The sequence below is a fragment of the Proteus sp. CA142267 genome (genome assembly GCF_003336825.1).
Classification (GTDB): Bacteria; Pseudomonadota; Gammaproteobacteria; order Enterobacterales; family Enterobacteriaceae; genus Proteus; species Proteus terrae.
Window position 1 is genome coordinate 57,672 of record NZ_QPMG01000011.1, and the last position, 57,671, is coordinate 115,342.

58 protein-coding genes, 1 tRNA gene and 3 pseudogenes (2 of these 62 cut by a window edge) are annotated in these 57,671 nt (G+C 35.6%); 25 read left to right on the top strand and 37 right to left on the bottom strand.

The annotated features are described in order from the left end of the window. Positions 1 to 317, bottom strand: partial view of a diaminopimelate decarboxylase gene (lysA, locus tag C0T34_RS15785; RefSeq protein WP_098943954.1) — the start only. The gene continues 925 nt to the left of window position 1, outside the view; only the first 317 of its 1,242 coding nucleotides appear in the window; the start codon lies at positions 315 to 317; its stop codon lies off the left edge, out of view. 112 nt (positions 318 to 429) lie between these two features. Here lysA and C0T34_RS15790 point away from each other — a divergent pair, with 112 nt between their 5' ends. Further along, positions 430 to 1,356 (top strand): LysR family transcriptional regulator, encoded by a 927-nt coding sequence (locus C0T34_RS15790; protein ID WP_098943955.1) that lies wholly within the window; start codon positions 430 to 432, stop codon positions 1,354 to 1,356. On the opposite strand, the gene C0T34_RS15795 is transcribed toward C0T34_RS15790, so the two are convergent. Then, complete coding sequence (locus C0T34_RS15795) at positions 1,333 to 2,253, bottom strand: LysR family transcriptional regulator (protein ID WP_109850437.1); 921 nt, start codon at positions 2,251 to 2,253, stop codon at positions 1,333 to 1,335. The two genes, C0T34_RS15790 and C0T34_RS15795, sit on opposite strands and share 24 nt — an antisense overlap. A 105-nt stretch (positions 2,254 to 2,358) precedes the next feature. On the opposite strand from C0T34_RS15795, the gene C0T34_RS15800 reads away from it, so the two are divergent. Both C0T34_RS15800 and C0T34_RS15805 read left to right on the top strand, forming a co-directional pair. Further along, complete coding sequence (locus C0T34_RS15800; protein WP_098943957.1) at positions 2,359 to 3,231, top strand: MBL fold metallo-hydrolase; 873 nt, start codon at positions 2,359 to 2,361, stop codon at positions 3,229 to 3,231. Continuing rightward, positions 3,219 to 3,887 carry a DsbA family protein gene (locus C0T34_RS15805; protein ID WP_109850438.1) on the top strand — a complete coding sequence of 223 codons (669 nt, stop codon included), beginning with the start codon at positions 3,219 to 3,221 and terminating at the stop codon, positions 3,885 to 3,887. Before C0T34_RS15800 ends, C0T34_RS15805 begins: the two co-directional genes overlap by 13 nt. 124 nt (positions 3,888 to 4,011) lie before the next feature. Here the strand turns inward: C0T34_RS15805 and C0T34_RS15810 are convergent, their stop codons facing one another. Further along, positions 4,012 to 4,665, bottom strand: coding sequence for an A24 family peptidase (locus tag C0T34_RS15810; protein ID WP_109850439.1), 654 nt, complete (start codon positions 4,663 to 4,665; stop codon positions 4,012 to 4,014). A 251-nt stretch (positions 4,666 to 4,916) separates the two neighbouring features. Here C0T34_RS15810 and rsmE point away from each other — a divergent pair, with 251 nt between their 5' ends. The 4 genes from rsmE to ruvX all read left to right on the top strand — a co-directional run bounded on the left by rsmE (position 4,917) and on the right by ruvX (position 7,740). After that, positions 4,917 to 5,648, top strand: a complete 732-nt coding sequence (gene rsmE / locus C0T34_RS15815; RefSeq protein WP_109850440.1) for a 16S rRNA (uracil(1498)-N(3))-methyltransferase — start codon at positions 4,917 to 4,919, stop codon at positions 5,646 to 5,648. A gap of 10 nt (positions 5,649 to 5,658) precedes the next feature. Then, complete coding sequence (gene gshB, locus C0T34_RS15820; RefSeq protein WP_069367062.1) at positions 5,659 to 6,615, top strand: glutathione synthase; 957 nt, start codon at positions 5,659 to 5,661, stop codon at positions 6,613 to 6,615. Positions 6,616 to 6,757: 142 nt separating this feature from the next. Next, complete coding sequence (locus tag C0T34_RS15825) at positions 6,758 to 7,321, top strand: YqgE/AlgH family protein (protein ID WP_023581015.1); 564 nt, start codon at positions 6,758 to 6,760, stop codon at positions 7,319 to 7,321. Continuing rightward, positions 7,321 to 7,740: a Holliday junction resolvase RuvX gene (gene ruvX / locus C0T34_RS15830; protein ID WP_098943962.1), complete on the top strand. Its 420-nt coding sequence runs from the start codon at positions 7,321 to 7,323 to the stop codon at positions 7,738 to 7,740. The genes C0T34_RS15825 and ruvX overlap by 1 nt, the downstream gene beginning before the upstream one ends. 48 nt (positions 7,741 to 7,788) lie before the next feature. On the opposite strand, the gene C0T34_RS15835 is transcribed toward ruvX, so the two are convergent. After that, positions 7,789 to 8,793, bottom strand: a complete 1,005-nt coding sequence (locus C0T34_RS15835) for a PilT/PilU family type 4a pilus ATPase (protein WP_109850441.1) — start codon at positions 8,791 to 8,793, stop codon at positions 7,789 to 7,791. 21 nt (positions 8,794 to 8,814) lie between these two features. Between C0T34_RS15835 and C0T34_RS15840 the strand changes: the two genes are divergently transcribed. From C0T34_RS15840 to hemW, 5 genes are read left to right on the top strand one after another with little or no spacing between them, the layout of a single operon-like run. After that, a complete protein-coding gene (locus tag C0T34_RS15840) occupies positions 8,815 to 9,513 on the top strand; it encodes a YggS family pyridoxal phosphate-dependent enzyme (protein WP_075672347.1) in 699 nt (232 codons plus the stop codon). Between the two features lie 14 nt (positions 9,514 to 9,527). Continuing rightward, on the top strand, positions 9,528 to 10,346 hold the full coding sequence (proC, locus tag C0T34_RS15845; RefSeq protein WP_098943964.1) for a pyrroline-5-carboxylate reductase: 819 nt from the start codon (positions 9,528 to 9,530) through the stop codon (positions 10,344 to 10,346). Between the two features lie 18 nt (positions 10,347 to 10,364). Continuing rightward, on the top strand, positions 10,365 to 10,922 hold the full coding sequence (locus C0T34_RS15850; protein ID WP_023581020.1) for a YggT family protein: 558 nt from the start codon (positions 10,365 to 10,367) through the stop codon (positions 10,920 to 10,922). Between the two features lie 11 nt (positions 10,923 to 10,933). Next, the gene (locus C0T34_RS15855) at positions 10,934 to 11,527 is read left to right on the top strand and encodes an XTP/dITP diphosphatase (protein ID WP_109850442.1); all 594 of its coding nucleotides are present in this window, start codon (positions 10,934 to 10,936) and stop codon (positions 11,525 to 11,527) included. Continuing rightward, the gene (gene hemW, locus C0T34_RS15860) at positions 11,520 to 12,650 is read left to right on the top strand and encodes a radical SAM family heme chaperone HemW (RefSeq protein ID WP_098943966.1); all 1,131 of its coding nucleotides are present in this window, start codon (positions 11,520 to 11,522) and stop codon (positions 12,648 to 12,650) included. The genes C0T34_RS15855 and hemW overlap by 8 nt, the downstream gene beginning before the upstream one ends. A 122-nt stretch (positions 12,651 to 12,772) precedes the next feature. On the opposite strand, the gene C0T34_RS15865 is transcribed toward hemW, so the two are convergent. From C0T34_RS15865 to trmB, 5 genes are all read right to left on the bottom strand, one after another. Then, entirely contained in the window at positions 12,773 to 13,723 is a 951-nt protein-coding gene (locus C0T34_RS15865) for a siderophore ABC transporter substrate-binding protein (protein ID WP_098943967.1), read from the bottom strand. Between the two features lie 173 nt (positions 13,724 to 13,896). Further along, a complete protein-coding gene (locus C0T34_RS15870; protein WP_098943968.1) occupies positions 13,897 to 14,634 on the bottom strand; it encodes a DUF2884 family protein in 738 nt (245 codons plus the stop codon). A 22-nt stretch (positions 14,635 to 14,656) separates the two neighbouring features. Beyond that, on the bottom strand, positions 14,657 to 15,583 hold the full coding sequence (gene glsB / locus C0T34_RS15875; RefSeq protein ID WP_098943969.1) for a glutaminase B: 927 nt from the start codon (positions 15,581 to 15,583) through the stop codon (positions 14,657 to 14,659). Between the two features lie 74 nt (positions 15,584 to 15,657). Next, complete coding sequence (locus C0T34_RS15880) at positions 15,658 to 15,984, bottom strand: YggL family protein (protein WP_023581025.1); 327 nt, start codon at positions 15,982 to 15,984, stop codon at positions 15,658 to 15,660. Further along, positions 15,984 to 16,703: a tRNA (guanosine(46)-N7)-methyltransferase TrmB gene (trmB, locus tag C0T34_RS15885; protein ID WP_088493525.1), complete on the bottom strand. Its 720-nt coding sequence runs from the start codon at positions 16,701 to 16,703 to the stop codon at positions 15,984 to 15,986. The genes C0T34_RS15880 and trmB overlap by 1 nt, the downstream gene beginning before the upstream one ends. A gap of 216 nt (positions 16,704 to 16,919) precedes the next feature. On the opposite strand from trmB, the gene mutY reads away from it, so the two are divergent. The 4 genes from mutY (at position 16,920) to C0T34_RS15905 (ending at position 19,721) form a co-directional block, all read left to right on the top strand. Continuing rightward, positions 16,920 to 17,960 (top strand): A/G-specific adenine glycosylase, encoded by a 1,041-nt coding sequence (gene mutY / locus C0T34_RS15890; RefSeq protein ID WP_098943970.1) that lies wholly within the window; start codon positions 16,920 to 16,922, stop codon positions 17,958 to 17,960. A gap of 29 nt (positions 17,961 to 17,989) precedes the next feature. Next, entirely contained in the window at positions 17,990 to 18,262 is a 273-nt protein-coding gene (locus tag C0T34_RS15895; RefSeq protein WP_098943971.1) for an oxidative damage protection protein, read from the top strand. Positions 18,263 to 18,325: 63 nt separating this feature from the next. After that, a complete protein-coding gene (gene mltC / locus C0T34_RS15900) occupies positions 18,326 to 19,396 on the top strand; it encodes a membrane-bound lytic murein transglycosylase MltC (protein ID WP_109850459.1) in 1,071 nt (356 codons plus the stop codon). Between the two features lie 249 nt (positions 19,397 to 19,645). Continuing rightward, positions 19,646 to 19,721, top strand: a tRNA-Phe gene (locus C0T34_RS15905). Positions 19,722 to 19,917: 196 nt separating this feature from the next. Here C0T34_RS15905 and C0T34_RS15910 read toward each other — a convergent pair. The 7 genes and pseudogenes from C0T34_RS15910 to C0T34_RS18440 form a co-directional block, all read right to left on the bottom strand. Then, positions 19,918 to 20,655, bottom strand: coding sequence for a site-specific integrase (locus C0T34_RS15910; protein ID WP_109850443.1), 738 nt, complete (start codon positions 20,653 to 20,655; stop codon positions 19,918 to 19,920). Between the two features lie 85 nt (positions 20,656 to 20,740). Then, positions 20,741 to 21,187 (bottom strand): hypothetical protein, encoded by a 447-nt coding sequence (locus tag C0T34_RS15915; protein ID WP_109850444.1) that lies wholly within the window; start codon positions 21,185 to 21,187, stop codon positions 20,741 to 20,743. 377 nt (positions 21,188 to 21,564) lie between these two features. Further along, complete coding sequence (locus tag C0T34_RS18420; protein WP_343224040.1) at positions 21,565 to 21,963, bottom strand: DNA-binding domain-containing protein; 399 nt, start codon at positions 21,961 to 21,963, stop codon at positions 21,565 to 21,567. 117 nt (positions 21,964 to 22,080) lie between these two features. After that, positions 22,081 to 22,320, bottom strand: a pseudogene (locus tag C0T34_RS18425) (TraI domain-containing protein); the annotation flags it as partial. A gap of 544 nt (positions 22,321 to 22,864) precedes the next feature. Next, positions 22,865 to 23,026 (bottom strand): hypothetical protein, encoded by a 162-nt coding sequence (locus tag C0T34_RS18235; RefSeq protein ID WP_192940894.1) that lies wholly within the window; start codon positions 23,024 to 23,026, stop codon positions 22,865 to 22,867. Positions 23,027 to 23,196: 170 nt separating this feature from the next. Continuing rightward, positions 23,197 to 23,382 carry a hypothetical protein gene (locus C0T34_RS18355; protein WP_239450337.1) on the bottom strand — a complete coding sequence of 62 codons (186 nt, stop codon included), beginning with the start codon at positions 23,380 to 23,382 and terminating at the stop codon, positions 23,197 to 23,199. A gap of 254 nt (positions 23,383 to 23,636) precedes the next feature. Then, positions 23,637 to 23,717, bottom strand: a pseudogene (locus tag C0T34_RS18440) (transposase); the annotation flags it as partial. Between the two features lie 625 nt (positions 23,718 to 24,342). Here C0T34_RS18440 and C0T34_RS15930 point away from each other — a divergent pair. After that, positions 24,343 to 24,732, top strand: a complete 390-nt coding sequence (locus tag C0T34_RS15930; protein ID WP_226892402.1) for a DUF2786 domain-containing protein — start codon at positions 24,343 to 24,345, stop codon at positions 24,730 to 24,732. Between the two features lie 108 nt (positions 24,733 to 24,840). Here the strand turns inward: C0T34_RS15930 and C0T34_RS18360 are convergent. Continuing rightward, positions 24,841 to 24,996: pseudogene (locus C0T34_RS18360) on the bottom strand (DUF4400 domain-containing protein); the annotation flags it as partial. Between the two features lie 946 nt (positions 24,997 to 25,942). Here C0T34_RS18360 and C0T34_RS15940 point away from each other — a divergent pair. After that, on the top strand, positions 25,943 to 27,199 hold the full coding sequence (locus C0T34_RS15940) for a Zn-dependent hydrolase (protein ID WP_098943978.1): 1,257 nt from the start codon (positions 25,943 to 25,945) through the stop codon (positions 27,197 to 27,199). Here the strand turns inward: C0T34_RS15940 and C0T34_RS15945 are convergent. Beyond that, on the bottom strand, positions 27,193 to 28,077 hold the full coding sequence (locus C0T34_RS15945; protein WP_109850448.1) for a helix-turn-helix transcriptional regulator: 885 nt from the start codon (positions 28,075 to 28,077) through the stop codon (positions 27,193 to 27,195). The two genes, C0T34_RS15940 and C0T34_RS15945, sit on opposite strands and share 7 nt — an antisense overlap. Positions 28,078 to 28,617: 540 nt before the next feature. Here C0T34_RS15945 and C0T34_RS15950 point away from each other — a divergent pair. The 6 genes from C0T34_RS15950 to C0T34_RS15975 all read left to right on the top strand — a co-directional run bounded on the left by C0T34_RS15950 (position 28,618) and on the right by C0T34_RS15975 (position 38,596). Next, entirely contained in the window at positions 28,618 to 30,417 is a 1,800-nt protein-coding gene (locus C0T34_RS15950; protein WP_109850449.1) for a M10 family metallopeptidase C-terminal domain-containing protein, read from the top strand. A 189-nt stretch (positions 30,418 to 30,606) separates the two neighbouring features. Next, positions 30,607 to 32,235, top strand: coding sequence for a M10 family metallopeptidase C-terminal domain-containing protein (locus C0T34_RS15955; RefSeq protein WP_109850450.1), 1,629 nt, complete (start codon positions 30,607 to 30,609; stop codon positions 32,233 to 32,235). Between the two features lie 335 nt (positions 32,236 to 32,570). Then, complete coding sequence (locus C0T34_RS15960) at positions 32,571 to 33,998, top strand: serralysin family metalloprotease (protein ID WP_098943982.1); 1,428 nt, start codon at positions 32,571 to 32,573, stop codon at positions 33,996 to 33,998. Positions 33,999 to 34,162: 164 nt separating this feature from the next. Continuing rightward, positions 34,163 to 35,902, top strand: coding sequence for a type I secretion system permease/ATPase (locus C0T34_RS15965; RefSeq protein WP_109850451.1), 1,740 nt, complete (start codon positions 34,163 to 34,165; stop codon positions 35,900 to 35,902). A gap of 16 nt (positions 35,903 to 35,918) precedes the next feature. Then, positions 35,919 to 37,244, top strand: coding sequence for an HlyD family type I secretion periplasmic adaptor subunit (locus C0T34_RS15970; protein WP_109850452.1), 1,326 nt, complete (start codon positions 35,919 to 35,921; stop codon positions 37,242 to 37,244). Continuing rightward, positions 37,244 to 38,596 (top strand): TolC family outer membrane protein, encoded by a 1,353-nt coding sequence (locus C0T34_RS15975; RefSeq protein WP_109850453.1) that lies wholly within the window; start codon positions 37,244 to 37,246, stop codon positions 38,594 to 38,596. Before C0T34_RS15970 ends, C0T34_RS15975 begins: the two co-directional genes overlap by 1 nt. A gap of 496 nt (positions 38,597 to 39,092) precedes the next feature. Here C0T34_RS15975 and arnT read toward each other — a convergent pair whose 3' ends face one another. Further along, a complete protein-coding gene (gene arnT, locus C0T34_RS15980) occupies positions 39,093 to 40,739 on the bottom strand; it encodes a lipid IV(A) 4-amino-4-deoxy-L-arabinosyltransferase (RefSeq protein WP_109850454.1) in 1,647 nt (548 codons plus the stop codon). A gap of 384 nt (positions 40,740 to 41,123) precedes the next feature. Next, positions 41,124 to 41,462 carry a carboxymuconolactone decarboxylase family protein gene (locus C0T34_RS15985; protein WP_023581047.1) on the bottom strand — a complete coding sequence of 113 codons (339 nt, stop codon included), beginning with the start codon at positions 41,460 to 41,462 and terminating at the stop codon, positions 41,124 to 41,126. Positions 41,463 to 41,592: 130 nt separating this feature from the next. On the opposite strand from C0T34_RS15985, the gene C0T34_RS15990 reads away from it, so the two are divergent. Further along, a complete protein-coding gene (locus C0T34_RS15990; RefSeq protein WP_098943987.1) occupies positions 41,593 to 41,982 on the top strand; it encodes a DUF1992 domain-containing protein in 390 nt (129 codons plus the stop codon). Between the two features lie 61 nt (positions 41,983 to 42,043). Here C0T34_RS15990 and C0T34_RS15995 read toward each other — a convergent pair whose 3' ends face one another. The 17 genes from C0T34_RS15995 to C0T34_RS16075 all read right to left on the bottom strand — a co-directional run. Beyond that, on the bottom strand, positions 42,044 to 43,618 hold the full coding sequence (locus C0T34_RS15995) for an AbgT family antimetabolite efflux transporter (protein ID WP_098943988.1): 1,575 nt from the start codon (positions 43,616 to 43,618) through the stop codon (positions 42,044 to 42,046). A 608-nt stretch (positions 43,619 to 44,226) separates the two neighbouring features. Continuing rightward, positions 44,227 to 44,544: a helix-turn-helix transcriptional regulator gene (locus tag C0T34_RS16000; protein ID WP_098943989.1), complete on the bottom strand. Its 318-nt coding sequence runs from the start codon at positions 44,542 to 44,544 to the stop codon at positions 44,227 to 44,229. A 23-nt stretch (positions 44,545 to 44,567) separates the two neighbouring features. Further along, entirely contained in the window at positions 44,568 to 45,401 is an 834-nt protein-coding gene (locus C0T34_RS16005; protein WP_098943990.1) for an adhesin, read from the bottom strand. Positions 45,402 to 45,421: 20 nt separating this feature from the next. Beyond that, positions 45,422 to 45,973: a fimbrial protein gene (locus C0T34_RS16010; protein ID WP_098943991.1), complete on the bottom strand. Its 552-nt coding sequence runs from the start codon at positions 45,971 to 45,973 to the stop codon at positions 45,422 to 45,424. Positions 45,974 to 45,983: 10 nt separating this feature from the next. Next, positions 45,984 to 46,475 carry a fimbrial protein gene (locus C0T34_RS16015; RefSeq protein WP_098943992.1) on the bottom strand — a complete coding sequence of 164 codons (492 nt, stop codon included), beginning with the start codon at positions 46,473 to 46,475 and terminating at the stop codon, positions 45,984 to 45,986. 11 nt (positions 46,476 to 46,486) lie between these two features. Then, positions 46,487 to 47,035, bottom strand: coding sequence for a fimbrial protein (locus C0T34_RS16020; protein WP_098943993.1), 549 nt, complete (start codon positions 47,033 to 47,035; stop codon positions 46,487 to 46,489). Between the two features lie 11 nt (positions 47,036 to 47,046). Next, positions 47,047 to 47,805 carry a fimbria/pilus periplasmic chaperone gene (locus C0T34_RS16025; RefSeq protein ID WP_098943994.1) on the bottom strand — a complete coding sequence of 253 codons (759 nt, stop codon included), beginning with the start codon at positions 47,803 to 47,805 and terminating at the stop codon, positions 47,047 to 47,049. 45 nt (positions 47,806 to 47,850) lie between these two features. After that, positions 47,851 to 50,472, bottom strand: coding sequence for an outer membrane usher protein (locus C0T34_RS16030; RefSeq protein ID WP_098943995.1), 2,622 nt, complete (start codon positions 50,470 to 50,472; stop codon positions 47,851 to 47,853). A 20-nt stretch (positions 50,473 to 50,492) separates the two neighbouring features. Beyond that, complete coding sequence (locus C0T34_RS16035) at positions 50,493 to 51,053, bottom strand: fimbrial protein (protein WP_098943996.1); 561 nt, start codon at positions 51,051 to 51,053, stop codon at positions 50,493 to 50,495. An 86-nt stretch (positions 51,054 to 51,139) separates the two neighbouring features. Further along, entirely contained in the window at positions 51,140 to 51,667 is a 528-nt protein-coding gene (locus tag C0T34_RS16040; RefSeq protein WP_109373867.1) for a fimbrial protein, read from the bottom strand. 1,937 nt (positions 51,668 to 53,604) lie between these two features. Then, positions 53,605 to 53,925 (bottom strand): helix-turn-helix transcriptional regulator, encoded by a 321-nt coding sequence (locus C0T34_RS16045; RefSeq protein ID WP_088493554.1) that lies wholly within the window; start codon positions 53,923 to 53,925, stop codon positions 53,605 to 53,607. A 21-nt stretch (positions 53,926 to 53,946) separates the two neighbouring features. Beyond that, the gene (locus C0T34_RS16050) at positions 53,947 to 54,774 is read right to left on the bottom strand and encodes an adhesin (protein WP_109850455.1); all 828 of its coding nucleotides are present in this window, start codon (positions 54,772 to 54,774) and stop codon (positions 53,947 to 53,949) included. 21 nt (positions 54,775 to 54,795) lie between these two features. Next, positions 54,796 to 55,344, bottom strand: a complete 549-nt coding sequence (locus tag C0T34_RS16055; protein WP_109419554.1) for a fimbrial protein — start codon at positions 55,342 to 55,344, stop codon at positions 54,796 to 54,798. Positions 55,345 to 55,354: 10 nt separating this feature from the next. After that, positions 55,355 to 55,840, bottom strand: a complete 486-nt coding sequence (locus tag C0T34_RS16060; protein WP_023581062.1) for a fimbrial protein — start codon at positions 55,838 to 55,840, stop codon at positions 55,355 to 55,357. Between the two features lie 11 nt (positions 55,841 to 55,851). Next, positions 55,852 to 56,397, bottom strand: a complete 546-nt coding sequence (locus C0T34_RS16065) for a fimbrial protein (protein ID WP_098944000.1) — start codon at positions 56,395 to 56,397, stop codon at positions 55,852 to 55,854. 13 nt (positions 56,398 to 56,410) lie between these two features. Next, a complete protein-coding gene (locus C0T34_RS16070; RefSeq protein WP_109850456.1) occupies positions 56,411 to 57,169 on the bottom strand; it encodes a fimbria/pilus periplasmic chaperone in 759 nt (252 codons plus the stop codon). 55 nt (positions 57,170 to 57,224) lie between these two features. Beyond that, positions 57,225 to 57,671 carry the final stretch of an outer membrane usher protein gene (locus tag C0T34_RS16075; protein WP_109850457.1) on the bottom strand. The gene runs 2,169 nt beyond the window's last position, so 447 of the gene's 2,616 nt are visible here — the last part of the coding sequence; its start codon lies beyond the right edge, outside the window; the stop codon is at positions 57,225 to 57,227.

Genomic DNA, 57,671 nt, shown 5'->3' on the forward strand with positions numbered 1-57,671 from the left:
TCAACAACACGTTCAATTGTTCTTTCATCAAGTAAATCAGCCGTAAAGACAATCTCACTTTTTTCTCTACCACCTTGATAACCGGCAACTAAAGCGCGCTCAATTTCCCCCAACGAAACAGAGTCAACTTTAACACTCTGTGCTTTCATTAAACGTAAAATATGAATATTGGAGCATGCTTTTTGAGCAAATCGAACTACATCAAAAGATTTAAGTTGGGCAATACGCTGAGAAATAGTATCGCCTTGATAAATCCATAATGGCGTTCCATAAGTTTGTGCTAATTGGTATTGAGCCATAGTTATTGATGTTGTCATGTTATCTACTCATAAAAGTCACAGGTGAATAGAATCATTATTTATGAACTTACAAGGGAATAAAAATATCAAATAAGCTACACTCTATTCATCTGTGATATAGGAATATAAGATGAAAGCTCCTTTTAATTGGCGACATATTGAAATTTTTCATGCGGTGATGACTACACAAAATCTTACTGAAGCCGCAGAGCTACTGAAAACGTCACAACCCACTGTCAGTAGAGAATTATCTCGTCTTGAGCATCTATTAGCATTTAAATTATTTGATAGAATAAAAGGCCGTTTACAGCCCACAACCGAAGGGTTGCGCTTTTTTGAGGAAGTACAACGTTCTTATTATGGTTTAGATAGAATAATTAGCGCAGCTGAAAATATTCGCCATTTTAACCAAGCAGAATTGAACATCACCTGCCTGCCCGCATTTGCTCAATCATTATTACCTTCAATTTGCCGACAATTTCTAGATAAATATCCTGATGTCAATTTAACTATTGTTCCTCAAGAATCCCCTTTATTAGAAGAGTGGTTATCCGCACAACATTACGATTTAGGATTGGTGGAACACACACAAACACCTGCGGGAACTCAACAAGAAACCATGCTTACACTCAATGAAGTCGCAGTTTTACCCAAGTCACATCCATTGTGTAAAAAAACATTATTACACCCTGTTGATTTTCAAAATGAACGTTTTATTAGCCTGTCAGCCAATGATAGCTACCGACAATTAATTGATACTGTATTTATTAAAAATGGAACTGCACGACAATTAGTGATGGAAACACAAAGTGCCGCCTCTATTTGTGCAATGGTGAGTGAGAATATCGGTATTTCAATTGTTAACCCTATTACTGCACTTGATTACTTGGATAAGTCTATTTGCCTTCGTCCTTTAAGCTTTACTATCCCTTTTACCATCAGCTTAATTACCCCATCACATCGCCCTTCATCACAACTTGTTGCCTATTTTATTGATGTGATGAAAGAGACATTATCAGATTACCCTAAACGGTTAACCCAAGCTTTTACCCGATAAAGCAAGCCAATAAGATGATGATGAAAACCACTCTACTAAGAAATCCAGCAATACTCTAACGGCAGCAGGCATATTTTGTCGGCTCGCTAGAACCGCATAAATTCCCATCGGCTGAGCTTGATAGTCAGACAAAACTTGTTCTAGCTCACCACTTTCAATATAAGGTTTGGCTGAATAATAAGGTTGTAGCGATATACCAGCTCCTTTTAACGTAGCTTGCAATAAAACAACCGATTCATTTGCGCTTAAATTCCCCCCAACAGGTACTGAATAACGTTCATCACCTAAATTAAATTCCCACAAACTACGACCAAAAAATCGGTAAGTTAGACATTGATGCTGAGTAAGTTCATCTGGGTTTTGAGGTATACCTTTTTTTGCTAAGTAATCTTTATGGGCACACACCACAGAAAGACATGTCGCAAGCGAGCGTGCGATTAAGTTAGGCTCAAGGTGATTCGTAATACGCAACGCGATATCAATACGTTCTTCCACCAAATTCACGGTTTGATTAGTGATTTGTAAATCAACCGCAATTAAAGGATAACGTTGCATAAACTCACATATTGCCACTGACAAAATACTATTTGCTAATGATTGTGAACTGGTAATACGAACAAGCCCACTGATTTGATGACGTTCTTTCGGAATATTAGCGGGTATACGTTCAGCCATTTCTAATAACTGTAAACTCTGTTCGTATACCATTTCACCTACTGATGTTAGGCTTTGTTTGCGTGTCGTTCTATGCAATAAACGCACTCCTGCCCACTCTTCCATCTCATTTAAATAGCGCGTCACCATGGCTCTAGACATACCTAGATAATCAGCAGCTTTTATCATACTTCCCTGCTTCACAATGGTTACAAACACTTCTGATGCTTTTATTTTATCCATTTTATTTGCTCGATTTACGCAACAATTAATTGCCTAAAATAGGGTTTTTCTCTTGTTTTATGCAACATATTATAGTCAGCAACAACATTATGGAGAAAACAAAAGATGAAAAAATTACTTCCTTTAACACTTGCAACTACCGCATTCTTCGCAACATCAGCGTTAGCAACTGATTTAACATTAGATATTTATAACCCAGGAGAGGCGAGTGTTTTCCCTGTTTCTTCCGAAATTATTTATGGCGATAAAGATGCCGTTTTAATTGATGCACAATTTCAAAAAAATGATGCACAAGCGCTAGTTGATAAAATAAAAGCCTTCGGAAAAAACCTGACTTATATCTATATTAGCCATTCTGATCCTGACTTTTATTTTGGGTTAGATGTCATTACTGATGCATTTCCAAATGCTAAAGTAATTGCAACGGCACCCACAATTAAAGCCATTAATGAAACTCAAGCAGGAAAGCTTGCCTACTGGGGGCCTGTACTTAAAGAAAATGCCCCTCAGAAAATCATCATTCCTGAAGTACTAAAAGGTGATAGTTTTTCTCTAGAAGGTGAAACCATTTCAGTCAAAGGCTTAGATGGGCAATCTCCAGATAGAACATATCTTTATGTTCCAAAACTTAATGCAGTAATGGGTGGTGTTTTAGTCTCTGAAAATATTCATGTTTGGTTGGCAGATACTCAAACCGTGGAAGAGCGCCAACATTGGGTTAGTGCATTACAGCAAATAAAATCACTATCCCCAAAAACCGTTATTCCTGGTCACTATTTACCAAAAGCAACGTATGATCTACAAGCCGTTGACTTCACAATGAATTACCTAATTGAAGCTGAGAAAAATCTTGAAAAAACGAAAAATTCAGATGAATTTATTGCAGCGATGGAAAAAAATCATCAGAATTTAGCAGATAAATCAAGCCTAGAACTTAGTGCAAAAGTACTAAAAGGAGAGATGCAGTGGCCTCAGTAACAAGCAATACAGGTAATACCCAAGGTACTAAAATATTGCACTATGTTTATGATCCTCTTTGTGGTTGGTGCTACGGCATTGCCCCCCTGATTGAAGAAGTAAGCAATACGTTTCCAAATTCCATTAAGTTACATGGTGGTGGATTGTTTACACCAGCAAGAGCAGTCACAGGTGGTCAATCATGGAAAGAGCATGTTACACCCATTGATGAACGTATTAGTCAGTTATCGGGTCAAGTTTTTAGTCATGCATATCATGACGCTCTTGGTAACACTGAAATGGTATTAAACTCATTGCTACCTATTTCAGCCGTTCTTGTTGCTGAAGTAATGGGAAAGCGAGATGCTTATTTACTAAAAGCATTACAAGAGGCCTATTACCTTGATGGCTTAAATATCAGTGATAAAGACACTCTGCTATTTATTGTGAAAAAACTTGGTTTTGATGTTGAGCAGTTTGCATCTTTATTGTCTGAAATTAGCGAAACACAAATTCAGCAACATTTAAGCCAGACACAACAATTAATGTCTCAAGTTAATGGTCGCGGTTTTCCGACTTTATTTATTGAAGATAACCAAGGTTACCACCTGATACCGGTTGAAAAATATTTAGGTGATACAAAACGTTGGCAGCAATTTATAAAAGAAAGCCTATAATCTTCTTTTCAGTGTGCTGATTAATTTCCGCACACTGCCTTCTTTATTTCGATTCTTATTATTTTCTTTTTATACATATCTAAAAAATGATTTATTTTCTTTAAACTCAATTAATTAAAATCAATTAATTGAAATAATTGTAAGATGAAAAATTGAAGCCTAATACCATTAATGTTGAAAATGAAAGGCAAGAGCCAAATGCTACTTTTTTGATATGATCTTTTGTTGTAATCAATACTGCACAATACACACTTAATCCTAGAAAAGAACCAAACAAAAGAATATACGGCAATTTCTCAAACCCACACCATGCCCCAATAGCACCAAATAATTTTACATCACCAAAACCTAAAACACATTTTTGGCAGATAAAATATCCCCATAAATAGATGCCATAAAAAAGCCCAACACCACCTAAAAAGCCATAAAAAGCATGATTGAAAGGTACTAATCCATATGTTGAGTAATTACATAATAACCCTAAAAATATTAGCCAATAAGTCAACGTATTAGGCAGAAGAAAATAATCAGCATCAAAGAAAGATAGCATCAACAAATAAAAGCTTAATACTGAAAGTATTATCAATAAACAAAATGAATTAATTGAAAAAAACCAATATAAACAAACGATAATGTAACTTAGTGTAAGTTGTTTACGTCGAGTTTTAGGTAACAAAAATAATAATGGAAAAGGTAGGAAAAACTTAATAAAAATAAAAAAATCAGTCAAAAAAGAAAACAAAGGTGTTTTTATAAAACAAAAACGGCTTAATGGCATAAATATCTACTCCTTAGATACATCGTTATCCTCGTTAAACGACTGTATAAGAAGATCCATTTAATACCGAGAATTTTCTTTATAATGACAATAAAAACATGAAATTTTGCGACAAAACACGCAATAAGATCCACGCTATAATAACGACAAAAGCAAAGTGATAACTTGCATGCCATAATGTCATGCGTATGATGCATATCACATATTTTATTTATCACGGTTAACCATCTTTTACGTAAGGGTTTCACGTTATGCGTATTCCTCGCATTTATCATCCAGAACCACTCTCAGCAGGTACTCAAACAGCATTAGATGAAGAAGCATCTAATCATGTTGGGCGTGTATTAAGAATGTCTACAGGGCAAAAACTGGCACTGTTTGATGGTTCAAATCAGGTATTTGATGCTGAAATCATAGAAAGCACAAAAAAGTCAGTCACTGTGCAAATCAATGAAGGTATTGTTGATGATAAAGAATCCCCTCTCGACCTCCATTTAGGACAAGTGCTTTCACGAGGCGAGAAAATGGAGTTTACTATTCAAAAATCAGTTGAGTTAGGTGTTAATACGATCACTCCACTGATCTCAGAACGCTGTGGTGTTAAACTTGACCCTAGCCGTTTAGAGAAAAAACATCAGCAATGGCAAAAAATTATTATCTCGGCATGTGAACAATGTGGCAGAAATAGCATCCCACAATTAATGTCAGTGATGTCATTAGAAGAATGGTGTGCTCAAGATGATGGTAGTTTAAAACTCAATTTACATCCTAGGGCTAACCAAAGTATTAATACCTTACCCTTACCTGTTAAAAAAGTGCGCTTATTGATTGGCCCTGAAGGTGGACTTTCCCCTGAAGAAATCACCATGACAGCAGAGCACCATTTTACTGATATTTTATTAGGTCCTCGTGTATTAAGAACTGAAACAACAGCGCTCACCGCAATCACCGCTTTGCAGGTTCGGTTCGGCGATCTGGGATAAAGGAGAAGTAATGATTAAATTAGGTATTGTGATGGATCCAATTTCATCCATCAAAATCAAAAAAGACACCAGCTTTGCCATGTTATTAGAAGCACAACGTCGTGGCTGGGAAATTCATTATATGGAGATGAACGACCTTTACCTACATCAAGGTGAAGCACGCGCTCACACTCGTTTACTCAGTGTAGAAGAAAATCCAGAAAAATGGTTTGAGTTTGGCAAAGAGCAAGATATTGCTTTAGGTGAACTCGATACCATCTTAATGCGTAAAGATCCGCCTTTTGATACCGAATTTATCTACGCAACCTATATTTTAGAACGCGCTGAAGATATGGGAACGCTGATAGTTAATAAGCCACAAAGCTTACGTGACTGTAATGAAAAACTCTTTACTGCATGGTTTCCAACATTAACACCTGACACCTTAGTGACTCGTGAAGCTAAGCATTTACGCGCTTTTCATGAAAAACACGGTGATGTCATTTTCAAACCACTAGATGGTATGGGTGGCGCATCAATCTTCCGCCTGAAAAAAGACGATCCAAACGTAGGTGTTATTATTGAAACATTGACAGAACATGGTCATCGTTTCTGTATGGCTCAAAATTTCCTACCTGAAATTGTCAATGGTGATAAGCGCATTCTGGTTGTCGATGGCGAACCTGTTCCTTATTGCTTAGCGCGTATTCCTGCAAAAGGAGAAACACGAGGAAACTTAGCTGCTGGTGGCCGTGGCGAAGCTCGTCCATTAACAGAAAGTGATTGGGCGATTGCGCGTCAAGTTGCACCTATCCTTAAACAAAAGGGTCTTATTTTTGTTGGATTAGATGTTATTGGCGATCGCTTGACTGAAATTAACGTCACAAGTCCAACATGTGCGCGTGAAATTGAAGCAGCTTATCCTGATGTTTCTATTACGGGCATGTTAATGGATGCAATTGAAGTACGCTTAAACAAGAAAAACTAACTTTTAGACACTGAGATTAACGGGTTTAAAAGTATGAACCTAGCCCCCACATATTAATCAATAAGCGGTATACATTAAGAAATACAATGTATAAAAGGGCTAGGTTTTTTAATAAAAATGATCAGGGAACAGTACGACTATTATGAATTTACTTAACCATTTTCTTATTGCTATGCCTTCATTAAGCGATCCGTTATTTGAACGCTCGGTCGTCTATGTTTGCGAACATAATGAAAACGGTGCGATGGGTTTAATTATTAATAAACCTATCGAAGATATCTCTGTGGAAGGTGTATTAGATCAACTAGAAATTTTTTCGACTGATAGAGATGAAGCGATTAGCTTACAAAAACCCGTGATGTCAGGAGGGCCTGTTGCAGAAGAGCATGGTTTTATCTTGCACACTCCAGTTTCAGGTTTTAGTTCTAGTATCAAAATTAGTGATAGCACGATGATCACAACTTCCAAAGATGTATTAGAGACCTTAGGCACAGCAAGACAACCAGAAAAAACATTAGTCTCTTTGGGTTATTCTAGTTGGGAACAAGGCCAATTAGAGAAAGAAATTTTAGAAAATAGCTGGTTAACCGTTGAAGCTTCACCTCAAATTATTTTTGATACCCCTATTGCTGAACGTTGGCATAAAGCTGCTGAATTAATTGGGATTAATATCCACACCATTTCACCGATAGCGGGTCACGCATAATGTTAAACAGAACGGTAATGGGCTTTGATTTCGGCACAAAAAGCATTGGTGCCGCTATCGGTCAAGAAGTTACAGGAACAGCAAGACCTTTAGCCTCATTTAAAGCAAAAGATGGTATTCCTGATTGGACTCAAATCGAAAAAATCATAAAAGAGTGGCAACCTGATCTTGTGGTTGTCGGTTTACCTCTTAATATGGATGGCACCGAACAGTTAGTCACAACTCAAGCTAAAAAATTTGCTAATCGCCTTCATGGTCGATTTGGTGTACAAATTGCGTTGCATGATGAACGCCTTAGCACCGTAGAAGCTCGCGCTCATCTTTTTGAACGTGGTGGTTATCGTTCCTTAGATAAAGGCAGTGTAGATGCAGCGTCTGCCGTTATTATTCTTGAAAGCTGGTTTGAACAACAATTCTAAAAAATAGGTTCCAACTAGTGATAGTCGCCTATCTTTACTTATAAGTTATCACTCAGCTTGAATTAAACCTTCATGTTGGCGTTGCTGCCGACTTAACATGAAGGTTTGCATATCGTATTCACTACCTGTTTGCATTAATGTTGTCACTTGGTGGTATTTTCCTTCTCTAATAAGATGCGAAATACCCTGCGTAACCTGCATTATTTCAAATAACGCCACACGTCCACCTTCAGTTGAAGAGACTAACTCTTGTGAGATTATCGCCCTTAAACTGCACGCTAATTGTGATGAAATCCATTGTCGCTCATTACCTGTAAATACATTAGTCACACGCTCAAGCGTTTGTGCTGCTCCTTGAGTATGCAATGTTGCCAGTACCAAATGTCCAGTTTCTGCTGCCGTTAATGCCAACTGAATACTTTGTGCATCTCTTAACTCTCCTAACATAATGACATCTGGATCTTGGCGTAGAGCGCTCTTTATCGCATTTTCAGTATGCTGAACATCTCGCCCTATTTCCCTTTGCTGCACAATACTTTGCTTATTGCTATGTATAAACTCAATAGGATCTTCTAATGTCAAAATATGCTGACGTTGATATTGGTTTAAATGATTGATCATTGCCGCTAATGTCGATGATTTCCCACTTCCTGTTGCTCCAGTCACCAAAATAAGTCCATGAGAATAGTTGTCTAAAAGTGTTGAAACCGACTTGGGTACTCGAAGTTTATCTAAAGAAGGAATTTGTGTTTCAATTATTCTTAATACAGCTGAAACACCCTTTTGTTGGCGAAATAAATTGACACGAAGTCGCTGCCCACAAGATAGCGTGAGTGCTGTATCAATCTGCCCTTCATTCTCAAAAGTTTGCTTTTGGGTATTGCTCAAAAAAGGCAGGAACCACGCTAGTAGATTATCGGAAGTGATAGGTTTACATTGATTTTGTTGATAAAGTATTCCATTGATCCGCAATCGTGGTACATCACCACAACAAAGGTGCAGATCCGAGGCGTTATGCTTTACACTATATGCAATTAAATTTTCCATTTTCATCTTATTATCTCCTGAGTTGCCATGAATACTATTAAACAGAATCTCGTCAATGTCAGGTCTCACATTGACACAGCAGCGCAGAAATGCGGCCGTTCTTCAGAAGAAATAACATTACTTGCAGTGAGTAAAACAAAACCTGCGAGTGATATCGAAAAAGCAATAGCGTGTGGACAAACTGAGTTTGGTGAAAACTATGTCCAAGAAGGCGTTGATAAAATCCATTATTTTGCTGATAACCACACCCTAGTTTGGCACTTTATCGGTCCTTTACAGTCAAATAAAACACGCCTTGTTGCTGAGAATTTCGATTGGTGCCATACCATTGATAGATTGAAAATCGCTCAAAGATTAAGTGACCAACGTCCTGACTCATTGCCACCATTAAATGTCCTTATTCAAATCAATATTAGCGATGAAAACAGTAAATCAGGTATTAATCTGACTGAACTTGATGGACTAGCGGCACAAATTTCTATTCTTTCAGGCATTAAATTACGAGGATTAATGGCAATCCCTGCACCTGAAAGCAATTATGACAAACAAGTTGAAGTGTTAGAAAAAATGCATCTCGCATTTAAACAATTACAATCTCAATATCCCCATATAGATACGTTATCTATGGGAATGACGAGTGATATGGAAGCTGCTATTGCTTGTGGTTCAACACTTGTTCGTATTGGAACGGCAATTTTTGGCGCAAGAGATTACGCGACTAAATAAAAATAGAGGTTTATATGGAACATCGTAACATCGCATTTATTGGCGCTGGAAATATGGCTCAAGCCATTATTGCAGGATTGATTCAAGGTGGATATCCAGCAAATAAAATCACCGTCAGCTCGCCTTCTGCCATTCGCCGTGAACCATTAGAAAAAGAGTTCGGTATTCATAGTACTAATGACAATATTGATGCGGTTCAGAAAGCGGATGTTATTGTGCTGGCAGTAAAGCCACAAATGATGGAAGAAGTTTGTAAGCCCTTACAAAATATCGATATGAGTAAAAAGTTAGTTCTCACTATCGCTGCTGGTATTCCTGCTACACGTTATAACGACTATTTTGCGACTCAATTACAGCTCGTTCGCATTATGCCAAATACCCCAGCTCTTGTAGGTAAAGGTTTAAGTGGTATGTTCGCGCACAATTCGCTTTCATCTCAAGATAAACAGTTTGCCGATGAATTAATGAAAAGTGTTGGAACAACCGTTTGGGTAGAGCAAGAATCTGCCATCAATGATATTATCGCCGTTGCTGGTAGTGCACCCGCTTATTTCTTCTTGTTTATGGAATCAATGCAACAAGAAGCAGAACGTTTAGGTTTTTCACCTGAAGTAGCAAGAGCTATTGTGCAACAAGCAGCAAGTGGTTCTACCGCCTTAGCAGAAAAACAACACATGTTGCCTTTCTCAACTTTACGTGAACAAGTAACATCAAAAGGTGGAACGACAGCGGCTGCACTTATGCAGTTTTATGAAGGTAAATTACCCGAAAACGTCGCTTCTGCCATGCAAGCTGCGATTAAACGTGCGCAAGAAATGGAAAAACAATTTTAATTTCATCAGGGCCAACTAATGAATTTTTTAAATTTCGTCATTCTGACTCTTCTTCAACTCTACACATCCGTACTACTATTACGTGTTTGGATGCAATGTGTCAGAGCTGATTTTTATAATCCTTTTTCACAATTTATCGTCAAGATCACACAGCCAATTGTTCGCCCATTAAGAAGTGTTATTCCTTCTATTGGTCCTATTGATACAGCTTCAGTTTTATTAGCCTATATATTAATTCTACTTGGTATTATTATTCCATCTTACTTATCAGGAACATCAATTCCTTTCTCTTTGATGTTCCCATTTGCTTTTATTGAACTGCTTACAGCAGCAGGTAAGATGATTTTCTGGTTGATCATTATCCGCGCAATTCTTAGCTGGGTAAGCCAAGGTCGTAATCCAATTGATCATCTTTTATTTCAATTAACAGAACCTTTAATGGCACCAATTCGTCGTGTCATTCCGGCCATGGGTGGTTTAGATTTCTCAGCAATGATTGTTATTCTTGTGCTTTATGCCCTGAATTATCTGCGTGTAGACGTTTTACAATGGCTACTTAGCGTAACGCTTTACTAAGGATAACACTCATGCAAAAAGTAGTTCTTGCAACAGGAAATCCGGGAAAAGTCAAAGAGCTAGCCTCTTTGCTTTCTGATTTTGGTTTAGATATTGTTGCTCAAACAGAGCTTGGTGTTGATTCTGTTGAAGAAACGGGCCTAACCTTTGTTGAAAATGCGCTGATTAAAGCGCGTCATGCAGCAAAAGTAACCGGTCTACCTGCAATTGCCGATGATTCAGGTATTTCGGTTGATGCTTTAGGCGGTGCTCCGGGTATTTACTCAGCACGCTATGCGGGTGTTGATGCAAGTGATCAGCAAAATCTGGATAAATTGCTTGATGCAATGAAAGATGTACCCGCTGAAAAACGCCAAGCACAATTTAACTGTGTATTAGTTTATATGCGCCATGAGAGCGATCCAACTCCATTAATTTTCCACGGTATTTGGCACGGTGTATTAAGCACAGAAATGCACGGTGAAGGTGGATTTGGCTACGATCCTATTTTCTTTGTTCCTGAATTAAATTGTACTGTGGCACAATTAACTAAAGAGCAAAAAAATCAGCATTCGCATCGTGGTAAAGCACTTAAATTAATGTTGGATGCCCTTAAGAATGCTTAAGTTGCCTCCATTAAGTTTGTATATTCATATTCCTTGGTGTGTACAAAAATGCCCTTATTGTGATTTCAACTCACATACACTAAAAGGCGAAGTCCCACATCAGGAATATGTGCAACATTTACTCAATGACTTAGATGCCGATCTTATTCATGTGGGTTCCCGTGAAATCCAAACCATATTTATTGGTGGCGGTACACCTAGCTTATTAAGCGCTGAGTCAATGGCTGATTTACTCTATGGCGTTAAAGAGCGCATTGCTGTTAGCCCTAATGCAGAAATTACTATGGAAGCTAACCCAGGAACCGTGGAAGCTGAACGCTTTGCTGGATTTCAACGTGCGGGTGTAAATCGTATTTCTATTGGTGTGCAAAGTTTTGGCAATGATAAGCTTATTCGCTTAGGACGCATTCATGATGCTGATGAAGCTAAAAATGCTGCTCGTTTAGCCAAAGAATTATGTCTACGTAGCTTTAATTTAGATTTAATGCATGGATTACCAGACCAATCATTATCTCAAGCACTTTCGGATTTACAGCAAGCAATAGAGTTATCCCCGCCACATTTGTCTTGGTATCAATTAACCATTGAACCCAATACACAATTTGGCTCTCGTCCACCGAAATTACCTGATGACGATATGCTGTGGGATATTTTCTCAGAAGGTGACAAATTACTAACAGCAGCAGGTTATCAACAATATGAAACATCAGCATATTGTAAGTCGGGCTTTCAATGTGAGCATAACTTAAATTATTGGCGTTTCGGGGATTATTTAGGTATCGGTTGTGGTGCTCATGGAAAAATAAGCTTTGAAGATGGTCGTATAATGCGAACCGTAAAAACCAAGCATCCTAAAGGTTTTATGGAAGGTCGTTATCTCCACCAGCAAAATTTTGTTGATAATGATGACCGTCCATTTGAATTTTTTATGAACCGTTTTCGTCTATTAGAAGCATTCCCAAGACAAGATTTCAGTGATTATACTGGGCTTTCTGAAGAAGTTATTCGCCATCAAATAGATGAAGCTTTGGCTTTAGGTTATATCAGTGAATCAGACACTCACTGGCAAATTACACCTCATGGCAAGCTGTTTCTCAATTCATTGCTTGAGTTATTTCTTTAATATTGCTGATTTCAAATAGCTAATTTAAAAACGCCCATACTGTAATTCAACTGAGATCAGTTCATTCATAATATGGGCATTTTTTTATTTATGATAAAGCGACTTAAACGATTATAGAAATCTTAAAGTGCGCTTTCTACCGCTTCAATCTGCTTAGTTAAGCTATCTAATCCCCCTCCAGAGAGATACCAAAGATCTGCTTGCAGATAAACAATATCGCCATTTTTATAAGCCGATGTTGTTTTCACTTCATTATTTTCAAAGGTGGCTTTCTCTAATTTACCTGCGCCAATTGCTTCGCTACGATCAACAATTAAAATAACATCAGGATTCGCTTTTGCGATCATTTCAGAGGTAACGACACGACGTTTACCTTTATCTTCTTCCGCAACTGGCGGTAATTCAGCACGCTTAGCTTTAACGACATCATAAACAACGCTTTGATTATTAGGCATTAAATTGCCATCATTATGCATCAGTACTAATACTTTTTTATCAGATTCAGCCGCTTTTTTCTGAGCTTGCTCAATAACCGTATTTAATTTAGTAAGTTGCTCTTGGGTCGCTTGCTGTTTATCAAATAATTCACCTAATAATTTGATGTTTGACTCAACAGAATTGAGATAATTAGCACTATTAGTCCCTAAATTAACAGTAGGTGCAATTTTCGCTAAAGCCTCATAAGACGCACCTTGACGACCTGTAATAATAATTAAGTCAGGTTTAATCTCTGCTAATTTTTCTAAGTCAGGCGACTTCATACCTCCGACATTAGCAACGTTACTTGCAATACTTCCTTTAATATAAGCAGGTGCATTACCTAACGGCAACCCTACCACTTTATCGGCTAAACCTAACTGAACTAAAGAATCATAGAGACCAAAATCAAATAGAACCACTTTTGAAGGGTTCTTAGTGACCGACGTTTCACCCAACTGGTGTTTAATCACCATCTTGTCATTATGCTGGCTAATAACTTGGTTAGGTTGGTATTCGATTGGCGTTTTGCTTAACGCAGATAAACTGGTTACAGAAAGGATAGATGCGATAACTAAAGGAAGGATCTTCTTCATTAATTTTGCCCTGTTTAAGTGGAATACTCAAACAGGGCATTCTAAACAGCTCTCCCCACAAGTCAATTGAACAAGAATGATTTTCATTATTATTTTCAATTATTGTGAGTTTGCCATTTGTAAAGCTCATTAATTATCTGGTTAATAACCTAATCATTAGAGAGACAGAGCAGCTACTTCTTTAATGCATTAATTAATTCAACACGTTGATTTTCCATCTGTGTAATTTTACTACAAGCTTGCTGACCAAATTGAGTAAACGCGGTTTCTTGCTGCTTCCACTCCTGATCTATAATTTTTTGGAAACCATCTAAGCTTCCTAATAATCCGCCTAAGGCTTTTTTACTGTCGCCACCAGTAGCGGCTAATAACTGTTTTTTCCCCAATTCATTAATACTGTCTTGCAACATACCACCTAGGCTACTTTCTACGATTTCACGGCCTTTGGCTTCAACTTCTTTAATGGCTTGAGAATGGAATGTAATGTTATTCGGTTCTATGCTAACCACTCTATCCATTTGCTGATTAAGATCTTTCTCTAATCTACTTAATCTATTGAGGATATTGCTATCTTTACCAAAAGCTTCAATCACGACTTTATCAAGCACTTTGCGAGAATCTTGCAGTTTTACCCCTGTTTCAGTTCTTAACCAAGGTACGTCTCGTCTTACTGTTGCTTGATATTTTTTGGCTAATTCTTGTTGTTGTGGTGTCAACGTGGCACTTTTTTCATTTTGAAATAGTGTACCGTCAGGATAAATCACCATTAAACCATGTGAACCTGCGACTTCAACAAATTCAGAGGTGATGCGTAAATCATCTTTTGGCATTACAGCGCAATCAAAACTTGGTGATGCATTTGCTGTACCCGCAACAAAAAACAGTGTGACAGCAATATTTCTTAAATTCATAACAACTCTCCTGAAAACACACCTAAAAAATTGAACGCCCTACTTTGTTTGCTAATAATTCAAGTGCTGCACAACCTGCTAATGAGTTACCTGATTTATCCAGCTCTGGTGACCAGACTGCAACCGTAAAAGCATCGGGAACCACAGCAATAATGCCACCACCTACGCCTGATTTTCCGGGAATACCGATACGAAATGCAAATTCACCAGCACCATCATACATGCCACAAGTTAACATTAACGCATTTATTTGGCGGGTTTGTCTTGGCGTAATAATCTGATTTTTATTACCCACACATATACCTTGATTAGCCAAATAGCTAAAACATCGCACTAATTCGGTGCAACTCATCTCTATTGAACAATAGTGAAAATAGGTTTCCAGTACCGTAATAACATCGTTCTCAAAATTACCAAAAGATTTCATCAGATAAGCAATTGAGGCATTTCGATTAAGATGCTCCATCTCTGATTTTGCGACCACTGAGTTATAACAAATATCAGGAGTATCAGTGAGAAAACGGATCACTTCTAACATTCTTTGCTTAGGCGCACTTAAGCGAGACTGCAACATATCAGTGATAACAATGGCACCCGCATTAATAAAGGGATTACGTGGTATTCCTTTTTCCATTTCTAGCTGTATCAAGGAATTAAAAGGCAGCCCCGATGGCTCTTTTCCTACACGTTGCCAAATTTCATTTTCTTCATAACGTGTTAAAGCAAGCGTTAGGCTGAGTACTTTAGAAATAGATTGGATTGAAAAACGCTTATCTGCCATGCCTGATTGATAGAGTTCACCATCAACCGTATAAACAGCCATAGCAAGCTGTTCTGGAGGTACTTGAGCCAATGCGGGAATATAATCCGCGACTTTTCCTTGCCCGATTAATGGGCGAATTTGTTGCAAAATATCTGACAGTAATGCGTTAGATAACGTTGTAGTCACAGTCCCTTCCCCAGACAGACAAGGGCATCCTTTTGGATGCCCTTGTTATTATTTGCTAAATGTATAACTTTCTATCAATCCCACCAAACATCAAATAGTTCAGAGGTTTGTACATCTTGCATTTTGCTTTCTTTTAGGAAGTTTTCGACTAATTGGCGATGCTCTTCTGTACATTTACCAATTTGTTGTAAGCAGATTAAGCCTTCCCAGCTCAGGTAACCACTTGCATCAAATGCCAGCCCGTTTGGCTCAATAACTTTGAGGATCAGTTCATCAACAAAGCGATCTACTTCCTCAATTGGGGTATTTTCTGGGAAAGTCCATTTAACTGAGAAACCTAATTCCTGAAATTCATCGATACGCATTTTTTTGCGTAAGCGGCGACTACGTTGTTTAGCCATTATTTTACCCTCTTAAACATAAGATCCCAGACACCATGCCCTAAACGATGACCGCGTTTTTCAAACTTAGTCACAGGGCGTGTTTCTGGTCGTGGTACATAATCCTGAGTTTCCGACAAATTCTGATAACCTTCAACACTTGTCATTACTTCAAGCATATGTTCTGCATATGGTTCCCAATCTGTCGCCATATGAAAAACACCGTCTAACGTTAATTTTTTTAAAATTAATTCTGCAAAAGGCACTTGAACAATACGACGTTTATTATGACGCGCTTTGTGCCATGGATCAGGAAAGAATAACTGAACCATTTTTAAGCTATTATCTGGGATCATATGATTGAGCACTTCAATCGCATCGTGACACATGACTCTCAGATTGCTTAATTGTTCTTCTTCAGCACTTGCAAGACAAGCACCAACACCTGGTGCATGTACTTCAATACCGAAATAATTATTTTCTGGTGTATTTTTTGCCATAGTCACGAGCGATGCGCCCATGCCGAAGCCAATTTCTAAAATTACAGGCGCTTCGCGTCCAAAAACCTGACTGAAGTCGATGGGTTCCGGTTGATATTCAATGCCAAAGGCGGGCCACTGTGTTTCTAATGCTTGCTCTTGACGAGGCGTTAAACGGCCTTGTCTACGAACAAAACTACGAACGCGTCGTAAAGCACGCCCCTCTTCATTGAATTCCGGAGAAATTACATTCTTGATCATGTCTAATACTGTCAGTCGTTAGGCCAATTATTTACTTAAAATCGTTATAATGTCGCAATAGTGCAACTTAACCGACATTATCCAAAGATCACTAAGTTTAGCAAGAGTCACACATAGAAGCATCACTCTATAAGATAAATATTAAGAGTGTTTACAGTTTATTCTCTCTGTGATGCAATCTTACCTTAATCGGAACATGAGTTAATAAAATAAAACATGATGGAAGCTCTGCAATTTTCGCAAGTCGTACTCAATTGGTATCACAAATATGGGCGTAAAACGCTCCCTTGGCAACAAGAAAAAACGTCTTATCACGTATGGTTATCTGAGGTAATGCTGCAACAAACTCAAGTTGCAACGGTTATTCCTTATTTTGAGCGTTTTATTGCACGTTTTCCTGATGTCAACGCATTAGCTAAAGCCCCTCTAGATGAAGTACTTCATCTCTGGACGGGGCTTGGTTATTACGCAAGAGCCAGAAACTTACATAAAGCGGCACAACACATTGTAGATAAACATCAAGGGCAGTTTCCTGATACCTTTGAGGACGTTTGTGCCTTACCTGGTGTTGGACGTTCAACCGCTGGTGCTATTTTATCGTTATCACTGAAAAAGCCTTATCCAATTCTTGATGGTAATGTGAAACGTGTTTTAGCACGCTGTTATGCCGTTGAAGGATGGCCGGGTAAAAAAGAAGTTGAAAATAAATTGTGGGAGATCAGCGAAAACGTCACCCCAACCGAAGGTGTCGAGTATTTTAATCAGGCAATGATGGATTTAGGTGCCATGGTTTGCACAAGAAGTAAGCCTAAGTGTGAGTTATGCCCATTAAATACTGGCTGTATCGCTTATGCTCAAGATAATTGGGCGGATTATCCTGGGAAAAAACCGAAAAAAGTCATCCCAGAAAAAACAACTTATTTTCTTATTTTACAATATGATAATCTTGTTTGGTTGGATAAAAGACCACCAGCAGGAATATGGGGTGGGTTATTTGCCTTTCCTCAATTTGAAACAAAAGCACTTTTAGAACAGTGGTTAACTAAGCATGGACTTGATAATAATGAATCAGAGCAACTGATTTCATTTAGACATACTTTTAGCCACTTTCATTTAGATATTGTGCCAATTTGCGTAAAACTCTCAGCGTTTACCTCTATGATGGAGGAGCAAAAAGGACTTTGGTATAACTTGCAGACACCTGCGACCGTAGGGTTAGCAGCACCTGTAGAGAACTTACTTAGACAATTAGCCTAAGCTAATACCTGCGATATTGAGGATTTATTATGAGCAGAACTATTTTTTGTACTTTCCTTAACAAAGAAGCTGATGGACTTGATTTTCAGTTGTATCCAGGAGAAATTGGAAAGCGCATTTTCAATGAGATCTCAAAAGAAGCATGGGCTCAATGGATGACAAAACAGACCATGCTTATCAATGAGAAAAAACTTAACACCATGAATCCTGATGATCGCAAACTATTAGAACAAGAAATGGTGAGATTTTTATTTGAAGGCCATGATGTTCATATTGACGGCTACACACCACCTGAAAAATAATATTCACTTTTCCAGAGCCTTTAAGGCTCTGGTATTTTATTCACCATAGCGATGCAATTGACCATGAAAAAAATCCTTCTCTTGCTGATTATCGCCCCTCTACTCATTTCATGTAGTAGTCAACCACCAAAAACATTTGAACCCGATTACGCAAAGGATACCAATGCGTTCGATATTCTTATGGGGCAATTTGCCAATAATATCGAAATGATTTGGGGTATGAAGGAAGTATTAATCGCAGGCCCTAAAGACTACGTAAAATATACCAATGCTTATAAAACACGTAGCCATATTAATTTTGAAGCTGGTACGATCACGATAGAAACTTTAGGTGATGATGCACCTCAATTTCAATTACATAAGGCGATAGTCACAACGTTATTGATGGGAGAAGATCCAGGCTCTATCGATCTCTACTCTGACGTTAATAATATTCCTCACAGTACAGAACCCTTTTTATTAGGACAAGTACTCGATAACACAGGGCAACCTATACGTTGGGAATGGCGCGCCAATAAATTTGCAGATTATCTGATTGCCAATAAATTACAAAAACGTCAATCCGATATGAACACAATTTGGTATGTCACCCTTAATCTTGTTCCTAATCACCTTGATCAACGTGCTCATAAATATTTGCCGCTAGTACAACAAGCAGCAGCTAAATATGGTGTTGAGCCATCATTGATCTTGGCAATTATGCAGATTGAATCCAGTTTCAACCCATATGCGGTGAGTAGTTCTGATGCACTCGGTTTAATGCAGATTATGCCAGCAACCGCAGGTCGAGATGTATTCCGAATGCAAGGAAAATCAGGACAACCAAGTCGTAGTTACTTATTTGATCCTGCTAATAATATCGATGCAGGTGCGGCTTATATTTCGATATTGCAAAATAGTTACCTTGGAGATATCAAAGATCCTGTTTCACGTCGCTACGCCGTTATACAGGCTTACAACGGTGGTGCAGGTAGCGTGTTGCGAATATTCCATAACGATAAGAAACAAGCGGCGGCTATGATTAACAACTTAGAGCCAACACAGGTGTATACCACATTACGTAATAAGCACCCTGCCGATCAATCTCGTCGTTATCTTGAGAAGGTCAGTACAGCTCAACGTAACTATCGTTAGTTGATAATTAGTCTAAAAATAAAGCTTCCTCAATAAATTTGGGGAAGCTTTTTTGTTACTGAAGCTTAGTAAATGGCTTTATCCCACATATTTTTTAAGTATCACAAAAGACTTTCAGCTTTATTTTTACGCATTTCCCGCGACAAATAGCGTTTTATTAATCAATAAGTTTAAAAAAACAGCAGTTGAACGATTTTGTGATAAATAACGTTGACGAGCAAAGCGATATCGGGTTTAATACGCCCCGTTGCCCGAATAGCTCAGTCGGTAGAGCAGGGGATTGAAAATCCCCGTGTCCTTGGTTCGATTCCGAGTTCGGGCACCATATTTCATTTGTTCGTCAGTTAGTTAACTAACTGAGAGGGCAATCAAGAGCTGAAAATATAATTTGACACTGTCACTTTATGTTGGAACTCTTAAACTAAACAGTCTTGCTCAAACCAAGGCTGTTTTTTTTATTTGTAACTTTTACTTTCTTTCCTAATCACTGTCAAATCTTGATACTCCTCCTGTTATTTTCATCACATCAATTCCGCTTCAAGTATGTCTCGCAAATTATCAACACTTTCATCAATGTATTCTAATGTCGATGTAATGCTGGCATGTCCTAATAGCCTTTTCACAACATAAAGATTACGTTCTGGTGATTGCATCATATGCGTTGCGACGGTATGTCGAAAACGGTGAGGTGATACAATAAAATTACATTCCGATAAGCGCTTGAAAAATGAACGTAACGGGTATTCTCCCATCGTCTTGGGATGTTTCTTTCTTTTCATTAAATCAAACCACCCAACATTAAATACTTGATCTATCAGTTCTACACCTACCTTTTGTGCTTCTTTCACTAAATTTTCTAGTGATGGGTATAATGCAGAAACAATCGGTACCCGATGTTCACGATGATTTTTAGCCCCCTCCTCACATAGATGGATCCACTTCTCTTCAAGATTAATATCCCCCAATCTAATATGCAGAAGTTGCCCTTGGCGAATAGCGGTATAACGAAATACATTCATTGCCGTCATCCAAAACCACGCTGGATATAATGCATTTTTTCGTCCATCACACACGTAACCATAACTTTGCTTTTCTTCAAGTTCTAGATAGTGCGCCATTCGACGATACATATCATCCATCTGTGATTTAGTCAGAACCTTTTTCTTTTTGGTTCCCGCACGAACTACCGTACCATTAAAAGGATTCTTTTTATGGGGTAATAATCCTTGTTCTATTCCAAAATTAAACAATGCTCTCATATGAGTCACTTTATTATTCCATGTTCTACTTGAGCGTTTATTGTCACCTAAAACAATATATCACCATTGAAGGACTGTTAATTGATCAACCTGGTTCCACTCCATTAAGGGTGCGTAACCATCTAGGTGCTCGCATTTCAGCAACAAAGTAATTAATTAAATCATTCAATAACCAGATAAGACTTTTACCCTTCTCACTTGAAAAACCTAATTCTGCAAGAAATTGAGTCAGCGTAATGCAATGCTGGCAAAGTTCAGTACATTCAAAATCAAAGCGAGGAAGGCTTGGCGGTATTTTATTGGTAATAAAACATTTCACCAAATGAGGAGGGATAGGCTCATCTAACGTAGATTGCAAGAGTGTTAAACAGGCATTAAGACGGCAACATAATGCCATTTGAAGTGCAAGATCATCAAACTTAATCAATGCATCTACAAAAGTATCGCAATAATCAACGAGTGTTATGAAATCTGTTGTGGAATCGAACTGAATAGCAAGTAATGGATGAGTTGGGTTAGGGGTCGTTGCCATATTTAGGCATCCTCAGTGAGTGGTATTAATTTCCACCACTGGAGAGGCTAATCTCATAGGTGGTGGAACTGAACAAGGTTAGCCTTACCGACCTCACTGACGTCGGCGCGTCTTTCGACGCCCTCATCCAGCCCACCATTGAGATGTAGCAGAATGCAAACACATAATGTGAGTACATTGTGTGTTGTCAGTGAAGTATTTTTCAGGAGGCTAATCCCGACACCTGATTTTGCAGGTGCGAGTGAAAGATACCGTGATTAATCAACGGGAGCAAGACTGTTTTAGTGGAATTACTATTATTATTTTCTATCTCTGATGGATATTTCACCAAACAATTTAATAAGCAAATGCCACATTGCAAATTCATTGTAAAATCTTTATACAACAACCAGTAATGTATTTTCAGCAGGCTTATTATTGCTTGTGAATATTTTATTTGCTGGAATTAAGTAGCCACTTAATTTTTTAAATTGCCCTTCTAATAATTCATTTTGAAAGAGCCGACAAGTAAACATATTACCTCGATCATGACGATGATATTTCAGTCTCTCAAACGCTTTTTGAAGCTTACTTTTATCTTGTTTAGGTAATTTCATTTCAGCTAAAAACACATAAAAAATATTGGGAGTAACGATAAAAACATATCCTGCAATAATATGAATTTGTGCATTAGGTTGGTTTATAGAGAGATGACCATTCACACAACGCTCAATTAGCCACTGCCAAAAGGCATCACCCATATCGATGATTTGATTATCAGTAGGGGGTAATTGCATTCCTGATATCACGGTAGGCTCTTTTTTTTCTAGAGATATACTTTCTGATAATACATCGCTTTCAAGCAATGATATCTCACTTTGAGATGGTGCAAGCGTTAAAGTAATCGCTTTAGAAACAATTTCGTCTACGATACCTGTTTGTTCTCTAAATCCTGTTAAATACATTGATAGCGCCTCAAGCGCTTTAGGATATTGACTTAACCAATTTATTGCATCGGGTGGAATTATTTTCCATGCGAGCATCGCGCCAAAACATCTCATTTGATTTTGTGATATTTCAGCGATAAATCGAAATCGATAAGGCTCCGTTAATGGCTTCTGCAATGGAAACCATCGTTTTCCACTTTTGAATTCAACTTCAAAATGACATAAGCAAAAGCGTGCTGTTTGCGCGTAGCGTCACTTGGTATCGCTTACGCATTTACACAAGTGACGCTGCCTCGTTCCTATCGCTTAATGCTCCTCTTGCTGATGTCTTTATGACATCAGTCATAACAGAGTGCTTCAAATAGCGCAGGTGGTATCTTCATTATTTGTATTATCTAGCAGTTATCACCCGAGGATATCCATCTATCAGATAATGATGATGTTAGCTTGCAATTGCCCTAAGACGCTTCTTTTAAATCGCGAGTGTAATAATGAACACTGAAGCATTGGCTGTTGTTAAGAACAACGAGGTAATATTTGAAGAGTAAACGATAGGGATACTTAGTAGGTAGGTTTAAATAGAGTTGTAATGATTCATACTTAAATTTATAAAAATAAAATTTTTCTTAACTCAAAAATGATAACCAACAAAAATAATAAGAAAAAATAAAATTTAAATAGGCGATAACATTCAACACCGCCTAAAAATATAAATAAAAAATAATGAATTTTAGCTTTTATTTATATACTTTTAACCACCAGTTTTCTTAACCAAAACCCAAGTTACTGCTGTTTTGTGGTCAGGATGAGGTGGCATCTTATTACCAACCCCGATTGAACGTGTCACAGTTTTATCTGATTTTAACGCCCAGGTTCCGCCCTGAGGGCAGACTTCACCTGTTTTTGCTTCCATAAATTACTCCTTTTTTTCAATAAACAGGAACTGATACCTTTTATATAAAAGGTGCACTTATAGTATGTGCTTATGGATTACAAATCAATAAGAAAAACTAATTATTAATCCAATTCAAAGAAATAAGAAATTCATTATTTGATTAAATAAAATAATGTTTTAATTCTATATTACTTCTTATAAGAGCCCTTCATCTCAATATTTTTAACCACATACATCATTACCGAACCACCTTGAGCACCAGCTTGTTGTGCACCTTTTGAACCACTTGAAATGGCTGAAGACACAGCAAATCCAAGATTTACCCCACTCCAACTTACAGCACCAAACCAAAAAAGCGGTAATACGATATACATAGCGCCGAGCAACAGAATCAACGGAATGATGATAATCAAAGCCATTAGTAAAATCGCATGGATCATCGGTAAACCTTGGCGTAATGCATCAAAAGCAGGTAGCTGTGTCGTTTGAGCTAAGAATGTACCTAAACTGCTGATAGCCTACTTTATTCCTGTATCAATACTTGTGCTTTGCCCTTGCTGGTTCCCCATCATATAAGTGTCACTGTAAGCACACCGGTAGTTGTAGTAGCTGCTTCGGATATATCGGCGACATCTTTGACTGTACGTCCGGCTTCAACGGACTTCAGAACGGCGATAATCTGATGTTCAGTAAATCGAGCTTTGGGCATAGCGATCTCCGTAGGATACATATAAGTATGGACAAAGAGCTCTGAAAGTGAATGGGACTTTTTTCCGGGATACTTACAAACCCTTCTCTTATTTGAACAATTCGCATAAGTAGACCTTCTTAGATACTGTTGTATAAAGAAAGCAGAGTGGCAGGAAAAAACTGGCTAAGCAGTAGAAAATCAGAAATGGGAAAGTGGAAGTTTTATAGGGAACTAACGCCACAGCGGGGAAATAAAATTTCTTGTTATTTTAAATAATGATGAACTTTGTGGAATAATAGAGAAATCACATCGTAGATATTAGAACAATGTGTACATAACACATTGTTCTAAAAAATTACCACATAAAATTATACTTTCTTAGTCGAATATTTTCCATACACTCAGTGACAATTAGTGCCTTTAATGAGATACATCTAATAAATCAGAAATAACAAGTACAGCATTCAGGAAATATAAAATGACAACTTGATAGACTACAAAGGCCTTACTACGCTATTTTTTATATCTCATTCATAATAAATTCACTATTTCTTGGATATTTAAATATTTTCCTCGTAATATATAACTGTCTAATATAATCAATAAATGAATTTTTACCATAAATGAGAAAGATAGAGCTATCATTAAACTAAAAAAACTAATGGTTCTTGCTGAGCGAGCAAGTAATGAAAATGAAGCTAGTAATGCATTTTCAAAAGCTAGGGCTTTTATGAAAAAGCATAACATATTCTTATCCGAGATTTATAGCCCAATCTCAAATGATAATGAACAACAAAGACGTGAAGAACAACAAATAATTGAGGAACAAAGAAAATTATGGGAAAACGGAGAATATATAAAAACAGACAGTAACAAGGATAAATATTCAGATCTCGATGATGCTTTCACTAGTTATCGAAAGTCAATTGAAAATAAAATAGAAACTAGAAATGAAAGAGTAAAATTAATTCCTAGTATAATCCTATCTACATTGCTATTGACATTATTTATATATGTAGGTTTTATTGCATGAGAAGGAATTATCCCTCATATAATTATTACTATTTCAAACCTAAATATATTAAATTAACTTAAACATCAGCAACTCCATCGCATCTCAATTAATAAAAAGGAATAATCCCTAAAAATACTTCTTAAAGCTCCCCACTTTCACACAAATAGCCTTACCTATCAACAAGATAGAAGGTAACAACAAGAGATTCGGATAAACTGCAAATGGTAGTGATATACAAAGATAAAGAGCAAAAAATAGACAACCATATCGAGTAATATCTTTATTACTTGATCCTATAAATAACTCACCAAGAAAATATTTATCACCAAATTTAAATATAATAAGACAACTACTAACAATAAAGTAAATAAACAATAGACATATTAAATTTAAAATTCAAATCCCTTTATTAAGAAGGTAAAGTTGCAACTTATATAATATATAAAAAAGTAAAAACTAAGATATATGAAATAGAAAAATCTCCAACCAGGAAATAGTGATAACGCATCAAAATCACTCACTTTTATTCTCTTTCTTATATAAACAGCATGCGGAATAAATAGCCATATCAACGCCTAGAGTACTACATAATGTACCGATAGACCCACACAAAAAACCGACTTGCTTGAGTACTAATTTATTTTTTCTCTCATTTTTTCAATTTTATTAACAAATATTATCAATAGTTAATAACTACTTTTTCAATTTACCTGAAAATAAAATCCTATATTATTAGAATAAAATAAAAAATTAACTTTAACTAAAAATATATAAGATAAGATATTTATCTTATTAACAATATTATTTTTAACATCATTAAAATTCATTAACTCTATTTTATATAAAGATTTAAATTTATCATGAATAATATTTCATTCTACTAAAAACCACTATTAATACTAATTCTTATTTTCATTTAAAAATGAAAATTTAAAACATATACTCTTTTATATATTTAAAATAAAAGCGATCTATTTTATAACATTTATCATACAAATTAAATTCATTTAAGAAATACTCTAGATATATATCTCCTTTTAATTAATACCTACCTCACAAAATATGAAATTCACCTTAATTATCATTGACGAAATATAGCTACAGCAGTAAATATAATAAGCAATGATCATAAAAACAGTGACCATCTTTGAAGATGGCTTTTTTAATCCTTAAACTGTCTCATTTTTTAGACAAAGAGATATTACAGAAACCACGGGAGAATTCTCTTATGACTCAACAAGATACAGCAACTCATTATTCAATTGATGATATGAAAGCGTTAATTGAAACAATGCAAATTTATAAAAAAGATAACAGTGGCAAAGGGATCACTCGTATTGCCTATGGCGAAGAAGATGAAGCCGCCCATCTGTATCTTGCTAGTTTAATGAAAGAAGCTGGGCTTGAAGTTTATCGTGATGGTATTGGTACACTTTACGCTCGCTTACCCGGTAAAGATCGCTCACTCCCTGCAATAGGTACTGGTTCTCACCTTGATACTGTACCTCAAGGTGGTGCTTATGACGGAGCTTTGGGTGTTATCGCTGGGTTTTATGCCTTAATGCAATTCAAACCACAACAACTTAAACGAGACCTTGAACTTGTTGTTTTCCGTGCAGAAGAATCTAGCCGTTTTGGCTTTTCATGTATTGGCAGTAAGGTTTTAACAGGCAAAATAGATAGAGCTCGCTGGGAACAAAATAGAGATGACGACGGCAATAATTTCTTTGAAGTTCTAAAATCTTTAGGCTATCAACATGATAATCTTGATGATTGTTTAATCACAAAAGATCGTTTTAGTGCCTTTGTTGAGCTTCATATAGAGCAAGGCAAACGCCTTGAGAATGACAAGAAAACTATCGGTATTGTCAACGGAATAGCTGCACCAACTCGTTTCTCGGTTACGGTTAATGGCCATGCAGATCACTCTGGAGCCACACCAATGTACCAGCGCCAAGATGCTCTAGTTGCGAGTGCGGGTATTATTACAGATATCAATCGTGCAGCATGTACTGAAGCCGTTTATGGCACTGTAGGTACAGTGGGTAAACTCAATGTTGTACCAAACTCCATGAACGTCATTCCAGGACAAGTAAAATTCTCTGTTGATATTCGTGGTATTGATATTGAAAGTATTCAACGTGTTGTACAACGCCTCAATAATAGTGTTGAGAAAGCAGAAAAAGATTTTGGTGTCTCTATTGATGTTCAACCGATTTCTGCTGAATCGCCAGTAAAACTAGATGATTCAATTTGCCAAGTTATTGAAAGCTTATGCCAAAAACACGATATCAACTACATGACCATGCTAAGTGGTGCAGGCCATGACTCAATGAATATGGCGCCACTTTGTCCAACTGCAATGATCTTTACACCATCTGTTGCCGGTATTAGTCATCATCCTGATGAATTTACCGAATTTAGTGATATTGCTGTTGCTGCAGATTTATTAGCAGAAACATTAGGCACACTTGCTAATCAGTAATTTCTAACTATTTGTTTTAAAAGGTTGATAGCATCCTTCCCCTTGGTTGCTTTTAACCATAACTTATCAAAAAGAGATTGATATTGAAATATCGCCTCAGTTGAAGAAGTCACAGTCGCTATGCCCGTACTGACATTAGGAAACTCACCTAAACGGAACGGGCTAACGGCTAAAGAAAGAGGTACTTTATCTTGATAAAATAATTGGAAAGTTAAAGACGGCATAGTATCTGAAATGATTGCAATATTAAGATAACTATTTTTTTGTTCTAACTTTTCAATTAAATGAAGAATCTCATTTTTTGCTCGTTGTTTTCTTTCTTGTTGCACTGTTTTAGTTAAATTGACCGAACCTAGCATGCCAACATAAAGAAATTTTTCAATTTGCTGTTGGCTAATAAGGTTATAAATATAGGGGGAATGTAAGGACTGATGTTTCTTACGCTCTTTTAAGATAGACAAAACTTCTTGTTGTTTTTCAGACAAAAGATTTAAGGGTGAAGCCTCTGTTAGCATTTCCACCAATGTTTTGTCATAACAATCTGAAGTTAATAAGTAAGAGAAAGGTTCGAAGTGGGTGTAAATATGTGAGGATTGAGTTTCAAGCTGGCGCATTCGTTCAAAAAAGCCATTTGCACTTGAATAATATTCAGTATTAATGCCCAACAAACTGGTTAACGAGGTATTTAATAATCTAGCAAGATTATCAAGTGTCTCAATTTTAACAATTTCGCCTTTTTCTAACCGATATACAGCGGCACGAGAAATACCCAAGCTTTCTGCTACATCTTCAGCTTTTAATGAGGAGGCGATGCGGTAAGCACGCAGGCGATAGCCAATGGCTTGGTAATCTATTTTTTCTCTAGGTATGTAAGGCATATTTATAATTAGCTCCCAAATGCACAAAGTACTAGGGTAAAGTAACAGCACAACAATAAGACGTTAGTTCAGATAGTTTAAATTAAACCCAAAATAAAAAGAATCACCTTCCTCACAATGAGGTAAATAAAAGAAATTTGCAGTAAAAAGTTAGTCTATTTCAATAAACCTGCTTTTAGCAGGTAACCTCACCAGGGGAAAAGCAGTAAAAATTAACAATAAAAAAACAAAAAGTGCTGTTAATGGATATAACAGCACTTTTTTATTCACTATTATCCACCGATTAACAATCATTAACTCAATAAAATATCAATTAAAAATATATAAATTGCGTATTAACCCCTTTTCAATTACAAATATAAATACACAAACAAAAAACATACAATATCAGCATTATACAATAATAAACTTTATCACCTTTTATTCAAATACCAATTCACAAGATTAATTAGCCTTAAAATTATTTAAAATATCTCTTTTTTGAAAGGCATTTAGCGAGTTATCGATAAACTACTAGCTTCTTAAAAATGAGGATTAATCATGAATAGATATTTAAAACATATTTCACCTAATTTTCATTATATTTACAACATAATGAAAATAAATGAATCAACTAATAAATGGGAAAATTATAATATTGAAAAAGGTTATACTGAAATAACCTATAGTTTTCCTAACTGGTCAATATTAAGAGGTGATAAATATAAAACACTCACAACATTCAATGAAAAAGGAAAAGATTTAGTTAGAGCAAAACTTCAGCAATGGGAAGAAGTTGCCAATATTAAATTTATTGAAGTAAAAAGTGAAAAAGATACAGACATTAAATTTGGAATTTATAATAACATTAATGAGATAGGAAGTTATACAAGCTATTCAACAAGAGGATTTGCCTATCATCCAAACAATCTAGAAAAAAATAATAAAATAGAAAAAAATAAAATAGAAAAAGTTGAAGACTATAGTTTTAGTGGACAAATTTGGATAAATATTTCCGACATGAGTATTATTGAATACATTAGAAAATCAACAATAACCCCAGAACAAAAAATAATAGTAAACAACTTTAAATCCAAAGCAAATATTATTGATTATGTAGTTGAAGAAAATAATGATTATTATTTAATACTAAAAAATAATAATGCTTTGGCTCATATTGATAATACAGAAAATATATTCAAAAATAGCTCCGAAATACAACGAGTAATTAATCATGAAATAGGCCATGCTCTTGGTCTAAAACATACATTTACAAGACAAAAAACAACTGACTGTGAAGAAAACACCACTAAATATTCAATAATGTCATATAACTATCCTGAATTTAAACATGCTGATTTTAAAGGTATGTCTCCTTTAACACTACAGTTAATGGATACTTACGCTATTCAAGCAACGTATGGACAGAATAAATTCACACATATTGGTAATACCACTTATGGTTTTAATTCTAATACAAAAAAAGAACATTATTCATTAAATACCTCTGAAGATAAAATTATTACATGTATTTGGGATGCAGAGGGAATAGATACATTAGATTTTTCAAAATATTCAGTTGACCAAAAAATAGATCTTAGTGAAGGAAGTTTTTCTGATGTGGGAGGATTACGAGCTAATATTTCTATTGCCTATGATACTGTTATTGAAAATGCAATAGGAGGCAGTAAATCAGATATCATATCTGGAAATGATGTTAATAACAGACTATTTGGTAAGCTTGGTGATGATACTTTATACGCTAAAGGAGGTAATGATTTCTTATATGGTGGAGAAGGAAATGATTATCTTTATGGAGAAGAAGGAGATGATCTCTTATATGGAGAACAAGGCGATGATTATCTAATGGGTTCCGAAGGCAACGATTACCTATCTGGTGGACAAGGAAATGATTATCTTTGGGACTCAGAAGGAAATAATATTCTTTATGGCGGGTTGGGTAATGATATTTTACTCAGTGCTAAAGGTAATGATGTACTTAATGGAGGTGAAGGTAATGATTATTTAGATGCAGGGATGGGCAATAACCAATTAACAGGAGGTGCAGGTTATGATACCTTTAGCTTTAATAGTAAAGATAATAATTCCTCAAATTTAATTACTGATTTTCAATCTGGCATTGATAAAATATATTTTTATAAAAATATAGATAATAATAAGGCTATAAATAATATTAATATTGTAAATTCAAATAGTCTAAATAATAATGAAGGCAATCTTTATTATGACAATATTAAAAACATTACAATGTTAAAAATAAACACAGCAGAAACCTCAGAATCTAAATATTTAAATATTAATATCATTGGTAAATACGAATATGAAGATTTATTCTGTTAATTAAAACACAAGCATTTTTTCATATATTACTTGATGAGAAATCATCAAGTAATATATTAAGCGCCTTTAGTTTCAAGGGAATATTTCATAAAACACAGTGTATTTTTTAAAGATAAAAATCTTATTGTTTAAAATAATAATAAGGTTTTTTACATGGGGAAATTTCATAATAAAGGATATTAATACATTATGAGTACGACTCATCAAGATACCTCTTTAGAAAATTTAGAAAATAATGATATTATCAAGCTAATAAAGAGCTTTAAACCACTGCGTAGATGGAAAAAGCATGATCATAATAGTGATTTTACTGAAGTAACATATAGCTTTCCCGATTGGAGTGATTTAAGAGAAAATGAATATAAAACAATTACAACATTAAACGAACATCAACAAGAAGTTGCCGAAAAAATATTACAACTGTGGTCTGATGTTGCAAAAATTAAGTTTATTAAGAAAGATAACAAATATGACACCAATGTTAAATTTGGTGTTTATAATAATGTAAATGAGATAACAAAAGACACATCTCACTTAGTGAAAGGTGTTGCAACATTCCCATTAAATAATACAGATCCCAGTAAGAAAATAGAAAAAATCACTGATTACAGTAATGGAGGACATGTTTGGATTAATATATCCACAACTATACGTATAAAAAAATTCAATAAAAATAAAATAACACCAGAGCAAAAAAATGAAATAGATGCATTTAAAGAAAAGTCAGATAATATAAATCACTATTATATAGAAACAGATTCACATATTACTTTATATAAAAATAATAATAAAGATGGTCATATAAATAATAAACCTATAATATTTCAAAAAGGAAATAAAGAAACTCAAACTTATATACATGAGATTGGACATGCTCTTGGTTTACCTCATACCTTCAGAGGAAATAATTGTAATAATCCTGATATTGAAGAAAATAGTTTTAAATATTCAGTGATGACATATCGTTACCCAAAAATAGAAGAGGCAGATTTGGGTGGTCTTTTTCCTATGTCTCCATTATTAATCGATATATATGTCATTCAAAAATTCTATGGAGTAAATTTAACGACTCGAACAGGTAATACTATTTATGGTTTTAATTCTAATACACAAAGAGACTGTTATAGTTTAACTACACCAGACGATGTTATTATTAGTTGTATTTGGGATGCCGGAGGTGTTGATACTCTTAACTTTTATAAATATAACGCAAGACAAAAAATAGATCTCAATGAAGGTGCTTTTTCTGACATTGGAGGATTACGAAGTAATCTCTCTATCGCATATGGTGCTGTCATTGAGAATGCAATTGGTGGTATTAATGATGATATTATTATTGGTAATCGCACTAATAATCATCTTTATGGTAATAACGGTAACGATACTATTTATGGTAATAAAGGTAATGATGTCCTTTATGGTGGGAAAGGCAATGATTGGCTTTATGGTGGCGAAGATGATGACATCCTATATGGCTCTGATGGAAATGATATTCTTTGGGATGATAAAGGATGTAATCAATTCAGTGGTGGAAAAGGAAAAGATATATTTATATTAGGTCTTAACAATCATAATAACCGTAATAAAATTATGGATTTTAATATAAATGATGATCGCTTGTTATTTTCTGATATGAATAAAGATATATTCAGCATTAAAGATTTAATTGAAGATAAAAAAATTATTATTTCAATAAATTATCACAATATAGAAAACACTACTCAACTCTCCATTTCAAAAGAAATACAATCTACAAAGTATATTCACACAATCGATCTTGTGGGAAATTTTATTTTTGATGATATATTTAACAGCTAAAAATAAAATTAAGTTAAACTTCAAATAACTTAAAAATATGACTTAGATTAATAAAATATAAGATTTAAGTTATATTCATATCAATAAAAATAACAAAATAAAACAATAACAATAAAAAAAATACCTCTCGGAAAAATAACGATAATTTTATTTACTTAATTAAATTATTCTGACTTAAAACACACCTCACTTCACAATTATTTAAAAACATATTTTCCCCCTCTGGATTAATATCAATAAATAGCTATCTTTATTATTTCTGGCGCTCGCCAGATAATTAAACTATTTTCAACATGAAAATAAACTTAACCTAAACTTGATATCCGGAGGATATTATGGGTTCTTCTTTATTAAAAAAAGCAGTGGGACTATCTAATGTTTCTGATTTATTAGATAAGAGTGGAATTTTTTATAATTTCTCAGCTAAGACTCTACCTTCTTTTGATTATGATACTGCAGGAAAACATATAGCACGTGAAAATTCCACATGGAATGGGAAATATGTTATCGGTCAAGCAGCAGAAGTAACATATTCATTCCCAACTTGGGCAGGTAAAAAGTTTAATGACTTTGGTGATAAAAATCCCTATGGATTTAATTCAACACAGAAAGAACATGCAAGACAATCTTTAGATGCATGGTCTGATATCGCAAATATTAAATTTACAGAAGTAGGACCAAATGTAAAATCAGATATTACTTTTGGGAATATTACTGATCCATATGGCAAGTTCCAAGCTTATGCAACATTACCAAACACCCATGATTATTACGGGCGTGATGTTTCAGGCCAAGCTTGGTTTAGTGATTATTATTATGCGGGTAATACAACGCCTGAATTAGGTAATTATGGTCGCTTAACTATTATCCATGAAATTGGTCATGCACTCGGTTTAATGCATCCCGGAGATTATAACGCAGGACAAAATGTACCAGGTTATTTAAAATCTGACTACGCTGAAGACAGCCGCCAATATACTGTTATGAGTTATTGGGATGAATATGAAACAGGCGCACACTTCCAAGGTGCTTATGCAGGTGCACCTTTACTTCATGATATTTCAGCAATGCAATACCTCTATGGTGCAAATAAAACAACCAGAACAGGTGATGATGTTTATGGTTTCAATTCAAACACAGGTATTGATTATTACACAGCAACAAGCAGTAACGATAAATTAATATTCTCCGTTTGGGATAGCGGTGGTAACGATACTTTTGACTTCTCAGGATATTATCAAGATCAAGTTATTGATTTACGTGAGAGTCATTTCTCTGATGTTGGCGGACTACAGAAAAACGTTTCTATTGCACAAGGCGTTACAATAGAAAATGCAATCGGTGGCTCAGGTAATGATATTATCTATGGAAATGATGCTGATAATATTCTCATCGGTGGTGGCGGTAACGACATACTGTATGGTGGCGGTGGTCAAGATACATTATGGGGTGGTACAGGTAGTAATACCTTTGTTTATAAAGAGATCTCTGACTCTTTAATCTCTGCCGCTGACAAGATAATGGACTTCAAATCAGGTATTGATAAGATTGATTTATCAGAATTAATCGAAAATACCTTTAGCCAAAAATTCCTTAATTTTGTTGATAATTTTACAGGTCGCTCAGGTGAAGCAACCATTAAATATGATCAAGCAACAAACTCAAGTGAACTTGCTATTAATGCTTATGGTTATGGATATAGCCCTGATTTCAAAATTGACATTGTAGGATTTGTTAATTACGAAACTGACTTTATTGTTTAATTTGGCATTGGGTAGGAGAGAAGTATTTCTCCTACTTTTTTTACCAATACGGAGCTATTTTTATATTCTTTTATTAAAAAAAAGATAGATTTATCACTCCGCATTGATAGAAAAAATGCAGTAAATAGCAATAAACAGATAGGAATAAAATCAGGAATAACATTATGCCAGAAAGCAAACACAATAATGAAATAACAAATATTATAAAAGAGAGAAAGAAAGTATTTCTTTCCATTGGAATATTTACAGCCTTAATAAATATTTTAATGTTAGTTCCTTCCATTTATATGTTGCAAGTTTATGATCGAGTCTTACCTTCAGGTAATGAAATGACTTTATTAATGCTAACGCTCATTATGTTAGCATTATTTATTTTTATGGGAGGATTAGAGTATTTAAGAAGTATTATTGTCATTAGAATGAGCAACAAACTAGATTTATCTTTAAATTCAAGAATTTACACTGCCGCATATCAAGCAAAATTGAACAAAACTCCCGGCATTAACTCCTCTTTAGCATTTAATGACTTAGTGACTATTAGGCAATTTATTACAAGTCATGCTATTTTTGCTTTTTTTGATTTACCTTGGTTCCCTATTTATCTTCTTGTTATCGCATTATTTAATCCATGGTTAGGATTATTTGCATTATGCGGTGCACTCGTTTTATTTTCGTTGGCAATTCTTAATGAATATTTATCTCGATCATCATTAAAAAAGGCCAATGAATTTGCTAATCAAGCACAACTAATACAAGGCTATCATTTTGAACATCCACAGCCTATTGAAGCAATGGGAATGCTAGGTTATTTACGAAACCAATGGCAAATTGCTCACTTTAAATATCTACAAGCACAAACTCATGCAAGTGATAATGCAGCTGGTGTCAATGCAATAACAAAAGTCACCCGAATGGCACTGCAGTCTTTAATGTTAGGATTAGGCGGATGGCTAGCAATAGATAATACAATTAGCCCAGGAATGATGATCGCAGGATCAATACTATTAGGTCGTGCTTTAGCCCCAATTGAACAAGTAATTGGTGTATGGAAAAACTGGGATAGTAGTAAAGAAGCTTATAAAAGATTAACCACGCTACTAAACGCGTATCCTGAAGAAAATAAAAAAATGGCGCTACCTGCCCCTAAAGGTGAATTAACGGTCAATATTAATCAAGCTCAATACCCTCAAACGGAACGTACTCTATTAAATAATATTCATTTTTCACTAAGCCCAGGTGATGTACTTGGTATTATTGGCCCTAGTGCTTCAGGAAAATCCTCTTTAGCTAAATTTATTGTTGGCATATGGGAAGTTAAAACTGGTGCCATACGCCTTGATAATGCAGATATATATCAATGGAATAAAAGTGAAGTTGGTCAATATATTGGATACCTTCCACAAGAAATCGCCCTTTTCCCCGGTACAATTGCCGAAAATATTGCACGTTTTTCTGAGATAGATCCTCAAAAAGTCACTCAAGCTGCAATGATGGCAAATGTTCATGAGATGATTTTACGTTTTCCTGATGGGTATGAAACCGTTATTGGTGCTCATGGGGAAGGGTTATCAGGAGGACAACGACAACGTATAGCGTTAGCTCGCGCATTGTATGGAAATCCTGCTTTAGTTGTTTTAGATGAGCCAAATTCTAATTTAGATGATTTGGGCATTAAAGCGTTAATGCAAGCAATTCAAACGCTTAAAAAAAACAAGAAAACCGTTATATTAATTACGCATCAAAAACAATTACTCTCAGTGACCAATAAACTCTTAGTTCTTTTCGATGGTCACACTAAATTATTTGGCTCTACAACAGCAGTTATTGCTGAGTTAAATAACTCATCAGCAATAAAGAGTGCGCCAACGCCAGCAACCACACCTATTACTCAAAGCAATATTTAATATTAAGAAGACTATTATGATCACAAAAAAAAATGAAATCGATATTGTTCATGGAATTTCAGATGATCCTAGAAAATTCTTAATAATAGGATGGTCAGTTATTCTTTTAGGTCTTGCTATTTTTATTTTTTGGGCAGCTTTTGCTCCTTTAGATAAAGGCGTATCTGCTAAAGGAAATGTCTCAATTTCAGGTAATAAAAAAACTGTTCAAGCATCAGTAGAAGGCATTATTACTGATATTTTAGTGAAGAATGGAGATAGCGTAACCGAAGGCCAAACACTTATTCAATTAAGTCCTATTCAATCAAAAGCTTTAGTAAAATCCTTATCAGAACAATATGATAATTTACTTATTACTCAACAGCGCTTATATGCTCAATTGAATGAAAAAACAGAGTTCACCTTAGATCTTAATGAAGAATATTACTCTCCTTCAGAGAATTTAAATAAATTATTACTGCTTCAAAACAAATTACTTAATGAAAAGTATATTGAATTGCATAGTGAAATAAATGGCTATAACGCTATTATTGATGGAGTTTCTAATCGTTTAATTCATTTAAAAAAATCCACTCAAAATAAACAGCATCAAATTAATAGCTTACAAAATCAAATCAAAGATTTATACACACTTGCTAATGAGGGCTATATTCCTCGCCATCGTTATCAAGAAATTGAGCGTGAACTCGCTGAAAATAATAACCATCTCAATGATACACTTGGGCAAATAAGTACATTAGAAAAACAGAAGTTGGAATATGAGCAAAAAATATTGCAACGCAATGCTAATTTTTACCAATCAGCACGTACTGAACTTAATCAAGTTCAATTACAAATAAGTGAAACAGAAAAACAACTTATTATTGAAATAGATAAACTGAAAAAAATGCAAATTACTGCCCCAATTTCAGGAATAGTAATGGATTTATCTGTTTTTACTCAAGGTGGTGTAGTAAGAACAGGTCAAACATTAATGGAAGTTGTTCCTCAAGATCACCAATTAATTATTGAGGCTCGTTTAGCCCCTCATCTTATTGATAAAGTTACCCTTGGCCTTCCTGTTGATTTAATGTTTAGTGCATTTAATCAAAATACAACGCCTAAAATCCCCGGAGAGGTAACGTTAATTTCAGCGGATAGACTTCTCGATGAAAGAACGACAGAACCTTATTACCAAGTGTTTATTAATGTTAAAGATAATGCGCTTCTTGAAGACAATAAAAATAAATTAAAGGCAGGAATGCCAGTTGATGTATTTATTAATACAGGTGATCGCTCATTACTAAATTATTTATTCAAACCTGTTTTAGATAGGATCCATACTTCATTGACGGAAGAATAATGATGCAAACAAAAAAACTCTCTGCCATTTTATTTATATGGATGTTAAGTTTTCACTCTTTTGCCATCAGTTTGTCTGATCTCTATTTCTTAGCAGTAAAAAATGATCCTACGTTTAATGCTGCGATTAAAGAACAGGTTGCGGGGAAAGAGTATGAAAATATTGGATTATCTCAATTACTTCCAAGTGTACATGTAAACTATCAAAACAACCCAAGAAATTGGCAACGAAAAGTTTACCCTATTAATACAAATCAAGGAGAAATGGAACGAACCGAATATCAGAATTATCAAAGTCATTCTGTCAGTGCCATTATTAGCCAACCACTCTTTGATTACACGGCATTTAGCGATTACAAATCATCAGTAATTAAAACATTATTATCTGACAGTCGTTATCAAGTTAAATTTTCTGAGCTTGTGATCAGATTAGTAGATAATTATATAGAATTGGCTTATGCACAGGATAAATTATTATTAAATCTTTCACAGCAAGATATTTATAAAAAACAGCTAATATCAAGTCAGCGTTTATTCGAATTAGGTGAAGGAACAAAAACAGATATTTCAGAGATCCAAACACGATTATATTTAACTCAATCTCAATATACAGATATCCAGCTTGAGTTAGATAATGCTAAAAATAAACTAAGTTCAATGATTGGTACATCACTTCCTTATGCAGAGCATATAGCAAAATTAAGCAATAATAGTTTTATATTACAACCTATCACACCTAAGAATTATGAATCATGGGAAAATGAGGCTATGCAAAGCAACCTCAATATTCAAACAGCTCGTTATGAAATGGCAATAGCAAAACAAGAAGTAGAAAAAAATAGAGGTGAATTTTTCCCAACAGTGCAACTCTATGCTTCTTATTCTAATAGTGATTCCGATAGTAATAATACCGTAAATCAGAAATATCAATCAGCGAACGTTGGTTTTTATGTCAGTTTGCCTTTATTTAATGGTGGAAAAACAACAGCTTCAATGCGCCAATCTACTGCACTATATCAAATGAGTGCTTTTGAAAGAGATGCCATTATCCAGCAAATTAAACAAGAACTACGTCATCAATACCAAATATGCACAACGAGTAATATTAAATTGAATGCCTATGAGCAATCTGTTTCTTCTGCTAAATTGCAACTAGATGCAACTCAAAAAAGTTATATTGGTGGGCAAAGAACAATGGTCGATGTTCTTAATGCTGAAGAATTATTATATCGCGCTCAACAGGATTTAATTAAAGCTAAATATGATTATATTCAGGCTTGGACATTATTACATCAATATACTAATACATTGGATACTGAAAAAATAAAATTGATTGAAGGTTATTTTCAATAGAATTGCTAAATTTTTTAATAAGAAAGATTAATATAATTATAAAAGTCCTAGATCGCGATAGATATAGGACTTTTAATTATAAGCAACTGTTGATTACTTATTTTAGCTAGCGGGTATCATCACTTCTTTTTAGTACCGTACAACGTTAATACACGGTGAGTAAGAGCAATTGATGCTAGACCGATAAAACATTCAGCTAGGAAAATCAGCATAAATTACCCCCATTCATAAGTACATTTTGTTTGGGCGGGGGTTCTGATAAAGTAAAGTGACTTGTCATATAGTGCTTAGCTAACTCCGATTTAATGGACACATTTTAAACCTACCATTAAAACTAAAAAGAGCAAAATATATTTCTCAACAAAATCCATTTTTTGGCTTTGATCACATAAAAACAACACAAAAAATCAAATTGATGTCATTTTAAAGCTGAAACTAAATTTATTTTCTCTTTTATAACCGTCTCTTGGAAAATACAAATAGAGTTTTAAATCAATTAATTAAAGAAAATGAATGTTAAATCACCCTGTTTTTCTACAATAGGTTTTACCTTTAACTGACTTATAACAGATAATATTTCTTTTCGCTCTGGTCGGACTAAAACAATCGCAAGCCCTTGATAGTTATTCTCTTCAATTAAGTTAACTAACTGCTTAAGATCATAATATTTATTTTGCACATCAGAATATGCCAGACCATAAGCAAGCTCCCCTTTCGTCTCTGTTAAACGAATATCAGTGCGTTTTAAACTCCATGCTAAGGACGTGCCAATCCCGACTTCATCAGTTAAAATATAAGGCTTATCTGCTAGCTCACTGTAATAGTGATTAATTGCTTTTTCAGGGGTGCTTTTGCTTTCAACTTTATGAGGAATGGCATACCCAATTACTAGACTTAATCCTATCGAGCAGAATAAAGTCAGTAAACGTGTGGGTTTAAAGAGTGAAGCAATTCCCATCACACTCCAAAATAAAAAGCCCACAATACCCAGCAGCGCTTTATATTGTTCATTTGTTTCATATAACGTAAATCGTGAAGAGAACAGCGAATAAGCAATAATAGAAACGCCTATAAGCCCAAAAACAGTATTTATGATCGCATTGATATTATGAATTTTTTCATTTTGTTTATCTTTTAGCTCTTCCATGTAATGTGCAATCAATATAGAGAGTGGCACAAAACAAGGTAACATATAGGTTAATAACTTACCGCTGGAGGCAGAAAAGAATGCAAAAAATAGGAATAACCAAAACGAAAAATAAAGCGTTCCCTTTTTCAAAAAAATAGCTGATTTAAGAGCGCCAAATAAGAACCCTAACCACGGCAAAATACCCAAAACAACAATAGGTAAATAAAACCACATAGGTTGCGATCTTGCTGAATCCTTTTCAACAAAGCGTTGAACGTGTTCAATCCAAAAGAAGTAGTGCCAATAATCAGGAGCTTGAAGTGCAACAGAAATCACCCAAGGACCCGCAATAACAAGCATTGAGATAAGCGCTATTGGCGCATAACAAAGGACTTCTTTAAAACGAGATAAGCTAATTGCGGTTACAACAAAAACTAACGCAGGTAATACAACAGCAATAAAGCCTTTAGTTAAAAAACCTAATCCACAGAAAATACCGACTAAAATATAAGCACTGATTTTTGACTTTCTATTTTGTGCAGATAATCCACTTAAAAAGTAATACATCGCGATAGTGACAAACATTGTCACGATAGGATCAAGAATATTGTAGGTACCAATTGCTAACACAAGAAACGAGGATAAAAAGACCACTAGTGCATTAAACGCCAAAGTACGGTTATGCCAAACTAGCATAGTGGCACGATAAACAAATAAGCCGGTTAATAAGGTTGAAGTCACAACAACAATACGAACAGAAAAATTACCTCCGCCAAATAGCCATTGTGCAATGCTGTTTAACCAATATCCCAATACTGGCTTTTCAAAATAGCGAATATCCAGCATGTAAGGTACAGACCAGTTTCCTGATACCAGCATTTCTCGGCTAATTTCAGCATAGCGGATCTCATCGGGTTGCCAGAGTAACCGCGTTTCTAGAGGAATTAAATAAGTTAGAAATATAAAAATAAAAAGTAGAAACCATTTATATCTTTCTACAAAGTCAACACGCATATATTCCCCATTAAAATAAAACAATATCACTTTATACGAACTATTCACTTAGAATAGCTATCCTATAAAAGATTCAATTATTATTTATTAAATTATAATTAATTATTATTTTTAACCAACTAAAATGATGTTTAATAAACATTTTACCCATATAAATCAAAACAATAAAACAGCCTCATTAGAAATTAAAATAATGAAAGATTGATATTTTATTAAATAACAGGCGTCTTTTTATCAAAAGATTATCTAGATAGTATTAAAACAAAACATAGAGGATAACAGTTAAATATAAACAGAAGGTAAACAAAACCTATAAATAAAAAAACCAGAATGAACTAATTCTGGTTTTTGATTACTTTGTTTAATTATATGATGATAAAAATCTTATTTACTAAACTCTTTAAAAGCGCCCATGGTGTTGGATGCATACATAACTGAAGGGCCACCGCCCATATAAATAGCAACACCTAATGCTTCAGCAAGTTCTTGTTCTGTTGTGCCAAGCTCTACAAGTGTTTTTGTATGAAATCCAATACAACCATCACAACGATTCGCAACAGCAATTGCAATGGCGATCAATTCTTTTGTTTTTGCATCTAAAGCGCCTTCTTTACCACCCGCTTTTGTCGTGCTCATAAACGCTTTCATCACTTCTGGAATATTTTGAGACAATGCCCCCATGTTACCTGCAATGTCTGTTACTATTTCTTTGTACTTGCTCATTTTGGAGTCCTTAATAATATATCTATTTATATAATATAAAAATATAATATCAAATTATATAATCTAAGCAAGTCAATTTAATTTGTGGTGATCTTTTCTATTGCGATAGTTACTAAAAAAGAGGTTTAAAGTGTCTATTTTAGATGAGTGGGCTGAACGCCATATCGAAAAAGCGTTACAAAAAGGGGAACTTTCATCGCTAAAAGGTGAAGGGAAACCACTGATCCTTGATGATAATAGCCATGTTCCAGAATCACTTAGAGCAAGCTATCATTTATTAAAGAATGCTGGTTTTTTACCACCTGAAATGCAAGACAGAAAAGAAGCCTTATCTCTAGCGGAAATCCTAAGTACGTTAAATGAAATGGGAATAGAAGATGGAGCACTGCAAAAGCGTTTGGCATTACTTGAGTTAAAATTGCAACAAGCAGGTTTAGATACTCAATTTTTACATGCAGACTATGCCACACAACTAACAGAAAAATTGGTAAATCATAAAAAAGAAACCAGACAAAAATAATGAAATCTCAAAATAGAAAAAGCCTATACATCCCTGTATAAGCTTCAGTCATCGCAAAGAATTAACCTGCTGTTGGAGAATAGTATGTTGGTGAGCCAGGCCCTACTGGTAAGTTGAATACAAATACCCATAAGTAGAACAATAATGACCAACCAATTAAGAAAATAACGGAATATGGCAACATCATAGAAATCATGGTACCAATACCTGTATCTTTCTTATATTTTGTTGCGACTGCTAATATCAAACCAAAATAACTCATCATAGGTGTAATGATATTAGTGACAGAATCTCCTATTCGATATGCCGCTTGGATTGTCTCTGGAGCATAACCGGCAAGCATTAACATTGGTACAAAGATAGGTGCTGTCACAGCCCATTGTGCCGATGCTGAACCAATCATTAAGTTAATAAAAGCACAGATTAAGATAAAGCCTAAGAACAGCAACCCACTTGGCATATCAATACTATTAAGTAGCGCAGCACCTTTAACAGCTATTACCTGACCGATGTTTGTCCAACCAAAGAACGCAACAAACTGAGCCGCAAAGAAAATAATCACTAAATAAAGACCGAGCGTACTCATCGAATTCGCCATAGCATCAACGATGTCTTTATCTGTACGCATTGTCTTAGCAATCCATCCGTAGACAATACCCGGTATTGCAAAGAATAAGAAAATAAAGACCACAATAGATTTTAAGAAAGGAGAATTACCAATTAGCCCTGTTTCTTGGTTTCTCAATATGCCATTTTCAGGAACAACCGTTAGCGCCAAAATCATGCCCATCACAATAAATGTCCCTGTTGAAGCCCATAGTGCTTTCTTTTCTAGTGGCGTAACTTCAGCAGCATTCCTTAAATCATTTTCTTCATCATCAAGTTCGTTACCGTTATAAGGCCCTAGTTGAGGCTCAACGATTTTTTCCGTAATGAAGTAACCTAAGAAAGTAATAAGGAATGTACTGACAAACATAAAGTACCAGTTTGCTTCAGCACCAACGATATAGGTTGGATCTATAATACGCGCAGCTTGCTGTGTAATACCCGATAATAACGGATCTATCGTTCCTAAGAGTAAGTTAGCAGAATAACCACCTGAAACCCCTGCAAATGCGGCCGCTAAACCAGCAAGAGGATGTCGACCTAACGAATGGAAGATAATCGCTGATAACGGTATCAGTACCACATAACCTAATTCAGCCGCGGTATTAGACATAATACCGGCAAATACAATTGCCAATGTAGTCATCTTGCGAGGTGCTTTCATTACCACTAAACGCATCACCGCAGATAATAAACCTGCGCGTTCAGCAATACCGACACCTAATAACGCCACCAGCACCGTACCTAAAGGCGCAAATCCAGTAAAGTTTGTGACGATATTTGCCAATATACGACGAATACCATCCGCATCTAACAAACTAATAATATGGATATAGCCATCTTCTGCGCGTCCTTTGGCACCTTCTGGTCGGGGATCTTGTACCGTAACACCGAAGTATTCACCAACTGCCGAAGAGACAAGTAAAATAGCAATTAAAATAATAAATAAAATAACGGGATGGGGTAGCGCATTTCCTAGCCATTCCACTGTGCGTAGAAAGCGACTGCCTCCCTGTTTTTTTGTTTGCATCATTTATCCTTTTTATAAAAAAACAGAAAATGCACAGTACACAACCCTTTTTATTATGACTATCTGTTAATCCTATTTATAAATGCCTTATTTAAGATAAAAGCAAAAATAAAATTGTTAAATAAAATATTTTTTACCTTAATAAACAATCAATTAAAAATCAACTATACAATTACAAATAACTTACATTAAAATTAATTTATAATATCTAAAATTAAAAAATGTGCATAAGGTAACATTTTTTAACATTATTATGATTATTTATTAACCTTTTCTGATTGAAAATGCCTTCAATTAATAGTCAGAAACGATTAAACACTCAGATAAACCTGATAGTAACGGTTGTAATTACTATAAAAAGGAAAGTAATGACGAATAAATGGTCAGGATAGGTTAAAACTTTAGATTATTTGTAACATGGACAACTAATTTTGCAGTAGATATTGAACGTTCGACTATACGTAGAATGAAGAGTTGACGATCTGAGAAAAGAAAGAGAAAAATTACAAAAAAATCTTTAAAAGGACAATATCGTTGATATTTTAAAGATAAAAGGGCAATAATAAATTGCCCTTTTATCTATCACTTAATGAGAAAATATTTACTGATTAGAAGATAATATCTGGTGTGGTTTCCGCCATAAAATATATACACTTACTTGCATGTCTATCTTCAATTTCTTCTTCAACGTGAAAGCAATCTTCAAAAAACCAGTGAATTGGGGTTCTTAAATAGACAGCTAATGTCACAAGGTAGCTCAAATCTATTTTATTTAACCCGCGTTCATAACGTGAGAACTGTTGTTGGCTTATACCTAGTTTATCAGCAATGTGGCTGCCAGTATAACCAAGCTCTTTGCGTTTTTTCTGTATTCTTCTGCCAACTAATTCATTCACATTGATGTTTATAAGATCATAATCCATCATCACGTTTTCCAACTTCGTTTATATTAAGGCATTGCCAAAATTAATGTGCCTACTCCTGAAAATGAACCTGGAGCAACTCGACCATAAGGGCGTAATACAGAGCTAACGACTACAGGTGTTGCTCTCCCCGCAGGTACAAAAATTTTCTCACCAGTTTCACCAGGATTATTATTAAGATATAAATCCGCATATAGGCTACCGTCTGGACGTAATCTGACATTTGGACCATCGAGAGATGATGCATAAACAACAACGTATAAGTCTTTATTGCATGTCACCCGAATAGTTTGTGATCGTTTATTCTGTGTTGGGTCGCCCAATCTGTCTTCATCAATATCGCCATAATTAAGGTTGACAGAACCATCAATTATCTCGCAAGCCCCAGCTGGAGGAGGGGCAATACCACACATCGATCCTGGAAGTAATAATTTTGTTGTTCCAGTTTCATAGAATAAACCGACACACTCTTGAATTTCACTATTAGGTACCCCTGAATGGTGAGCTACAGCAGGTGATGTAGGAAAAGTTTGCACTCGCATAACCGCATCACGCAATTCCGCCATAGTGCGATATTTTTGCGCACCAGTTAAAATTATTCTTGTTGCAGCCCCGCCTTGCCCTGATGCATTATGTCGATGATTAATAGTAATTCTACAAGATGCGCCACCATAACAGGGATTCAATGTCATCGTTGTTTCAGGATCCCAACGTTGAATAATAAAAGTATAATTTGCAGAAGAAGGGGTAAGGACTTTAGATTCTGTAATATAAGAAAAAATAGAAGCCGTTGATGATGCAGAAAAAAGCATCATCACACTAAATAGACATAATGCTGATAAACGTTTTGGGGTAAACATATTAACCTCAATCGTAAAGATTAATCATAATTCAGATGGAATGTGGCTATTGCGCTAAAACGGCCTCGTTTTATTGATTCGTTTGCAATAGCATTGGGCTCTGCTTGTATAAATGCACGGAACCTTAAAATAGAATCTCCCGAATTTAAGGCAATATCGCTTGTTTCTTGATTAATCCGCAGTGGACTACCATCAGAGTTTTCTAAACCAATGGCAATACCTTCAGCTTGACTTCCTGTACTTAATGCAAGAAAACCTTGCCCAACCATTGCTTGATTTTCATTACCACTGAATGTCACTCTTACTTTTTTATTAATAGAAAGGTCACATTCTGATAAATGAATTTGAAAGGTTTGGCTATTTGTTCTACCCGCACCAATATAAAATGTTTTATCAGGCACATTGCCAAATTCAAGAGAAATGGTTTCATCACCCGGTTTTATCACGCAAGGTTCATCCACCAATGTGCCGTAAAGTCGCATATTATTTGGTGTCGCATTGGCTGTTGTCAGTGTTCCCATTAGTAGCGTTAACCCGCAAATAACAGGAAGCGATAATGCTTTAAGCTTCATTTTCACACTCCTATTGATATTCTGCGAGCAATGTTGCTGTTACTTCAAATGGGCCTTCCACTAATGTACTTCCCGGTTTTTTTACTGGAACAGCTTGAATAACAGGTGGTTTATCAGGTGAGATAACAAAACGCTCATTTAAGATAAAAGGCTCACCATTTCGAGTCATATGAATAGCTAAATCAGTAATATTGGTTTGTAATCCAGCATCATCAAATTGGCTTTTAGGGCCAATAATAGAAAGTCCCAGATCCCAGCCTTTTATATTTGGATCGCACTTTAATCTGTAATTCACGGGTTGAGTATAATTAATCCCATCAACTCTATGAATACCAACATTATGACCAAAATAAACTTCAATTAAGTTATTATTTTCAATCACACAAGGAGGTGGAATTAATAATGTTCCAAATAATTTCATATTCGGTTCATCCGCACTGACAAATAAAGGTGACATTACAAGTAATGTTGTCAGACAAACCTTTTTTAAATTAATAAGCATGTACTGACTCCTTACTGATATTCTACTCGAAGTGTTGCAGTAGCATAAAAATCACCACCTGTTAATAATGCAGAGTAATCACGAACAGGAATTGCCTCAAATTGAGGAAAGTTAGGATAAGTGAAATTCACTTCTTGCCCTAATCTCAATAATTTATTTTGGTAAAGAATACGTACCCCTAACCCTGTGATGTTTGTTGTCAAGGCATTTGAATCAAACCCAGTACCATTTCCAGAAATAGAGACTTTCATTGTATTTGTTGGCATTTTTCTACACTCAGCACTATAGGTAATAGGCTTTTTGTAATTAACACCATCAATACGCGTACTCATGACTTCACCAAAATCAACCTCAATTGTTTTCCCTCCATTGATAACACAAGGAGGTGGAGCGATAACGTTACCCGAGATATAGACATAAACTATCCCAGGTATAGCACTACCCGCTCTTGCTGTAGGTGGTATATTTGCAACAGCAGCTGAACTCAGGACACCAGTAAATGTTGTCATTAATAAAATCAACACTGCTTTGCTTGTGTTAAACCGCTGTTCCATATCCATAAATAAACCTATTAGTTTCCGATTGCTGTTTCTACAACCTTACACTCATTACCACTACAGCTAAATTTCAAACGAGGACGCCCACCGTAATCGTTGATATAACTTAATACGGGTGAGGCACCAAGTGTAGAGGCTTTCAAATTAAGATCCGCACTACTTTTTGGATCAACCATTAAAGGCATAAACCCAGTAATACTTTCACCTTTTAACCCTGTTAACCCATCGACAATTGTCACAAAGTAAGGCGTTGGATTGTTAACCTGATAGGTATCCCCTTTTTTCGTTAGGGTGATTTTTTCCTGCCACGGGTTTGTTAAATCTGTTTGTGTTGCATAAATCGCAGCAGGGCGATAAAACAATTTAATTCGTGTTTGTAATGCAATTTGCAGTACATTTGGTTTATCACTACGTGGTGGAATTTCACGTAAGTTAAAATAGAACACACTTTCCCTATCTTGAGGTAATTTAGCGACATCAGGTAATCCTTGTATTTTTATTTGGCTTTTATCACCTGGTTCAATACGCTGAATAGGTGGCAGAACGATTAATGGACTTTCCACTTTTTGCCCATTTACATCTTCCATCCAACCTTGTGCTAAATAAGGCAGATCTTTATTTTGATTACTGACATTAAGGCTAATTGATTTATCAGCTCCATTAAAAATGACACGAGTTCTATCCAATGCAATCGCAGCAATGGCTTGTTGAGTGAATACCATGCCAGTTAATAATGTGGTTGCTACAATGAATGAGCGCTTTAATAACATCATCTTTAATTACTCTTTTGTTTATAAAATCGTTTAATTTTTCCCTTCTCAACCTTCTGTTTTAACAAGCTGTGGTTGAGATGGTGATTCGGTTCTCTCTTCTGCTGGAGAAGATGTTGATGGAGTGGCTCCACAAGTTAATAATAGTGAAGAAATAAAAATACCTTCATCTAATTTAGGTACTTGTACTTCACACTGTTTTTTACCACTCCAACGTACGTCTAAAATATCACCTGAATTTATTCCACTGAGGTAAACATTACCGCTATCATTCACGATCCCTAGTTCTCGTCCTTTTTCTGTGGTAATGCTAGCGCCAAATGGTGGATAACTACCGTCTTTCAAGCGGACAATCGCCATTGCTTTTTGCCCTGAAATAACGTCAAACTCACGGTAACCTATTGCCCCTTCAGTCAGGGTTAATTGTTGAATTGAACGCACCGCATCAACATCATCAGGTAATTTATCTAAATCGATTGTTGCACTACTGCGATAGTAGTTATTAATATCTGGAAGTACTGCTTTACCAAAATAGTTAGTATGGCTCACAGCCCCTAAACTTCTAATTGGTACTCCTGCTACCCCATTAGTATCGACTAATAGACGTGCAGCTCCTGGCATTGCAGTACGGTGGAATGCCCCACCTTTAGATGTTAATGTTGCGCCGCCTTGTAGAGAAAGTGATGCTGAGGTATTTTCACCCTGAATATGACTCGCACTCGCTGTTACCAATGCTGTATCACCATAGCTCGTATAATAAGCATCAGCAGAAGGACGACCACTGCTACTTAAACCAGCACCTAAGCGATAGTTATTATTGTCATCAAGGCGGTCAAAATAACTCACATTATGCGAGTTACCATGCTTATTAATCACTGTGTTATAACTAATTGTCGCTTTATCGCTCCAAGGCATACTAACGTTTAGATAAACACCATCATCATTCTCGCCGTTAAATTTGTTGCGATATGCTGACAAGTTAAAGTTAATATTTTTAAACTTACCAATATCCATAAACTTAGATAAAGATAAGTTGTAGTAATCATTATCGGGCTTATTCCAATAAGTTTGATGGTTATAGTTAAGATAAGCACTCAAACCTATATCTGGGAATTGCTTACTTAATGTTATGGTGTAGAGCTCTTTATTATTATCACGGTTGTTACCACGATAACGACGATCTAAATACTGATCCATACTCATAAAGTCACGTTCTGAGAAGCGGTAACCGGCGAAAGTCACTTGACCATTAATCGCTTCAAAACGTTTTGAGTAACTAACCCGATAAGAACCACCATGATAATTCTTATCATCATTCGGAATTTTTGCCCATGAATGTGTAGCATCAAACGAAATAGCCCCGAGAGCCATCAAGTCACGACCAATACCTAAAGAAACAGAGTTATAATCTCCCGCAACTAATGAACCGCCATAAAGAGACCAACCATTACTTACTCCCCATGAAAATTCACCCATTGCAAACACGGGTCCTTCAGCCTTGTGATCCATATCCGAAGGTTTACCTGCCGATAGCTTATATTGCACTCGACCTGGGCGTGTTAAATAAGGAATACTTGCGGTATCCATTTGATACTCTTGTACCGAACCATCTTGTTCTTCAACACGAATATCTAACTTACCACTTACCGCATCATTAAGATTTTGTATACGGAAAGGCCCTGGCGCGACCTGAGTTTCGTAAATGACACGACCTTGCTGGCTAATCGTCACTTTTGCGTTAGATTTTGCAACACCAGTGACTTCAGGTGCATAACCTCTTAAATTAGGAGGCAACATTTGATCATCCGTTAATAAACTGATACCAGTAAAACGGAAGTTATCGAAAATATCAGAGCGTGAATAAGTCTCACCCATAACAAGGCGAGCACCCCACTGGGTTATTGCTCTATAAAGATAATATTGACTCCAATCCCAATTATTCTCAGTACTACCATTCACACCTGTTGTGTGTTGATAGTTTGCTTGCCAATCAGCACGAAAGCGCCAAACACCTAAGTTAGCACCCGCAGTACCGCTACCCGTAACTTGTTGTCTTTGTTTACCATTAGCAGGATCGGTCACATTAGCATTCAGGTTATAGTCAAAAATAAGTCCTGAAATGCCCTCATCCCAACGAGAAGGTGGATCCCAATCGTCGGTAGCATACTCAACATAGGCTTGAGGAATAGTAACAATAAAATTACCTGCACCTAAGTTAGTGCTTGTTGTCATGCCGGGTATTGATGACTCATCAAGACAGGCATCGCCATCTTTCCAAGTTACCGCCTTAAGCCACTCAGGTTTCAATGTAAATTGATTGACAAGTTCACGAGGAATACAAGGAATACTCGCTTTAGGATCATTTTCGGGAACAATATAATTAATGGTATAGAGATCAGGTAATTCATTATTGTTAACTTTAACAATAAATTCATACTTACCAGGCATAATATAGCCGGCACGAGAGAAGTCAGATAAATCAATATTTTGTTTATCTTTTAGATCAAGAATATCAGAGTTAAACTCGATATCACTGGCTGCAAATGCCATGCTAGGGGCGCTCGCCATACCAGCAATAATTAAATAGATCAGTGCTGCGACAGGTCGAATTGTATGCTGATTACTCTTTTTTTCTGCTTTTCTTGAAGCAGTTTTGAATGATTTAGCCATAAATAATCCAACCAATCCATTTAATAATATTCGAGTTTAAAACGCAGGGTTGCTTGATAATTACCTGCTCGTGGAATGTCGTTATTTCTAACAAGCCTTGCTTGATACAACAAAGACAACGATTTGGTATCGATATCCACAGGAGGTAAAGGCTTCCCTGGTGTTGCCAATCTTCCGTAACGGTCAGCAATGGCTAATGAAGCACCTTTAGCATCGCCGAAAAGTTGGAATAATCCGTTCTGTGCGGGGCCTTCAAAAGTAGCAATAAAACGAGGACGTTCAGCTTGTGTACCTTTTTGGTCAACAAGGGAACATTCTGTTAATCGAATAGAGAAATATTCAATAGGTCCTTGTCCTTCAACAGCTAAAGTTGGAATAGACACAGTACTTAAAGAGATAACTTGCTCTCGACTTCCTGCCGAGATAGTACATGTTGGCTCTAATATAGAACCTTGTAGACTAACCACTCCGAATCGCTGATGTGATTTTACATCTTGTTTTATGTCAGTCACTGCCATTACAGGTTTAACAAATAATCCCGTTGCAACAAGTAATAATAGTGGCACTATTTTGCGATTCATTGTTTTCTACTCCATAATGTAAACCATAAAATAAAGCTAAAGATGAAGCCCTATACATCCTTATACAGGGCTTAAAAACACATCTATTATTGGTAAGTTAATGCGAAAGTTGCGATCGCAGTAAAGTCACCAGGTACAGCTGCATCTGTTGCAGAACCTTGTAAGTAAGCAGCAAAGTTCAGATCATTTGAACCGTCACGAATAGTTTGAGCTTTTGTTGGTTCACCTAATTTAATTTGTGTACCACCCGCATCAGTAATAACAACTGCTGCATTTTTCGCTAAACCTTCGATACCTAAAGAGCCTGGCAGAATAGCCGCTGCTTCAGCACCAGTGAAGGTAGTTTGAACTGTTTTATAAGTTTCAGTAGAGCATTGCAGTAATTTAATTTTGAAAGTGTTAGAAACGCTACGGCCACCATCTTTCAGTGCATTTGCTGAAACTTGTCCTAGTGGAACACGTTGGTCACCTGAGTTAGGATCGATTGAACATGGAGCATCGATGATTGAACCCCAAAATTCTACAGTACCATGGCCTTGATCAGCAGCGAATGCAGAACCAGCAGCAACTGTTAAGCCTAAACCTAAAACTAAACCTAATTTATTTAATTTCATCTTTATGTTTCCTGAAAATATAAGAACGAAGATATTTAAAATAATAAAATTCAATATAAGCAAATTGCTTAAATGAATGACACGCTAAATAAAGTTTCTATATTTTGATAAATTTCATCTAGCCAATTTCATATTTAATTATGAAATTAGATAAAGGAACCGTATCAAGTTGGATATATTATTCGCTCGAGTTTTATTTAAGTCAAACCACCCCAATTTCATTAAACCTATTTTTATTAATTTACTGATATTAAGTGTATTTTTTACATTTTCATACAAAATATTACTTTTTGAAAATGCCCTAAATGGAATTTAAACCCAAGCAATTACTCCTAAAAAGAGATATATGAGATTTAAATTCTTCAATTTCTAAATTTAAAGTGAAAAGATCTAACTGTCTTTTTATGAATAAGAGTATTTGTCAATTAACTAACATTTTATTATTTGTTTATTTTAACCTTGTGTAACCAAAATTTTACACATTGAAACAAATCAATCCTAATACATTGATTTATAAGCAGATCAAAATAATGAATTTGTTAATTGATTTATTATCATTATTTACTCCCGTGCAGAAATCACACAGGAATAATCTTATAATGATAATCTTAAATTGAATTGAATATTGAGACATCAGCATCAATAATAGATAACTTATTGTATTTTATATATAAATTAATAATTACACCTTTTATAATTACGTATATTTATAATAAATAACATAAAAAGAGTAAAAGCATCATAACATATTGATTTATAATTAATTATATAAATAAGTCAGTCAAGAATAGAGTATTTTGATAATAATTTAACACTTAAACATGAGTATTTACACTTAGGAAATTGAGGTCAAAAAGCGAATTTTTTATACAAATTGCATTTTTTGATTAAGAACACTCCTATACGTTAACTAACTGATAATTCAAAAAAGAAATTCGTGTAATGCCCATTTTTTCCTCATAAAAACCTAAAAATCCAATCATTTGATTGAGAATAATTACGCCTTTTTTGGGTAAAAAATTTAATGTGTTTACTAAGAGCTACTTCAAACATTTAAATTATTTATTTATTGGATTATTGACTATTTTACGTATTGATACTAATTTTATTATTAGCTTATTCATATTATTAACTTCCCACAGAATCCACACATTTTTATCCAAATAGAAACACAATAAAACACATTCTGTTTACATTATACTTATATCAATTTAACATTACTCATTTAATATGTATAAATATTAGTCGTTATTACTTGTTTTTTAATTATCAAATCTTTTTCAATAAGAATATTGTAATTTTTTATCTTTACGATAAATTAGGAATAGTTTTATATTATCTGAATAAATTTAACTCATTTTCGAATAGTTAATTAATCTAAAGAAGTAAGTTTTAAGGTATATATTGAAAATATATCTTTTATCGACTAAATAATAATAAGTTAATAATTTAAATAAAAATAGAGAATTTCATTAATATTATTTAATTATTCAACTCACCACCTCTTAATAAGAATATCATTATTAGAAGCTCTTTATTTAATAAATTAAGTTAGCTTTATTTATCTTTTTCATGATGTAATAAAAAAAAGACATGTTTAACCTAATAGAAGCCTACATTTGTAAGATACTCGCTTTAAGAGTATTCCGATCCCGCTTTTCAAGAAAAATGCGTGTTTTAGATAATTATTATCGTCATAAAATGACAACTTTGCTTTTATGAACAATTTTCACCTTTTATAAAAGAGTAAAAATTGATTATCCATGCTTTCCTTTTTGCTGATCACACTATCAATAACTCGAGTTTGGCTAACGGCACTTAGCTTTTTTAGCATAAAAAAAGGGCAGGGTTTCCCCTGCCTTACCAATTTGGTAATCAATCAAAGAAAAAGCATACGCTCTAAAACACCAAGTTTGAGTTCCTTTTAGCGATATGCATTAGTATAAAAAAACATCAGGCATCGCTTCAGCAGTGATGCTACTGCGTTTATCAATTCGCTGATTTTCAGATGAAGATTTCGAGGTAAAGCAGTCTTCGAAAAACCAATAAATAGGAGTATTCAAGTAATTCGCTAACAAAACGAGGTAACTTAAATCTATTTTATTCATTCCTCTCTCATAGCGAGAAAATTGCTGTTGGCTTACACCTATTTTTTCAGCAATCTGCACACCGGTATAACCTAATTCTTTACGTTTTTTCTGAATTCTCTTGCCAACTAATGCATTAACATCAATATCTGTAAAATCGTAATTCATCATAATATTCACCCATTATCATGATTAAGGCATCGTTAAAATAATTGAACCTGAACCAGAGAAATAGCCCGGTGCAACGCGACCATTGGTATGTAAAACTGATTTAACCTCTACGGGTATCGTTCCATTTTTAGGAACATCAATGACAGACCCCTTTTCTCCCGGGTGTCCATCAAGAAATAAATCGGCATAGAGACTGTTATCTGCTCGTAATGGCACTCGTCCACTATCTGAACCTGATGCAATAACCAGAACTTTCATTGCCAAGTTACAAGTCACATTAATATTTTGAGCGCGTTCCGCATTTTCCAAACTCACTTCATCAATATCGCCATAATTTAGGTTTACAGCTCCTTCTGTTATTTTGCAGGCACCTACTGGTGGCGGCGCGATACCACATAGTGATCCTGGTAATAAACGTCCATTTGGAGACCAACCTCCTTCCTTAGATTCATAAAATAGTCCAACACACTCTTGATTTGAGGTTAACGGATCACCATCGTGTCTTGCCGTTCCTTGTATTGGAAAACTTTCAACTTTCATTACTGCTTCACGAACCCCTGCTAAATACCGTTCCTTTTCAACACGAACAATACTTCTTACTGCCGACCCCGGAGAACCATTAGCATCATGTTTATGGTTAATGGTTATCCAGCATTTACTCCAGCCATAACAAGGATTGGGAGTATAAGGATCTTCAGGATCCCAACGCTGAATAACATAGGTATAAGTGGCGTGAGCTGGCTCACCTTCAGAATGTGTAATATAAGAAAAGATAGATGCCATCGTAGGTGCTGAAAACAGCAAACCTATTGCAATACATAAAGCCGGAAGTCGCTTTAATATGGACATATAAAACCTCAACCCTAATAATTAGTCATAATTCAAATGGAATGTGGCTATTGCGCTAAACGGGCCGCGTTTAATGGACTGGTTAGCAATCGCATCCGGCTCCCCTTGAATAAAGGCATAAAAATTTAAAATCGTGTCATCTGCATTTAATGACATTTTGTCTGTTTCTTTATTAACAGGTAGCGCATTTCCATTTTCGGATTCCAGTCCAACAGCAATACCTGCAGCTTGACTGCTTGGGCTGATCGCTAAAAAACCTTGTCCTGCCATGGCTTGATTTTCATCGCCTTTAAAGGTGATTTTGACGCTTTTACCAATCGTTAAGTCACATTCAGACAAGCGTATTTGAAACAACTTGCTTGGTGTTCTTTGATACGCATAAAGGTTTTTGTCCGGAATATTGCCAAAATCTAACTCAACGGTTTCGTCTCCGGGCTTTATGGTGCAAGGCTCATCGACCAATATGCCGTGAAAGCGCATATTGTCTGGTGCAGAGAAAGCGGTTGATGTTAATCCCATAAATGTGGCCAGACTCAATACGAACGGGATCGATAATCTTGTTATATTCATCAATACGCTCCTATTGGTATTCAGCAAGCAGTGTTGCTGAAACTTCAAATGCACCTTCAGGTAAAGTGCTACCCGGTCTTTTAACGGGTACGGCTTGGATCACGGGTGGATTATCGGGTGATATCGCAATACGCTCGTTTAATTTAAAAGGCTTACCATCTTGCGTGAGATGAATACCTAAATCAGGAATATTGGTTTGTAGCGCAGCTTCATCAAACTGTGTTTTAGGGCCAATAATAGAAAGCCCTAAATCCCAACCTTTTAAATTTGGATCACAGACCAATCGATAATTCACTGATTCGGTGTAGTTAATGCCATCTACTTTATGAATACCTACATTGTGCCCAAAATAGACATCAATCAGTTCGTTGTTACTGATGACACAAGGTGGTGGCACTAATAAGGTGCCAAACAATTTCATATTAGGTGCGTCTGCACTCATGACAGAATAAGAATTCAGTAATGCAATCAGACACATGTACTTTAATTTATTCATCTTCTGACCTCTTACTGATAATCCACATGCAGTGTGCCACTTGCGACAAAATCGCCACCCACTAAGGTTTCATTCTGATCACGAACAGGAATAGCTTCTAATTCAGGTAAATTGGGATAGGTAAAATTCACCGCTTTGCCTAAATCTAATAAGTTTCCTTGATACAGAATACGTACCCCCAATCCTGTAATATTTGTTTGTAGCGCATTTGAATCGAAGCCAGTTGCGCTACCCGTAACATAGACTTTCATCGCATTGGTTGGCATTTTTTGGCAAGTCGCGGTGTAGTGGATAGGCTCTTTATAGCGAACACCATCAATACGTGTACTCATCACCTCACCAAAATTAACTTCGATCATTTTGCCGTCATTAATTAAGCAAGGCGGTGGCGCAATGACATTCCCTGAAATATTGATATAAACAATTCCTGGAATAATGTCTTTCACCGCTCTCGCGGGTAAATTCGCAACAGCAGTAAAACTTAGGCCTCCAGTAAACGTTGCCAAAATAAGAATCAACACTGCTTTGCTTAGGCTAAACCGCTGTTCCATTTTCATAAAATAGACCTATTTAGTTTCCTGCTGATGTTTCTGCAACTTTGCATTCATTGCCATTACAGGCGAATTTCATCTGTGGGCGTCCACCGTAGTCATTGATGTAACTGAGTACAGGTGATGCGCCAAACGCAGAAATATGCAGATTTATCGTTCCTGTACTTCTAGGGGCAATCATGATCGGTTCAAAACCATCTAGGCTTTTTCCTTGTAATCCTGTTAGCCCATCCACTAATGTCACGTAATAAGGTGTTGGGTTATTCACTTCATAACGATCACCTTTCTTTATTAAGGTGATTTTTTCCTGCCAAGGATGAGTGAGATCTGTTTGTGTGGCGTAAATTGATGCTGGGCGATAAAACAGTTTAATTCGTGTTTGTAATGCAATTTGCAACACGTTAGGTTTATCACTACGAGGTGGAATTTCACGCAAGTTAAAATAGAAAACGCTTTCTCTATCTTGTGGTAACTTGGCAATATCTGGTAATGATTGCACTTTTACTTGGCTTTTATCACCCGGCTCAATACGCTGAATTGGAGGTAAAACTAATAATGGGCTGTCAATACGTTCTCCATTTTCATTTTCCATCCAGCCCTGAGCCAAGTAAGGTAGCTCTTTGTTTTGATTGCTGACATTTAAGCTAATAGATTTATCTGCACCATTAAAAATGACACGTGTTCTATCTAAAGCAATCGCAGCAAGGGCTTGACTAGTAAAGACCATTCCAGTCAATAAAGTGGTTGTTGCAATGAATAAGCGCTTTGATAACATCATTTTGAATTACTCTTTTTGTCTGAAATTATTTTTATCTTTCCCTTCTTTCCTAACCTTATTGTGTAATCAGTTGAGGTTTAGGTAAGGGCTCTGTTCTTTGATTGATTGTCGAAGGTGTTGCGTCTCCATCACTACAAGTCAGTAATAAAGAAGACATAAATAATCCTTCAACTAATGTTGGAATACGGACTTTGCACTGCTCTTGACCATTCCAACGCACACTCAATACATCATCACTATTAATCCCCGTCAGATAGACATTCCCACCATCATTGACAATACCGAGTTCGCGTCCTTTCTCAGTTGTGACACTGGCACCAAATGGGGGATAAGTTCCGTCTTGTAAGCGAATGACAGCCATGGCTTTTTGTCCCGATACCACATCAAAGTGGCGGTAGCCTATTGCACCTTCTGTTAGGGTTAATTGTTGAATTGAGCGTAATGCTTCAGCATTATCTGGCATCTGATCAAGGTCGATGCTGGCACTACTGCGGTAATAATC

Excerpts from the sequence above, each read along its gene's own strand:
- C0T34_RS15790 (WP_098943955.1), top strand. The coding sequence starts at position 430 with ATGAAAGCTCCTTTTAATTGGCGACATATTGAAATTTTTCATGCGGTG.
- C0T34_RS15795 (WP_109850437.1), bottom strand. The coding sequence starts at position 2,253 with ATGGATAAAATAAAAGCATCAGAAGTGTTTGTAACCATTGTGAAGCAG.
- C0T34_RS15800 (WP_098943957.1), top strand. The coding sequence starts at position 2,359 with ATGAAAAAATTACTTCCTTTAACACTTGCAACTACCGCATTCTTCGCA.
- C0T34_RS15810 (WP_109850439.1), bottom strand. The coding sequence starts at position 4,665 with ATGCCATTAAGCCGTTTTTGTTTTATAAAAACACCTTTGTTTTCTTTT.
- rsmE (WP_109850440.1), top strand. The coding sequence starts at position 4,917 with ATGCGTATTCCTCGCATTTATCATCCAGAACCACTCTCAGCAGGTACT.
- gshB (WP_069367062.1), top strand. The coding sequence starts at position 5,659 with ATGATTAAATTAGGTATTGTGATGGATCCAATTTCATCCATCAAAATC.
- C0T34_RS15825 (WP_023581015.1), top strand. The coding sequence starts at position 6,758 with ATGAATTTACTTAACCATTTTCTTATTGCTATGCCTTCATTAAGCGAT.
- ruvX (WP_098943962.1), top strand. The coding sequence starts at position 7,321 with ATGTTAAACAGAACGGTAATGGGCTTTGATTTCGGCACAAAAAGCATT.
- C0T34_RS15835 (WP_109850441.1), bottom strand. The coding sequence starts at position 8,793 with ATGAAAATGGAAAATTTAATTGCATATAGTGTAAAGCATAACGCCTCG.
- C0T34_RS15840 (WP_075672347.1), top strand. The coding sequence starts at position 8,815 with ATGAATACTATTAAACAGAATCTCGTCAATGTCAGGTCTCACATTGAC.
- proC (WP_098943964.1), top strand. The coding sequence starts at position 9,528 with ATGGAACATCGTAACATCGCATTTATTGGCGCTGGAAATATGGCTCAA.
- C0T34_RS15850 (WP_023581020.1), top strand. The coding sequence starts at position 10,365 with ATGAATTTTTTAAATTTCGTCATTCTGACTCTTCTTCAACTCTACACA.
- C0T34_RS15855 (WP_109850442.1), top strand. The coding sequence starts at position 10,934 with ATGCAAAAAGTAGTTCTTGCAACAGGAAATCCGGGAAAAGTCAAAGAG.
- hemW (WP_098943966.1), top strand. The coding sequence starts at position 11,520 with ATGCTTAAGTTGCCTCCATTAAGTTTGTATATTCATATTCCTTGGTGT.
- C0T34_RS15865 (WP_098943967.1), bottom strand. The coding sequence starts at position 13,723 with ATGAAGAAGATCCTTCCTTTAGTTATCGCATCTATCCTTTCTGTAACC.
- C0T34_RS15870 (WP_098943968.1), bottom strand. The coding sequence starts at position 14,634 with ATGAATTTAAGAAATATTGCTGTCACACTGTTTTTTGTTGCGGGTACA.
- C0T34_RS15880 (WP_023581025.1), bottom strand. The coding sequence starts at position 15,984 with ATGGCTAAACAACGTAGTCGCCGCTTACGCAAAAAAATGCGTATCGAT.
- trmB (WP_088493525.1), bottom strand. The coding sequence starts at position 16,703 with ATGATCAAGAATGTAATTTCTCCGGAATTCAATGAAGAGGGGCGTGCT.
- mutY (WP_098943970.1), top strand. The coding sequence starts at position 16,920 with ATGATGGAAGCTCTGCAATTTTCGCAAGTCGTACTCAATTGGTATCAC.
- C0T34_RS15895 (WP_098943971.1), top strand. The coding sequence starts at position 17,990 with ATGAGCAGAACTATTTTTTGTACTTTCCTTAACAAAGAAGCTGATGGA.
- mltC (WP_109850459.1), top strand. The coding sequence starts at position 18,326 with ATGAAAAAAATCCTTCTCTTGCTGATTATCGCCCCTCTACTCATTTCA.
- C0T34_RS15910 (WP_109850443.1), bottom strand. The coding sequence starts at position 20,655 with ATGAGAGCATTGTTTAATTTTGGAATAGAACAAGGATTATTACCCCAT.
- C0T34_RS15915 (WP_109850444.1), bottom strand. The coding sequence starts at position 21,187 with ATGGCAACGACCCCTAACCCAACTCATCCATTACTTGCTATTCAGTTC.
- C0T34_RS18420 (WP_343224040.1), bottom strand. The coding sequence starts at position 21,963 with ATGCAATTACCCCCTACTGATAATCAAATCATCGATATGGGTGATGCC.
- C0T34_RS18235 (WP_192940894.1), bottom strand. The coding sequence starts at position 23,026 with ATGGAAGCAAAAACAGGTGAAGTCTGCCCTCAGGGCGGAACCTGGGCG.
- C0T34_RS18355 (WP_239450337.1), bottom strand. The coding sequence starts at position 23,382 with ATGTATATCGTATTACCGCTTTTTTGGTTTGGTGCTGTAAGTTGGAGT.
- C0T34_RS15940 (WP_098943978.1), top strand. The coding sequence starts at position 25,943 with ATGACTCAACAAGATACAGCAACTCATTATTCAATTGATGATATGAAA.
- C0T34_RS15945 (WP_109850448.1), bottom strand. The coding sequence starts at position 28,077 with ATGCCTTACATACCTAGAGAAAAAATAGATTACCAAGCCATTGGCTAT.
- C0T34_RS15950 (WP_109850449.1), top strand. The coding sequence starts at position 28,618 with ATGAATAGATATTTAAAACATATTTCACCTAATTTTCATTATATTTAC.
- C0T34_RS15955 (WP_109850450.1), top strand. The coding sequence starts at position 30,607 with ATGAGTACGACTCATCAAGATACCTCTTTAGAAAATTTAGAAAATAAT.
- C0T34_RS15960 (WP_098943982.1), top strand. The coding sequence starts at position 32,571 with ATGGGTTCTTCTTTATTAAAAAAAGCAGTGGGACTATCTAATGTTTCT.
- C0T34_RS15965 (WP_109850451.1), top strand. The coding sequence starts at position 34,163 with ATGCCAGAAAGCAAACACAATAATGAAATAACAAATATTATAAAAGAG.
- C0T34_RS15970 (WP_109850452.1), top strand. The coding sequence starts at position 35,919 with ATGATCACAAAAAAAAATGAAATCGATATTGTTCATGGAATTTCAGAT.
- C0T34_RS15975 (WP_109850453.1), top strand. The coding sequence starts at position 37,244 with ATGATGCAAACAAAAAAACTCTCTGCCATTTTATTTATATGGATGTTA.
- arnT (WP_109850454.1), bottom strand. The coding sequence starts at position 40,739 with ATGCGTGTTGACTTTGTAGAAAGATATAAATGGTTTCTACTTTTTATT.
- C0T34_RS15985 (WP_023581047.1), bottom strand. The coding sequence starts at position 41,462 with ATGAGCAAGTACAAAGAAATAGTAACAGACATTGCAGGTAACATGGGG.
- C0T34_RS15995 (WP_098943988.1), bottom strand. The coding sequence starts at position 43,618 with ATGCAAACAAAAAAACAGGGAGGCAGTCGCTTTCTACGCACAGTGGAA.
- C0T34_RS16000 (WP_098943989.1), bottom strand. The coding sequence starts at position 44,544 with ATGATGGATTATGATCTTATAAACATCAATGTGAATGAATTAGTTGGC.
- C0T34_RS16005 (WP_098943990.1), bottom strand. The coding sequence starts at position 45,401 with ATGTTTACCCCAAAACGTTTATCAGCATTATGTCTATTTAGTGTGATG.
- C0T34_RS16010 (WP_098943991.1), bottom strand. The coding sequence starts at position 45,973 with ATGAAGCTTAAAGCATTATCGCTTCCTGTTATTTGCGGGTTAACGCTA.
- C0T34_RS16015 (WP_098943992.1), bottom strand. The coding sequence starts at position 46,475 with ATGCTTATTAATTTAAAAAAGGTTTGTCTGACAACATTACTTGTAATG.
- C0T34_RS16020 (WP_098943993.1), bottom strand. The coding sequence starts at position 47,035 with ATGGATATGGAACAGCGGTTTAACACAAGCAAAGCAGTGTTGATTTTA.
- C0T34_RS16025 (WP_098943994.1), bottom strand. The coding sequence starts at position 47,805 with ATGATGTTATTAAAGCGCTCATTCATTGTAGCAACCACATTATTAACT.
- C0T34_RS16030 (WP_098943995.1), bottom strand. The coding sequence starts at position 50,472 with ATGGCTAAATCATTCAAAACTGCTTCAAGAAAAGCAGAAAAAAAGAGT.
- C0T34_RS16035 (WP_098943996.1), bottom strand. The coding sequence starts at position 51,053 with ATGAATCGCAAAATAGTGCCACTATTATTACTTGTTGCAACGGGATTA.
- C0T34_RS16040 (WP_109373867.1), bottom strand. The coding sequence starts at position 51,667 with ATGAAATTAAATAAATTAGGTTTAGTTTTAGGTTTAGGCTTAACAGTT.
- C0T34_RS16045 (WP_088493554.1), bottom strand. The coding sequence starts at position 53,925 with ATGATGAATTACGATTTTACAGATATTGATGTTAATGCATTAGTTGGC.
- C0T34_RS16050 (WP_109850455.1), bottom strand. The coding sequence starts at position 54,774 with ATGTCCATATTAAAGCGACTTCCGGCTTTATGTATTGCAATAGGTTTG.
- C0T34_RS16055 (WP_109419554.1), bottom strand. The coding sequence starts at position 55,344 with ATGAATATAACAAGATTATCGATCCCGTTCGTATTGAGTCTGGCCACA.
- C0T34_RS16060 (WP_023581062.1), bottom strand. The coding sequence starts at position 55,840 with ATGAATAAATTAAAGTACATGTGTCTGATTGCATTACTGAATTCTTAT.
- C0T34_RS16065 (WP_098944000.1), bottom strand. The coding sequence starts at position 56,397 with ATGAAAATGGAACAGCGGTTTAGCCTAAGCAAAGCAGTGTTGATTCTT.
- C0T34_RS16070 (WP_109850456.1), bottom strand. The coding sequence starts at position 57,169 with ATGATGTTATCAAAGCGCTTATTCATTGCAACAACCACTTTATTGACT.